Annotated in this window: 57 protein-coding genes (1 of these 57 running past the window's edge); 46 read left to right on the top strand and 11 right to left on the bottom strand. The window is 41.1% G+C overall.

The annotated features are described in order from the left end of the window. The 13 genes from ACFVAD_RS09135 to ACFVAD_RS09075 all read left to right on the top strand — a co-directional run. Positions 1 to 958: the 3' portion of a nucleoside hydrolase gene (locus ACFVAD_RS09135; RefSeq protein ID WP_386638502.1), read on the top strand. The gene continues 17 nt to the left of window position 1, outside the view; only the last 958 of its 975 coding nucleotides appear in the window; the start codon falls outside the window, past its left edge; it ends in the stop codon at positions 956 to 958. A 104-nt stretch (positions 959 to 1,062) separates the two neighbouring features. Beyond that, positions 1,063 to 2,538 (top strand): spore germination protein, encoded by a 1,476-nt coding sequence (locus ACFVAD_RS09130; protein WP_386638499.1) that lies wholly within the window; start codon positions 1,063 to 1,065, stop codon positions 2,536 to 2,538. Between the two features lie 11 nt (positions 2,539 to 2,549). After that, on the top strand, positions 2,550 to 3,659 hold the full coding sequence (locus ACFVAD_RS09125; protein ID WP_386638496.1) for a GerAB/ArcD/ProY family transporter: 1,110 nt from the start codon (positions 2,550 to 2,552) through the stop codon (positions 3,657 to 3,659). Next, positions 3,656 to 4,795 (top strand): Ger(x)C family spore germination protein, encoded by a 1,140-nt coding sequence (locus tag ACFVAD_RS09120; protein ID WP_386638494.1) that lies wholly within the window; start codon positions 3,656 to 3,658, stop codon positions 4,793 to 4,795. Before ACFVAD_RS09125 ends, ACFVAD_RS09120 begins: the two co-directional genes overlap by 4 nt. Positions 4,796 to 4,983: 188 nt before the next feature. Then, positions 4,984 to 7,428 (top strand): hypothetical protein, encoded by a 2,445-nt coding sequence (locus tag ACFVAD_RS09115; protein ID WP_386638491.1) that lies wholly within the window; start codon positions 4,984 to 4,986, stop codon positions 7,426 to 7,428. Next, positions 7,425 to 8,357, top strand: coding sequence for an ABC transporter ATP-binding protein (locus ACFVAD_RS09110; protein ID WP_386638488.1), 933 nt, complete (start codon positions 7,425 to 7,427; stop codon positions 8,355 to 8,357). Before ACFVAD_RS09115 ends, ACFVAD_RS09110 begins: the two co-directional genes overlap by 4 nt. Next, complete coding sequence (locus tag ACFVAD_RS09105; protein ID WP_386638485.1) at positions 8,358 to 9,227, top strand: ABC transporter permease; 870 nt, start codon at positions 8,358 to 8,360, stop codon at positions 9,225 to 9,227. Next, the gene (locus ACFVAD_RS09100) at positions 9,217 to 10,806 is read left to right on the top strand and encodes a hypothetical protein (RefSeq protein WP_386638482.1); all 1,590 of its coding nucleotides are present in this window, start codon (positions 9,217 to 9,219) and stop codon (positions 10,804 to 10,806) included. Before ACFVAD_RS09105 ends, ACFVAD_RS09100 begins: the two co-directional genes overlap by 11 nt. Further along, positions 10,807 to 11,814 carry an AAA family ATPase gene (locus ACFVAD_RS09095; RefSeq protein WP_386638479.1) on the top strand — a complete coding sequence of 336 codons (1,008 nt, stop codon included), beginning with the start codon at positions 10,807 to 10,809 and terminating at the stop codon, positions 11,812 to 11,814. Positions 11,815 to 11,820: 6 nt separating this feature from the next. Then, entirely contained in the window at positions 11,821 to 12,684 is an 864-nt protein-coding gene (locus ACFVAD_RS09090; protein WP_386638476.1) for a DUF58 domain-containing protein, read from the top strand. A 5-nt stretch (positions 12,685 to 12,689) separates the two neighbouring features. Further along, on the top strand, positions 12,690 to 14,492 hold the full coding sequence (locus ACFVAD_RS09085) for a vWA domain-containing protein (protein WP_386638473.1): 1,803 nt from the start codon (positions 12,690 to 12,692) through the stop codon (positions 14,490 to 14,492). After that, positions 14,476 to 17,265: a VWA domain-containing protein gene (locus ACFVAD_RS09080; RefSeq protein ID WP_386638470.1), complete on the top strand. Its 2,790-nt coding sequence runs from the start codon at positions 14,476 to 14,478 to the stop codon at positions 17,263 to 17,265. The genes ACFVAD_RS09085 and ACFVAD_RS09080 overlap by 17 nt, the downstream gene beginning before the upstream one ends. Before the next feature lie 299 nt (positions 17,266 to 17,564). Further along, positions 17,565 to 18,173 (top strand): SCO family protein, encoded by a 609-nt coding sequence (locus ACFVAD_RS09075; protein ID WP_386638467.1) that lies wholly within the window; start codon positions 17,565 to 17,567, stop codon positions 18,171 to 18,173. A gap of 53 nt (positions 18,174 to 18,226) precedes the next feature. Here the strand turns inward: ACFVAD_RS09075 and ACFVAD_RS09070 are convergent, their stop codons facing one another. Further along, positions 18,227 to 18,523 carry a hypothetical protein gene (locus ACFVAD_RS09070; protein WP_386638465.1) on the bottom strand — a complete coding sequence of 99 codons (297 nt, stop codon included), beginning with the start codon at positions 18,521 to 18,523 and terminating at the stop codon, positions 18,227 to 18,229. Positions 18,524 to 18,611: 88 nt separating this feature from the next. Here ACFVAD_RS09070 and ACFVAD_RS09065 point away from each other — a divergent pair, with 88 nt between their 5' ends. The 4 genes from ACFVAD_RS09065 (at position 18,612) to ACFVAD_RS09050 (ending at position 21,146) form a co-directional block, all read left to right on the top strand. Then, entirely contained in the window at positions 18,612 to 19,541 is a 930-nt protein-coding gene (locus tag ACFVAD_RS09065) for an SGNH/GDSL hydrolase family protein (protein WP_386638463.1), read from the top strand. Positions 19,542 to 19,552: 11 nt separating this feature from the next. After that, positions 19,553 to 20,146 (top strand): YpmS family protein, encoded by a 594-nt coding sequence (locus ACFVAD_RS09060; RefSeq protein WP_386638460.1) that lies wholly within the window; start codon positions 19,553 to 19,555, stop codon positions 20,144 to 20,146. Between the two features lie 724 nt (positions 20,147 to 20,870). Continuing rightward, positions 20,871 to 20,963: a YjcZ family sporulation protein gene (locus ACFVAD_RS09055; protein ID WP_224840584.1), complete on the top strand. Its 93-nt coding sequence runs from the start codon at positions 20,871 to 20,873 to the stop codon at positions 20,961 to 20,963. A 45-nt stretch (positions 20,964 to 21,008) separates the two neighbouring features. Then, entirely contained in the window at positions 21,009 to 21,146 is a 138-nt protein-coding gene (locus ACFVAD_RS09050; RefSeq protein ID WP_386638457.1) for a YjcZ family sporulation protein, read from the top strand. Between the two features lie 48 nt (positions 21,147 to 21,194). On the opposite strand, the gene ACFVAD_RS09045 is transcribed toward ACFVAD_RS09050, so the two are convergent. Further along, on the bottom strand, positions 21,195 to 21,938 hold the full coding sequence (locus ACFVAD_RS09045) for a DUF4397 domain-containing protein (protein ID WP_386638454.1): 744 nt from the start codon (positions 21,936 to 21,938) through the stop codon (positions 21,195 to 21,197). Between the two features lie 172 nt (positions 21,939 to 22,110). Here ACFVAD_RS09045 and ACFVAD_RS09040 point away from each other — a divergent pair, with 172 nt between their 5' ends. Further along, entirely contained in the window at positions 22,111 to 22,932 is an 822-nt protein-coding gene (locus ACFVAD_RS09040) for an alpha/beta fold hydrolase (protein WP_386638452.1), read from the top strand. A gap of 27 nt (positions 22,933 to 22,959) precedes the next feature. Here the strand turns inward: ACFVAD_RS09040 and ACFVAD_RS09035 are convergent, their stop codons facing one another. The 4 genes from ACFVAD_RS09035 to ACFVAD_RS09020 form a co-directional block, all read right to left on the bottom strand. Next, positions 22,960 to 23,208 carry a DNA alkylation repair protein gene (locus ACFVAD_RS09035; RefSeq protein WP_386638450.1) on the bottom strand — a complete coding sequence of 83 codons (249 nt, stop codon included), beginning with the start codon at positions 23,206 to 23,208 and terminating at the stop codon, positions 22,960 to 22,962. 117 nt (positions 23,209 to 23,325) lie between these two features. Further along, positions 23,326 to 24,057 (bottom strand): LytR/AlgR family response regulator transcription factor, encoded by a 732-nt coding sequence (locus ACFVAD_RS09030; protein ID WP_386638447.1) that lies wholly within the window; start codon positions 24,055 to 24,057, stop codon positions 23,326 to 23,328. Further along, entirely contained in the window at positions 24,050 to 25,807 is a 1,758-nt protein-coding gene (locus ACFVAD_RS09025; protein ID WP_386638444.1) for a LytS/YhcK type 5TM receptor domain-containing protein, read from the bottom strand. Before ACFVAD_RS09025 ends, ACFVAD_RS09030 begins: the two co-directional genes overlap by 8 nt. Positions 25,808 to 25,999: 192 nt before the next feature. Continuing rightward, positions 26,000 to 26,326: a MerR family transcriptional regulator gene (locus ACFVAD_RS09020; protein ID WP_386638441.1), complete on the bottom strand. Its 327-nt coding sequence runs from the start codon at positions 26,324 to 26,326 to the stop codon at positions 26,000 to 26,002. 189 nt (positions 26,327 to 26,515) lie between these two features. Between ACFVAD_RS09020 and ACFVAD_RS09015 the strand changes: the two genes are divergently transcribed. Continuing rightward, positions 26,516 to 26,686 (top strand): stress protein, encoded by a 171-nt coding sequence (locus ACFVAD_RS09015; RefSeq protein WP_386638438.1) that lies wholly within the window; start codon positions 26,516 to 26,518, stop codon positions 26,684 to 26,686. 16 nt (positions 26,687 to 26,702) lie between these two features. On the opposite strand, the gene ACFVAD_RS09010 is transcribed toward ACFVAD_RS09015, so the two are convergent. Then, entirely contained in the window at positions 26,703 to 27,632 is a 930-nt protein-coding gene (locus ACFVAD_RS09010; RefSeq protein WP_386638435.1) for a CobW family GTP-binding protein, read from the bottom strand. Positions 27,633 to 27,783: 151 nt separating this feature from the next. Here ACFVAD_RS09010 and msrA point away from each other — a divergent pair, with 151 nt between their 5' ends. The 16 genes from msrA (at position 27,784) to ACFVAD_RS08930 (ending at position 44,905) form a co-directional block, all read left to right on the top strand. Beyond that, positions 27,784 to 28,749, top strand: a complete 966-nt coding sequence (msrA, locus tag ACFVAD_RS09005; protein WP_386638432.1) for a peptide-methionine (S)-S-oxide reductase MsrA — start codon at positions 27,784 to 27,786, stop codon at positions 28,747 to 28,749. Between the two features lie 192 nt (positions 28,750 to 28,941). Next, the gene (locus ACFVAD_RS09000; RefSeq protein WP_386638429.1) at positions 28,942 to 30,426 is read left to right on the top strand and encodes a methyl-accepting chemotaxis protein; all 1,485 of its coding nucleotides are present in this window, start codon (positions 28,942 to 28,944) and stop codon (positions 30,424 to 30,426) included. Positions 30,427 to 30,546: 120 nt separating this feature from the next. After that, a complete protein-coding gene (locus ACFVAD_RS08995; protein WP_386638426.1) occupies positions 30,547 to 30,693 on the top strand; it encodes a YjcZ family sporulation protein in 147 nt (48 codons plus the stop codon). Between the two features lie 312 nt (positions 30,694 to 31,005). Continuing rightward, the gene (locus ACFVAD_RS08990) at positions 31,006 to 32,340 is read left to right on the top strand and encodes an aspartate aminotransferase family protein (RefSeq protein ID WP_386638423.1); all 1,335 of its coding nucleotides are present in this window, start codon (positions 31,006 to 31,008) and stop codon (positions 32,338 to 32,340) included. A gap of 14 nt (positions 32,341 to 32,354) precedes the next feature. Then, a complete protein-coding gene (locus ACFVAD_RS08985; RefSeq protein WP_386638419.1) occupies positions 32,355 to 33,071 on the top strand; it encodes a CoA transferase subunit A in 717 nt (238 codons plus the stop codon). Continuing rightward, positions 33,041 to 33,700 (top strand): 3-oxoacid CoA-transferase subunit B, encoded by a 660-nt coding sequence (locus tag ACFVAD_RS08980; RefSeq protein WP_386638416.1) that lies wholly within the window; start codon positions 33,041 to 33,043, stop codon positions 33,698 to 33,700. The genes ACFVAD_RS08985 and ACFVAD_RS08980 overlap by 31 nt, the downstream gene beginning before the upstream one ends. Before the next feature lie 48 nt (positions 33,701 to 33,748). Then, complete coding sequence (locus ACFVAD_RS08975) at positions 33,749 to 35,017, top strand: peptidase (RefSeq protein ID WP_386638413.1); 1,269 nt, start codon at positions 33,749 to 33,751, stop codon at positions 35,015 to 35,017. A gap of 377 nt (positions 35,018 to 35,394) precedes the next feature. Beyond that, a complete protein-coding gene (locus ACFVAD_RS08970; protein WP_386638410.1) occupies positions 35,395 to 36,516 on the top strand; it encodes a GerAB/ArcD/ProY family transporter in 1,122 nt (373 codons plus the stop codon). Next, the gene (locus ACFVAD_RS08965) at positions 36,504 to 38,096 is read left to right on the top strand and encodes a spore germination protein (protein ID WP_386638407.1); all 1,593 of its coding nucleotides are present in this window, start codon (positions 36,504 to 36,506) and stop codon (positions 38,094 to 38,096) included. The genes ACFVAD_RS08970 and ACFVAD_RS08965 overlap by 13 nt, the downstream gene beginning before the upstream one ends. Next, positions 38,093 to 39,304: a Ger(x)C family spore germination protein gene (locus ACFVAD_RS08960; RefSeq protein WP_386638404.1), complete on the top strand. Its 1,212-nt coding sequence runs from the start codon at positions 38,093 to 38,095 to the stop codon at positions 39,302 to 39,304. Before ACFVAD_RS08965 ends, ACFVAD_RS08960 begins: the two co-directional genes overlap by 4 nt. Before the next feature lie 69 nt (positions 39,305 to 39,373). Next, entirely contained in the window at positions 39,374 to 40,261 is an 888-nt protein-coding gene (gene ablB, locus ACFVAD_RS08955; protein ID WP_386638401.1) for a putative beta-lysine N-acetyltransferase, read from the top strand. Between the two features lie 43 nt (positions 40,262 to 40,304). After that, positions 40,305 to 41,675: a sigma-54 interaction domain-containing protein gene (locus ACFVAD_RS08950; protein WP_386639073.1), complete on the top strand. Its 1,371-nt coding sequence runs from the start codon at positions 40,305 to 40,307 to the stop codon at positions 41,673 to 41,675. Between the two features lie 152 nt (positions 41,676 to 41,827). Then, positions 41,828 to 43,243, top strand: a complete 1,416-nt coding sequence (gene kamA, locus ACFVAD_RS08945; protein ID WP_386638398.1) for a lysine 2,3-aminomutase — start codon at positions 41,828 to 41,830, stop codon at positions 43,241 to 43,243. Positions 43,244 to 43,254: 11 nt separating this feature from the next. Beyond that, the gene (locus ACFVAD_RS08940) at positions 43,255 to 43,533 is read left to right on the top strand and encodes a YokU family protein (protein WP_386638395.1); all 279 of its coding nucleotides are present in this window, start codon (positions 43,255 to 43,257) and stop codon (positions 43,531 to 43,533) included. Between the two features lie 69 nt (positions 43,534 to 43,602). Next, positions 43,603 to 43,821 (top strand): YozE family protein, encoded by a 219-nt coding sequence (locus ACFVAD_RS08935; RefSeq protein WP_204414704.1) that lies wholly within the window; start codon positions 43,603 to 43,605, stop codon positions 43,819 to 43,821. A gap of 376 nt (positions 43,822 to 44,197) precedes the next feature. Continuing rightward, on the top strand, positions 44,198 to 44,905 hold the full coding sequence (locus ACFVAD_RS08930; RefSeq protein ID WP_386638392.1) for a hypothetical protein: 708 nt from the start codon (positions 44,198 to 44,200) through the stop codon (positions 44,903 to 44,905). Here ACFVAD_RS08930 and ACFVAD_RS08925 read toward each other — a convergent pair. After that, the gene (locus ACFVAD_RS08925; RefSeq protein ID WP_386638389.1) at positions 44,894 to 45,052 is read right to left on the bottom strand and encodes a hypothetical protein; all 159 of its coding nucleotides are present in this window, start codon (positions 45,050 to 45,052) and stop codon (positions 44,894 to 44,896) included. The two genes, ACFVAD_RS08930 and ACFVAD_RS08925, sit on opposite strands and share 12 nt — an antisense overlap. Positions 45,053 to 45,231: 179 nt before the next feature. On the opposite strand from ACFVAD_RS08925, the gene ACFVAD_RS08920 reads away from it, so the two are divergent. Continuing rightward, a complete protein-coding gene (locus tag ACFVAD_RS08920) occupies positions 45,232 to 45,405 on the top strand; it encodes a YozD family protein (protein ID WP_386638387.1) in 174 nt (57 codons plus the stop codon). A gap of 139 nt (positions 45,406 to 45,544) precedes the next feature. Here ACFVAD_RS08920 and ACFVAD_RS08915 read toward each other — a convergent pair whose 3' ends face one another. Next, entirely contained in the window at positions 45,545 to 46,660 is a 1,116-nt protein-coding gene (locus tag ACFVAD_RS08915) for a DUF2515 family protein (RefSeq protein ID WP_386638384.1), read from the bottom strand. Positions 46,661 to 46,875: 215 nt separating this feature from the next. Here ACFVAD_RS08915 and ACFVAD_RS08910 point away from each other — a divergent pair, with 215 nt between their 5' ends. Next, complete coding sequence (locus ACFVAD_RS08910; RefSeq protein ID WP_386638381.1) at positions 46,876 to 47,190, top strand: YodL domain-containing protein; 315 nt, start codon at positions 46,876 to 46,878, stop codon at positions 47,188 to 47,190. Positions 47,191 to 47,244: 54 nt separating this feature from the next. Here the strand turns inward: ACFVAD_RS08910 and ACFVAD_RS08905 are convergent, their stop codons facing one another. Continuing rightward, entirely contained in the window at positions 47,245 to 47,388 is a 144-nt protein-coding gene (locus tag ACFVAD_RS08905; protein WP_386638378.1) for a hypothetical protein, read from the bottom strand. Between the two features lie 353 nt (positions 47,389 to 47,741). Between ACFVAD_RS08905 and deoD the strand changes: the two genes are divergently transcribed. The 3 genes from deoD (at position 47,742) to ACFVAD_RS08890 (ending at position 49,950) form a co-directional block, all read left to right on the top strand. Then, a complete protein-coding gene (gene deoD / locus ACFVAD_RS08900) occupies positions 47,742 to 48,446 on the top strand; it encodes a purine-nucleoside phosphorylase (RefSeq protein WP_224840559.1) in 705 nt (234 codons plus the stop codon). A gap of 61 nt (positions 48,447 to 48,507) precedes the next feature. Next, positions 48,508 to 48,909: a secondary thiamine-phosphate synthase enzyme YjbQ gene (locus ACFVAD_RS08895; RefSeq protein WP_386638375.1), complete on the top strand. Its 402-nt coding sequence runs from the start codon at positions 48,508 to 48,510 to the stop codon at positions 48,907 to 48,909. Between the two features lie 180 nt (positions 48,910 to 49,089). Then, positions 49,090 to 49,950 (top strand): M15 family metallopeptidase, encoded by an 861-nt coding sequence (locus tag ACFVAD_RS08890; RefSeq protein ID WP_386638372.1) that lies wholly within the window; start codon positions 49,090 to 49,092, stop codon positions 49,948 to 49,950. A gap of 38 nt (positions 49,951 to 49,988) precedes the next feature. Here the strand turns inward: ACFVAD_RS08890 and ACFVAD_RS08885 are convergent, their stop codons facing one another. Beyond that, entirely contained in the window at positions 49,989 to 50,720 is a 732-nt protein-coding gene (locus ACFVAD_RS08885; protein WP_386638369.1) for a ZIP family metal transporter, read from the bottom strand. A gap of 128 nt (positions 50,721 to 50,848) precedes the next feature. Between ACFVAD_RS08885 and ACFVAD_RS08880 the strand changes: the two genes are divergently transcribed. The 6 genes from ACFVAD_RS08880 to ACFVAD_RS08855 all read left to right on the top strand — a co-directional run bounded on the left by ACFVAD_RS08880 (position 50,849) and on the right by ACFVAD_RS08855 (position 57,441). Beyond that, positions 50,849 to 51,961 (top strand): hypothetical protein, encoded by a 1,113-nt coding sequence (locus ACFVAD_RS08880; RefSeq protein ID WP_386638367.1) that lies wholly within the window; start codon positions 50,849 to 50,851, stop codon positions 51,959 to 51,961. A gap of 911 nt (positions 51,962 to 52,872) precedes the next feature. Continuing rightward, a complete protein-coding gene (locus ACFVAD_RS08875) occupies positions 52,873 to 53,286 on the top strand; it encodes a hypothetical protein (protein WP_386638364.1) in 414 nt (137 codons plus the stop codon). Beyond that, positions 53,207 to 53,968, top strand: a complete 762-nt coding sequence (locus ACFVAD_RS08870; protein ID WP_386638361.1) for an HNH endonuclease signature motif containing protein — start codon at positions 53,207 to 53,209, stop codon at positions 53,966 to 53,968. The genes ACFVAD_RS08875 and ACFVAD_RS08870 overlap by 80 nt, the downstream gene beginning before the upstream one ends. 268 nt (positions 53,969 to 54,236) lie before the next feature. Continuing rightward, complete coding sequence (locus ACFVAD_RS08865) at positions 54,237 to 55,442, top strand: DUF4062 domain-containing protein (RefSeq protein ID WP_386638358.1); 1,206 nt, start codon at positions 54,237 to 54,239, stop codon at positions 55,440 to 55,442. Then, the gene (locus tag ACFVAD_RS08860; protein ID WP_386638355.1) at positions 55,439 to 55,729 is read left to right on the top strand and encodes a hypothetical protein; all 291 of its coding nucleotides are present in this window, start codon (positions 55,439 to 55,441) and stop codon (positions 55,727 to 55,729) included. The genes ACFVAD_RS08865 and ACFVAD_RS08860 overlap by 4 nt, the downstream gene beginning before the upstream one ends. Positions 55,730 to 56,043: 314 nt before the next feature. Beyond that, positions 56,044 to 57,441 (top strand): HD domain-containing protein, encoded by a 1,398-nt coding sequence (locus tag ACFVAD_RS08855; RefSeq protein ID WP_386638352.1) that lies wholly within the window; start codon positions 56,044 to 56,046, stop codon positions 57,439 to 57,441. Positions 57,442 to 57,671 lie beyond the last annotated feature (230 nt).

Genomic DNA, 57,671 nt, shown 5'->3' with positions numbered 1-57,671 from the left:
ATTGTTTGCAGATTTTGGCATAGACGATATTATGGCAATTATCTATGCGTACAATGAAGCCAATGTGAATATAGTGGGAATCGTTGCGGAGTACGGAAATGTCCAGAAAAGGACTGCTATTCGAAACGCGAAATATTTGCAGGAAGTGACAGGAAGGGATGATGTCCCTTTGATTGGAGGGGCTGAGCGTTCGTTAATTGGTGTGCCGCCAATCTATTATCCGGAAGTTCATGGACCTGAAGGATTTGGAGGCTTTGTACCGCTTTCGGAATATATTGATGAAGAGGAAGAAAATATTTTCGAAAATTTTCATCAGATCTACGATATCATCGAAAAGTATGATGGTGAGTTGACAATAGTCTGTATAGGGAGGCTAACCTCCTTGGCCACTTCATTTATTCTTTATCCAGAAACGGTAGCAAAAGTTAAAAAGATTTTTATAATGGGTGGGGCATTCAATTTTCCCGGCAACGTGACTCCTGTTGCGGAAGCAAATATTTTTGGTGATCCCTATGCAGCTAACATCGTATTCAATTTCGCAGAGGACTTGACCATCTTTCCCCTGAATGTAACACAGCAGGCGATCCTCACATATGAAATGGTCAATTACATCGATCAGGTAAATAAAGAGGCAAACAACACGCTTGGTCAGATTATCAAACCGATGATGGACTATTACTGGCAGTTTTACAAATCACAAATACCTACTATTCCTGGTGCACCATTGCATGATGTTGTTACATTATGGGGAGTATTCAATGAACAGCATATCAAATATGTCAACAAGCCGGTCAGTGTAGTAACAGCGCCTGGGAATGCCTTCGGACAGACGGTAGGCGATTTCCGTGATTTTGTCCAACTGTCAGATAAACCTGTCCATCGGATTGCCATTGCGATTGATTATTCCCCGTTCATCAGTCGGGTAGTGGAAGTCCTTACAACTGAATTGATCAATTAGACGAAAAGTCACCTCTTTATGAATAGAGGATGACTTTTTTCATATTCTTCACTTTTCTGGCTATCCTATCATTATAGATGCTCGACCGGAAAGGAATGGCCCTTATGGCTTCTGCTACGTCCCTGTCTTGCCTCGGGATAGATGAGGTAAAGAATTATTTCATAAAACAGCTTCATCATAGTCCGGATTTGTATTTTTATGAGTTGCCGGTAAAGGAATCTACATTATTGTTTATCTATATGAAAAATCTAGTCGATGATTCCACACTGAATCAGTTTATCCTCACTCCCATAATGGAAAACTTTCATCTGATCGATATAGAAATGAAGGATCTTCGTCACAAGATGTTGATGACAGATACTTTCCTGACAGAGAATGGGGAAATTGCGACTAAAAATATCTTGGACGGCTATGTGTATATTATCCTGGATAAGGGAAAATCCGGAATTCTCGCCAATGTGGCCAGAAAAGTGGAGCGAGGATTAGAGAAGGCAGAAACGGAATCGCTAGTTTTCGGACCGAAGATCTCTTTCACTGAATCTCTGAGCACCAATATCAGCATCTTACGCCAGAATATTCTTCTTGAAGATCTATGTACAAAAAAGCTGACGGTCGGGAAGCGAAACGAGACCGAGATCCGGCTGGTATATATAAAAGGGATTGCTGATAATGAATCGGTAGAATACATAGAAGATAAAATTACGAAACTTGAAGTGAACGAAATTCTGGACACATCCGTATTGGCCCAATTGATAGAGGACAACAGCTATTCCGTTTTCCCTCAATATCTTCAGACGGAGCTGCCTGACCGTGTTACATACAGTCTGGAAAGAGGGATGATTGCTGTTTTTGTGGATAGAAGCCCGATGGTGCTATTGGGACCGGCTACTCTTTTCAACTTTTTTGAATCGACGGAAGATGTATATATGCGTTGGAATATGGGGAGCTTTATTCGATCTCTCCGCTATCTGACGATGTTCTTGTCCATCCTTCTGACTCCTGCCTATGTTGCCATCATTACGTACCATTATGAAATGATCCCATCTACATTGATTGTTTCTTTGGGTGAGTCCCGTTCCAAGGTTCCGTTCTCACCGATATTTGAAGCTTTTTTGTTGGAGATCATGATAGAGCTATTAAGGGAAGCTGGTGCAAGGCTGCCGACTAAGGTAGGTCAAACAATGGGTATCGTAGGGGGGATAGTACTTGGGCAAGCTGCTGTGGAAGCAGGATTTACTAGTAATATCCTCATTATTGTGGTTGCACTCAGTGCCCTCGGGTCCTTTACTGCGCCCAGTTATTTAATGGGAACTGCCATCAGGATTACGAGATTCCCGATTTTGATACTAGGGGGGCTTTGGGGAGGAGTGGGTATAGCAATCGGACTTTGCTTTCTGCTGATTCACCTGTTAAGGCTTTCGAGTGCAGGAAAACCATATTTGCGGCCGGTGTACCCACTTGATTTGAAAAGAGTGAAAAATACCGTATTAAGAATTCCAGTCGAAATGATGAAAACCAATCCTGATAAAAGAGGATTTTTCACATTTAACGGAAAATACTCCAAAGATATTGATGAATAGGGTGGTCAAGGATGAACACTCCCACAACGGCAAAGCGACAGCTCCTGGTGCAAGCATTTTTAGTTTTCTTTGTGGTGCACACGAACCAGACGGGGGTTGGAATAGCAGGGGTAGAGAGAATTATTTTCTTTGAGGCCAAGCAGGATGCATGGATTTCGCTGATTATCAGTTATATAGGAATGGCTCTTACCATTGCGGCGATGTGCTATATTCTACGGACATTTAAAGATAAGGACCTATTTGACATCCATGTATCCATTTTCGGCAAATTGTTTGGAAACTTGATGAACATACTTTACATCACGTATCTTTTGGCTGGATTATTATCTATCATACTCGGTTATACGGAGATTGTTCAGGCATGGATCTTCCCTGATATGAAGACCTGGGTCATTTCCTCATTTCTTCTCATCCTTACCATATATGGTGTATTTGGTGGAGTACGAACCATTGTAGGTGTTAGCTTTATCACTTTCTTTTTAGCTATCTGGCTAGTGCTGTTGATATATGAACCGATCCGGTTTATGGATTGGACCAACTTCCTGCCAGTATTGGAGGCATCTCCCAAGGAAATCTTGAAAGGTGCTTATAAATCATCATTTACTGTGTTGGGGCTTGAAATTCTCTTTTTCATCTATCCGTTTATCAAGAATAGGGAAAAAGTTCATTTCTATGCCCAGGCAGGCGTTCTCTTTACCTTTTTATTGATTCTTCTATTAATGGTTGTGTCCATTGGATACTACAGTGGTGAGCAGCTTGAAAAGACAATCTGGGCAACCCTCTCCATGTTCAAAATCATTCAATTTCCAAACCTTGAGCGCTTTGAGTTTTTTGCGGTTTCCATGTGGTTGGTAATCATCCTGCCGAACATTCTATTCATGATGTGGGCGGCAAGCAGAGGCCTGAAGAAGATCACAAAAATTAAACAAAGAAAAATTGTGGTGGGGTGTGCGGCCGTATTAATAGGGTTAACTTCCATATTCAATAGGAGAGTAGAAAATAATGAATACATCGATGCAGTTGGTCTATATGGATTTAGTGTTGTTTTTATCTATACCTTGATTTTGTTTTTAATCGTATTTATCAGGAATCGTTTCTTGGCAAGGGGGAAGACTGGATGAGGCTTATTAAACTGATGTGTATTTTGGTCAGTACCATCCTGTTGGGTGGATGCCTGCAGCAAAAACCATTGGAAGAGCTAGGACTGGTTACTGCAATGGGCTATGACAAAGAGGATGAACTGCTCAGAGGAACCGTTGTCTACTATGAATTCGATCCCCTTCATACGAATAATTCCAAGATGGTCTCTACCATTGCAAATACAATTAAGGGGGTACGTCAAAAAGAGAACCTATCATCAAGCAGAAAACTGGTATCTGGCCAATTAAGAATTGCGATCTATGGGGAGGAACTGGCAAAGGAAGGAATTATTTCATATATCGATACACTTTCAAGAGACTCTGAAGTTGGAACTATGGTCTATTTGTCGGTAGCGGAAAACTCCGCGTATGATCTAATGAACAACTCCCAGCAATCAGAAGAAATAACAAATGTAGGGACTTATCTATATGATCTGATAAGCCAGAATGTGGAAGCGGAGTCACTTGTTTCACCGACACTGCATGAGTTCATGCAATGCTATTACAGTGAAGGAAGGGATCCGATACTGCCTTTGCTTGACTTTTCAGATGATACGCTGTTAATAAAGGGTCTTGCACTATTTAAAGATGATAAAATGAAAGGGATCATCGATACAGAGAAGTCATTTTATCTAAAGCTCTTACTAGACCCGTATAGAGCGGGAACGATTGAAGTTTCACTCCCTAAAAATGATATGGGAAAGCACATTAAAAAGAGGGAACAGGTCCAAAATGAATCTGAAAATCTGTTTGTTTCGCTAGATCATCTGGAAAGCTCAGTGGATATAAAGCTCGACGATGCAGAATCAAATCATTATAGAATAAAGGTGGACGTGGTTACTAGAATGCAGGAAATCTCAGAGGATTATAATCTTGGAAATCCAAAAGCCTTAATAGTTTTGGAAAAGGCCATCGGTAAAGTAATGAAGGGGAAAATGGAAAAGATCATAGCTGAGTTTAAAAGTCTCGGGGTAGATCCAATCGGTTTCGGCAACCACTACAGATCTAAGGTTGGATATGAGAGGTTTTCAAGGGAGATATGGGATGGCATCTATCCAGAAGCTACTTTTACCATCGAAGTGAAAACAAAAATATTACGTACCGGAGTAATGGATTAGGAGGGCAGAACTTGCTCTCTCTTTTTATTGTGGAAATGTTAGAAATGAAAAATAAATAATATTGGAAATGTTTGAAACTTTTTACGACCTATTTCGTCAAAGATATAGTTATCCTCGTAAAACTGCTTTAAAATGGAAATATCAAGAATATAAAGAGAAAATTTTTATGATTAATAGGGGGAAGCAACTTGAGAAATATGGAGAGTATCAAAAAAATCATTGTCTTATTATTATTATGTCTTGTTCTACTTCCAGGAATGCCGAGTGCGGAAGCAAAGCTGGAAGTGAAAATTGAATATGGGGTGGACAATAAAGTCCAAATGGGAAGAGGTCATCCTGTAAAAATTGAAATGAAGAATAATGGTGATGCCGTAAAAGGCGACTTGGTCATATTCACTAGTCCTACATATAATATGGCCGGCAGCTATGTCATTCCGGTGGAGCTTGAGGCAGGCGGCACAAAAGTTATCGATCTGTCAGTCAAAGGTAGTACAGACCAGTATTCCTATAGTCATTCAGGGAAACCCACTGATACAGTAAGCTTCTATGATGGCGGTGTGGAAAATGGCAAGGAATTGAGCTTGAGTGGCAATGCAAATGCCAAGCCCCGCTTTATGGCAGATAATCGTCTGATTTTAGGTGTACTAAGCAATAATCACGATGCAGTAAATTATATGAAGCTGGTAAAATACCAGAATGAATCGATGGAACTTTTAAATATCAAACAGGAACATATTCCGAGCGAATCGTTCGGCCTGGAAATGTTCGATGTCATCATGATACATGATTTCCCTGTTTCTATGTTAACTTCAGCACAACAGAATGCATTGATGGAATGGGTCAACAATGGCGGTTCCATCGTGTATGATTCCAAGATCAACATGACACAGGATTTTGGGGAACTGACCGATTTCCTTCTGCTTGATCCAAGTAAAGAGACAAATATATCTTCCATCAACAGCGAGAGCGCTTTTCCAAATCATCCTGTTTTTACTGGTGAAATGAAACAGGATGATGTACAGGTGATTGTAAAGGAAGGTGAAACACCATTGACGATCATGAAAACTTTCGGAGCTGGTACTGTCACTCAGGTAGCAAGCAGTTTATCGAATGCTGAGTGGAGTAACTGGGATGGTGTTGGTACATGGTGGAACAGTGTCGCACAAAAGGCATCTTCCAAAAATGTCGCCACATATAATGCACCTCTTCTTGAAGAGCTATCCTATCAGCTGAGTGCAATAGGTGAGACATTTCCGGGTTCCATTGTTTCCGTCCCATTGCTGATCGGTGCATTTGTTCTTTATCTCATTATATTGATTCCTGTACTTTATCTCATTTTAAAGAAAACAGATAAACGGGAACATGCATGGTGGATCATCCCGGGTATTGCCGTATTTACAAGTGTAGTGGTATTCGGAATCGGTGCAAAGGATAGAATTTCCGGCACTCAAATCAATGAATCCAGCATCCTTGTATTGGAAAAAGATTCTAAGTTCGCTTCCGGATTCGGTGTGGCATCCATCTTGACAAACAGTGGCGGCAAATACCGGGTGGAAACGGAGCATGAGCAGACAGATTTTTTCCCGGTGACATATGGCTATAACGATAATATTGATCTGATGAAAAATTATGCCTATTTGCAGGCAGGCGGAAGTGGTACAGATATCACCTTCAACGATGTGGAATACTGGTCCATCCGAACAAGTGTGGGAAATGTCAATAATGTGGAGCTTGGGACCTTGGAATACGAATTGACCGTAAAGGACGGAAAAGTGATTGGAAATATCCAGAACAGTCTAGCCTATGAATTGAAGAGTGCCCATATACTTTCAGGAACAAACGCTCAGAAACTGGGGGATATCAAGGCAGGCGAAGCAAAGGAAATTGAATTCGATATACCAAAAGGAAATATTGCAAATGTACTGGCTTCACCCAATTATGCAGCAGTATCAAATGCCTTCCCTAATTTCGGCGCGAGCATGTACCAGCACGGGGGACCTGTACAGATTGAAAAGTCGGAACTCCAATCCTATAAGAGTTTTCAAATGCTTGATATGCTACTGAACAGAAAAGATATCTTTTCTGGGACCGATCAGCCTGTCCTTGTAGGATATATCACACAGGACCTCCTCGGGACAAAGGTTAATGGTAAAAAATCTAATAACCATTCCTTGCACTTGGTGGCAATTCCAGTAACGATTCAAAATGAAGGATCAGGAAGCTTCAGTTTTGCAGAAGAGCAGTTCAGTCCGAAATTGAGTGTAACTGAAGGTGAGTCAGGAAACATATTCCATAATGGCTTGGATTATGGCGAGCCATTCATCCATGTGAGTGATGGAAGCTATACCATCTCCTATCAGTTGCCGGAGATGATATCAAAGGAACGGGACTTTTTCAATAAAGTGAAGCTTAAGCTGAAGTCAAGGGACGTTAATCTGGAGTATTTCATTGTAAACCAGGAAACGAAGGAGCTCGTCCCTTTAGAAAACAAGAGCAGCATAACCATCGAGGAAAAGGTAAAGAATTTTATTTCAAATGAAAACGGCATAGATCTAGTCATCAAGGCGCCGGTTAACTTTGAGGACCAATTGGAAATTCCGGGAATCGAGCTAGAGGGAGAGTTAAGTCAATGATAGAAACGGTTAATCTTACAAAAAAGTATGGAAAATTCACAGCTTTGGATTCATTGAACCTGAAGGTGGAGAAGGGAACTGTTTTCGGTTTTGTCGGCCATAATGGGGCGGGAAAATCGACCACTTTTTCGATTCTATCCACTCTTTTGGCACCTACGTCCGGAACTGCGTATGTGAATGGGTATGATGTAACGGAAAATCCAAAAATGGTACGGAAATTCATTGGTTATATGCCGGATTTCTTTGGGGTTTATGACCAATTCCGGGCAGATGAATACCTCGACTTTTATGGAGCAAGTTACGGAATTCCATATGAGGAAAGGCAGAAACTGATACCTCAATTATTGGAGCTAGTAAACTTAACTGACAAAAAAGACGCATATGTCGATGTGCTTTCCCGTGGAATGAAGCAGAGACTTTGCCTTGCAAGGGCACTGATACATGATCCTGAGGTACTGATCCTGGATGAGCCGGCATCAGGACTCGATCCGAGAGCAAGGATCGAGATGAGAGAGATACTAAGGGAACTGAAGAATATGGGGAAAACAATTATGATTTCCTCCCATATTTTGCCTGAACTTGCCGAGATGTGTGATGAAATCGGTGTTATCAATGGAGGAAAGCTGGTGGCAACTGGCAAGGTGGAGCAGATTCATCAGCAGCTGCAGGCAAACAAGGTATTAAAGGTTCTTGTTACAGGCAATATGGAAGGAGCCATCCGATTTTTTGAGGATTGTCCTTCCGTGTCCAACATCCAAATCAATGAACAAAAGGAAAACCTGCTCTCCTTCTCTTTCGAAGGGTCGGACGCCGAACAGGTTGAGCTTCTGAAAAATGCTCTTGGAAGAGGCATCATGATACTAAGCTTCAGTCAGGAAGAATCCAATTTGGAAGACATTTTCTTAGAAATAACAAAGGGTGTGGAATAGATGAGGTCACAACTGATTAACCCCATGTTGAACAAAGAGTTCAAATTACGGTTTCGAAGCTTTAAAAGCTTTCTGGGGATATTCTTTTATTTAGCGGTCCTGGGATTGATTGCCTTGTTTTTCATCTATATGGAAACGCGATATAGCTCAATGGGGATGTTCCGTCCCGAAAATAGTAAAAATATGTTCATGATTTTGGCTTTTGTCCAGCTTGCACTAATCTTCTTCATGACACCTGGCCTTACAGCGGGGATCATCAGCAGTGAAAGGGAGAAGCAGACCCTGAACATACTATTGACGACCCAACAGTCCTCCACAAGCATTATCGTAAGCAAGCTAGCATCGTCCTTGTCTTTTTTATTGTTAATTGTCTTATCGAGCTTGCCTCTGTACAGTATCGTGTTTCTGTTTGGAGGTATTTCTCCAAAACTTTTATTTATGACGTTTGGAATCTACCTGCTTTCCATGATTACATTAGGCAGCATTGGGGTATTCTTCTCCACCTTCATCAGGAAAACGATTGTAGCCATGGTCTGCACATATGGAGTAGCATTCTTTTTTGCAGCAGGAACCGCAGTAATGACCATGTTTTTAATGAGCTTCCTCTCATTCGGTGGCACTGGGGGAGGACCAATGGTCAACCCTGCACCTTATTTTATTGCAATGCTGAATCCATTCGTATTATTGATGCTTGCTTTTGAACCAGGTTTTGAAATGGAATTCCAACGTATAACTGGTATGGAAACATCCTTGGGTTTAGGTTTCATCATTTCGTATATCATATTATCCATCGGGTTGGTCATTTTGAGTATTCGAAAACTGCGTCCAAATATGAAGCCACGCAAAGGGAAGGGAAAAAATGAAGGATAAAGAACAATTAATTGTTTTTCTTCGTTCCATTCGAAAAAAGCTGAGGATCCAGAAGCTTTCAAGGCAAGCACAACTGGCATGGCTCTATGGTTCCTGCGCTTTTCTCCTCATCGTCTTGGTCGGAAGGGTCATTGTAACACCATACATGATTGAAAAAGCATTGATCCTTGGGGGATTTGTCTTTTTTATCTCCATCCTCTTTTATTGGAGAAAAAGGCCATCTACCTACGATGCAGCCAGGTTCTCCGATCAGGTAATGAAAGAGGATAGGCTTGTCACTACACTTGATTTTGCCGAAGATTCCTCCTTTTTAGCAGAGCTTCAAAGAAAGGAAGCTCTACAGCATCTCAGGAAGCATGAAAGGGAGATAAGGGATGTCAAATTGGCACATTTCTATGGAAAAGTCATGGTCACGTCTCTGGTAACCATTTGTATAGCAGTACTGCTGCTTGTGATGCCAAATGCAAAAATGCTGGAAGCGGAAGCAGTCGTGAAAGAGCAGGAAATTATCGAGGAAACGAAAGAAGAGTTGAAAAAAGCTGCTGAAAAAGAGAAAGACAAACAAGGGGTTAAAGAAGAGCTGGAAAAATTAAAAGAGCTGGAAAAAATGGATGATCCCAATGCACTTTTAAAGGAACTGATGAAAAAAGAGAACGAACTTAACGAAAAACTGAAGGAAATAAAAGAAAAAGAACAAAAATTAAAGGAAATCGCAAAGAACAGTCCAGAGAATTCATTGGCAAACCTTGCATTAAACGGTAAAAACGCCGAACTGCAAAAAAGACTAGACGAGCTGAAAGGAAATTCGAAAAATCTTTCCGAAGAGGAAAAGGAAGAGCTGAAGCAGTTGGCAGAAAACCTCCTGGATAAAGAGAATATGGATATGGAGGAATTATCGGCAGAAGAACTGGCAGCATTAATGGAACAGCTGGAGAAGCTTCTACAAGAAACAGCCTCCATGTCAGAGCTTGAAAGTCTGCAAAGTTCCCTGCAGTCTGCAGCAATAAATCAATATGCCAAAATGTCGCAGGCAGGAATGAATCCTACAAAGCTTACGCTATCCAATTCCAAGCAAAACAATCCCTCCACCCAGACTGCGCAAGGCCAGCAGGGTCATGGCCAAGGTCAAGGCCAGGGTCAAGGTCAAGGCCAAGGTCAAGGTCAGGGTCAAGGTCAGGGTCAAGGTCAAGGTCAGGGCCAAGGTCAAGGTCAAGGCCAGGGTCAAGGCCAAGGCCAAGGTCAAGGCCAAGGTCAGGGTCAAGGCCAAGGTCAAGGAAGTGGCGGCGGTGGAACCTCAGCTGGTACAGGCGCTGGAAAACAGACGCTTACTGTCCCATCCTATCTTGCAGGTGAAGGGTTATCGGAAACGGACTCAGGGCCAACAGGAGAAGGCAGATCCAATTTTGAGGATGCACAGGATTCACCTGTGCTAAAAGGCGAAGTCCGCAATTATGATGAAGTGTATTCTTCCTATGAAAAGAGCTATCGGGAATCCTTGGATCGCATGAATCTGCCATCCAAGCTCGAAGATATCGTCAAAAAATATTTTAGTGAAATGGATCCGAAGGGAGTCAATTAAGTGATCAGTCTGGAAGAGAAAGAGAAAGAATTAAAGCATTTTCAGGATTCATTATCAGATATTCAACAGGAAATAAGCAAAGTGATCGTCGGTCAGGAAGAGGTCATCCAGCAATTGCTGTGGGCGATGGTATCGGACGGTCACGCATTGCTTGAAGGTATGCCTGGTGTCGGAAAGACGATGTTGATCCGCACCATTTCTGAGGTGTTGGATTTTCGGTTTTCCAGAATTCAGTTTACGCCAGACCTTATGCCATCAGATATAACAGGGACAAAGATGATTGAGATTCATGAAAATGGAAAACAATCCTTCGTCTTTCACGAGGGGCCAATCTTTTCCAATATAGTACTTGCCGATGAAATCAACCGTGCCACACCAAAAACCCAGAGTTCGCTGCTTGAAGCAATGGCGGAAAAGACCGTGACGATCATGGGGGAAACGAGAAAGGTCGCGTCACCCTTTTTCGTTCTGGCTACACAGAACCCTATAGATATGGAAGGTACTTATCCTTTACCTGAAGCCCAGATGGACCGATTTCTATTGAAAATAAACATGGATTACCCCAAAAAAGAGGAACTCTATGAGATTATCAACAGGACGACAGGAACCTCTTCCTATAAGGTAAGTAAACTGCTCGATACTGAGAAAATGCAGAAAATCCAAGGTGCCGTGAAAGAGATCCTGGTATCCAAAGAACTACTGGACTATACGGTAAACCTTATCATGGCTACGCATCCGGCAGATGAAAATGCCAGTGAAATGGTTAGAAAATTTGTCCGCTACGGCGTAGGGCCCCGCGGTATTCAAAGCTTGATCAAAGTGGCAAAAGCAAGGGCTTTCTGTTCAGGCCGATTCCACATTTCCAAAGGCGATATTAAGCATGCTGTTTTCCCGGTTCTGCGACACCGCCTGTTTTTGAATTTTGAAGGGGAAGCTTCAGGAGTGAAAGAGGACACCATACTGGAAGATGTTATCAGCCACATGGATAAACGTTTGAATGCAAGGTAATAGCGAATGTTAAATGGATCTATTACTAAGCAGCTTCAGTCCTATTCCCTTCAGGCGAGCAAGCTGAAAAGAAGCTGGCATAAAGGTACACGAAAATCAAAGCGGTTTGGCGCTTCCCATGATTTCTCCGACTATAGGATGTATCAACAGGGAGATGACCTGCGACAGGTGGATTGGAATATTTATGCCAGAACCCAAAAGCACTATATTAAGAGATATTTAGATGAACAGGAACTCATTGCCTCCATTTATCTGGATTGCACATATAGCATGTCCATTGCGCCTGAGAAATGGAAGTTGGCCAAAACACTTGCTGCCTCATTTGCCTATCTGGGTTTGTGCCAGGATGATAGGGTTTCAGTAATTGGTGTACATGGAGAGCAGTCTCCTTATCTTTACCGAAAAGGGAAAGCACATCTTTTTCAAATGATGCAGTATGTGGAAGACCTCAGTCCCAAGGAATCAACATCCCTTTTTTCTGAATCTGTAGCGGGCTATGTGCAAAGGAAAAGCAGTATATCCATTGTGATCAGTGACCTGATGGAGCCGCTGGAGTCCATCTTCCACGTCCTTAAGCTGATACAGGCAAATAGACAGCAAATCTACCTCATACAAGTGCTGGACCAGGAAGAGGTGGATCCTAGCCTTGAAGGCGATTTTATGCTGGTGGATAGTGAAACAAACCAGGAGGTAAACGTAACGATATCAGACTATACGAAAAACCAATATAAGCAGAGAATGAAAAACAGGATGGAAGCCCTGGAAAGCTTCTGTTTTGAAAGAGGAATTTCCTATCTAACATGCAGCACACAGGAATCCGTCGAAGATATTCTCTTTAAAAGAATGACCTCATTAGGTTGGATTAGGTGATATAAATGGGATTTACAGCACCGCTTTATTTTTTTCTCACCGCTTTTCTGCTCGTTGTCATCTTTTTGTATTTCTTCAGAAAGCAGTATGAAAAGAGACCCATTCCTTCTGTGCTTCTATGGCAGGAATGGATGAATGAATTCGAGGCACAGGCTTGGTGGAAGAAGCTTCAGCATCATATTCTATTATATTTGCAATTATTGGCGCTTCTATTTCTCATTTTCTCGCTCGTACAGCCATACTTCGAGAAAAAAGGAATGGAGGGAGATCATTTCGTTTTTATTTTTGATACATCCGCAAGCATGACAGCTTTGGCAAGTGAAGAGAGTACAAGGTTAGAACTTGCGAAGAAGGAAGCCCTGGATACCTTGGAAAAGCTAAGTGATCAGGCTGTAACGATTATTGTGGCAAACGATACTCCTTTGGTGATGGAGGAGAGGGCAACCTCCAAAAGGGATATAAGAAGACACTTGGAAGCATTGACTCCTTCCTATTCTGCAGCTAACCTGACGGATTCCATCGAATTGGCAAAGAGTTTGATGGGGGAGGAGCAGGGCCAGATTCATGTGTTTTCCGATAATCTATCAAAGGGGACAGAAATTTCCTTCCATGATAATACCAGATTTGTTGCACATAATTTTGGTGTGGAGCATCCGAACCTCTCCCTAGTAACCTTCGGCGTAAGTATGAATGGAGAAAAGGTTATTGGAGTAGCCACAATAGAAAATGTAAGCAAGGAACAAAGAGAGGTCATCTTGAATGTGTACGGGGAAGACGAAAAGCTTGTGGAAGTGACAGAGCGCGTGGAGCCAAATGAAACGAAAACCATTTATTTGGAGAATTTATCACAAGCAAAGATCTACCGAGCTGAAATCATTGGTGACAAGCATTACGTATTGGATAATGAACAGTATGCCTTTCTTTTGGATCAAAACAAGTCTACCATCTTTGTTCACGAGGCTGTTCATCCATTCGCAAGAAAGGCTTTGGAAATTGCCAGCTCTCAAGTTGTTCACCTTACTTCCAAGTCTCCAGTTCCAAAAGATAAGGAAGGCGTTCATTTTATTAAAGGGCTACCTATGGAAGAGTGGCCAGTTGGTCCAAAATTCATTTTTCTTCCCATGGGAACTTCTTCTGAGGGGAAGGAGGAGCTTGAAGGGGAAGTTAGCTTTGATCAGAATCATCCTTTATTAAAAATGGTGGAATTTGATAAGGTATTTGTCCAGTCTGCCTTTAGCTCCCAAATTGAAGGATTGAATGTATTGGCGCAAAAGGGCAAAATGCCATTACTGCTTGAGGGAATGTATGATGGATATCCGATTATTATTCAGACGTTCGAACTGGATGCAAGCGACTGGCCATTGCACCCAGGTTTTCCTTTGTTTTTATATAATGCAATCGAGCATCTGACAGCGGGACAGGAGCTTATGGGCTATTACCCGCCTGGCGCTTTGCTTGAATATATACCTGCATCCGATACAACTTCTGTGGAAATAGTCAATGATACAGGGGAAACAGTCGTTCAATACGATGATTTTGATCAGAACCTGCAGCTTCCGGTTCAACCTGGGCTGTATACGTTCAAAGAAGTAAAGAGCATTAATACTACAGAAAAATTACTCACGGTCATGCTGGACGATGAAGAGAGATCGATTACTACAGAGGAAAGCTATTCCCTATCTTCATCAAAGGCTGCCGGGGTGGACGAAGGCACTTCAAAACAGGATGTAACCTTTATATTCCTGATATTGGGCTTACTTGTATTGCTAGTGGAATGGGAGGTATATAGACGTGCAGTTACAAATTGAACATCCTCTCATGCTTTTATTCCTGATACCTGTCATCATCAGTCTGGTGCTATTCTGGCGGAAAAAGAAACAGAAAAGAAGCAAGGATTATGTGATTTTCAGCCTTAGGAGCCTTATCTATTTTCTTATTATCCTTGGTCTTGTCATACCGTCCCTACTCTATCCCGTAAAAGGGGTACATACGGTATTTGTCCTGGATCAATCAGAAAGTGTCAAACGGTTGGAAGGGGAAATGCTGGACTTTTTGAACCGTTCCATTGAGGCGAAAGGGGATGAGGATTCATACGCGATCATAACTGTAGCTGACAAGGCAAGGCTGGAGCGCTCATTTACTGGTGAAAAAGCTGAAGTGAGCACCGTTTCCGTCAATGAGGAAACAAATTTCACCAATCTGGAGGACGGTATAAAGCTTGCTTCAAGTTACCTTCCGAAAGATTCCAAGGGTAGAATTGTCCTATTGACCGATGGTGTGGAAACGAATGGAGACAGTCTCAGACAGGCGCAGCTACTCTCATCGAAAAACATCGAATTTGATGTCAGGGCCTTTCAGCCGCCAAATGTCCTTGATGTTTCCATCCAGTCCTTTACTACTCCTCAAAATGGTTTTGAGGGGGAAGCGGTTCCTTTTCAGGTGTCGGTTGATTCCAATTTTGATACGACTGCAACACTGCAGATATCACAGAACAATGAAATGGTCATTCAAGAAGAGATAGTGGTAGCCAAAGGGATGAATTACTATTCCTATCAAACTCCTTTAAAAGAGCCTGGCCTTTATTCCTTTAAAGCGGAAATTATTCCGATCGAGGATAAAATTGTGGAAAACAATCTTTCTCATTCGATCACTACTGTCAACGGGCAACCGAAAGTGCTGCTGGTCGATCAGGGAGGACAAGGAGAGAACGTTTTTCAGGCTCTGACTTCCAGTGGCTGGAGAGTTGATCGCATTCAACCTGAACTTTTACCTACCAATCTAGCAGGATTTCTGGCTTATGAAAGCATCCTTTTTCATAATATATCTGGTCATCATTTAAGTGAAACCCAGATGAACCTGATGGAGACGGCAGTAAGAGATTTTGGTGTGGGTTTCATCATGACAGGTGGAGATGAATCTTACGGATTGGGAGGGTATTTCCAGACACCAATCGAAAAGATACTACCTGTAGACATGGATGTCAAAGGTAAAAAGGAAATCCCTTCGCTCGGCCTGGTTATCGTGCTTGATCGTTCAGGCAGTATGATGGGGGAAAAATTCGAGCTGGCAAAAGAAGCGGCTGCCAGGTCTGTAGAGCTATTAAGGGAAGACGACACTTTTGGATTCATTGCATTTGATACGGAACCTTGGTCTGTGGTTGAAACTGCACCAATAACGGACAAAAATGATGTGATTGAAACCATCCGTTCCACTGCACTTGGCGGCGGTACAGATATTTATCCTTCTTTAAGCCTGGCCTATGAACAACTGAACAATCTAGATCTTAAAAGGAAGCACATTATTCTGCTTACAGATGGACAATCTCCGGATGGTGCGTATGAAGAGCTGATCGGGGAGGGACTGGAGAATAATGTAACGTTATCCACTGTTGCCATCGGTGGAGATGCAGACCTTAGCCTCCTTGAAGAGCTTGCAGGTTATGGCAGCGGGAGATTCTATGAGGTATATGAGGCGAGCTCTGTACCGAGTATCCTGTCGCGTGAAACAGCTTTGACGACAAAAACTTATATTGAAGATAACCCGCATGTTCCGTTTGTAACATCCGGCTATGATTGGTCCAATCGCTTTTCTGGGGGAACCCCGCCGATAAACAGCTACATTGCAACCACCTTGAAGACGAGGGCTGAGCAGATCATAAGTAGTGAAAAAGAAGATCCAATCCTTGCAAGGATGAACTACGGCTTGGGAAGAACGGTGGCATGGACCTCCGATGTAACGGGTGCCTGGAGCGGAGGTTTTCCGATCTGGAGCGAATGGACCGGTTTCTGGAACGACATCGTCACATGGTCCTTGCCTTCCTATGAAAAAGGAAATTACGACATTCAGACTAGTGTTGATGGTGGAAAGGCCACCGTAAAAGTAGAGGCTGCCGAAAATAAGCTCCTCCCACTTACTATCAGTGTTTCGAACAACAAGGGTGAAATAATAGAGAAAGCAAAAAGTAAGTTGATAGGGCCCGGGCAGTATGAACTGGAATTTCCTGCCCTGCCGGAAATCTATTTCTTGAATATCAGCCAGGAGGAACAAGGAGAGACGGTGAACACCTACTCCACTGGCATGGTTGTTCCCTATTCAACAGAGTTTGAACAAAAGCCTGTCAATCAGGAGCTGATCGGAAATCTGACTTCCATTAATAAAGGAAAGATATTGGAGAAACCAACCGAGGCTTTCAGACCTTGGCACAAGAACCTTTATCAAAGTCAGTCTGTATGGAGCCCATTCATCATCCTTGCTTTTTTTCTTCTCCTGTTGGAGATCTTTATCAGACGGTTCGGACTGTCACCTTTCTTTTATCTGAAAAGCAAAGTTATTCCTAAGAAGAAACCTGCTGAAAGGAAAGAAAAGAAATTGCCTTCCATAAAAGTGAAAGAACAAAAAAAGGCAAAACCAAAGACAATCCTGAACAAACAGGAAGTCAGGAAAGAGAAACCCGTTTCCAGTGAACCAACAAAGAAACCTAATACGGAGAATCGTCCAGCAACTGAAAAAAGCAGTCCCACCGACAAAGAAGATCGCATGTCACAACTATTAAAAGCCAAAAATCGAAAAAGAAAAGGTTAACCCCAGCGGTTAATCTTTTTTTACATGAATGTTCTGTTGAAGAAAAAAAATTATTTACATTAACTAGCTGTTGATTGGAGCAATTGGCGAAGACTCCTGCGGGAGGAAGGGTTTAGTGGAGACCCCGCAGGCGAAGCCGAGGAGGCTCCACAAACGCCCCGCGGAAAGCGCAGCCTAGTGCGGAAATCAACAGCGGTGTTTAACGGCACAAATAAAATATGTTGATTTTATGAACATGAGTGCAAGCTTCTTTTAACACTTGCCATTTAGTGATAATATTTGACATAGAAAAAGTATTCATGAAAAAGGTGAGTTGTTTGAGGAAGAGAATAAAATTATTTAGTATATTTCTTGTTATGACTTTACTATTGGCATCATGCGGCACGCCTGGAAAGGAAGGCATTCCGGATGCAACAGACTGGGAATTGGGGGATTTCTCATACACAAACCAAGAGGGCAATACTTTTGGCCTGAAGGATATGAAGGGGGATATAACTGTTGCCTCCTTAATTTTCACAAGCTGTACGACAGTATGTTCACCGATAACAGCTAATCTTGCCAAATTACAGCGAATGTCTGAGGAAAAAGGACTGAACGTTCATTTCCTATCTTTTTCCGTAGATCCTGAAGTGGACACGCCTGAAAAGTTGACTGAATTTGGAAATAAATTTGAAGCGGATTATACTAAGTGGAATTTTTTGACCGGCTATTCCCAGGAGCAAATTGAAACATTCGGCCCGGAAAATTTTAAAACGATAGTTGCAAAGCCTAAAAATGGTGGAGAGGTTGTTCATGGTACCAGCATCTACCTGATAGATCAGGAAGGAACGATTGTAAAGAGCTATGATGGGCTCGATGTTCCGTTTGAAGAAATATTGGAGCATGTTAAAATTCTACAAGAGCAGTAACATTAAATGTCCGGCAAAAACTTTTCGTTTTTCCGGACATTTTTTAGTAACTTCTAAGAGTTCTCTCCCCCCTGTTCCAAACTTGCCTTTACACCATCTGTCACAATAACATGTAATTCCTTTGAAAATAATTCCCTCGAAACCTCCTCATTACATGCAAGGATTTCCTTTTCTTTCAAACTTTTATTCGTTTTATTATCCATCCTTTTCATCCTTTCATTTAATATAGTATTAACGTGTGTAAGAGCAGCTATTTTTGAAAAAAGAGTGGTAATATGGTATAAAAAATATACTGCATCCACTATTAGGGTATATAATTGTGATAATATACCTATCTGCTTTAAACCCATAAGTGCATGAATCCAGGATAGGGTTTACTTACTTTCAATAAAGTGGGAGACCTCAGCAAGAAGGTTCACTTAATGAGGAGAATGTGTAATGAATAAAAGTTTATCCATTTTTGGCCTATTGGGCCTTTTCATAATCGTTATTGTTAGTATGTCTAGTTGCAGTGCACAAAATTCTTCGAGCATTGTGCTTGAAAAAGCTAAAGAAAGACGGGAAAGCCAAGAAGAAAAAGAATTTTTCGAGGGAGGTTTATTCTTCAATAGAGAAGAACAAGCCGAAAACAAGCAAAAACAAACAACTCTAGAGGAAAAAGAAGAAGTATCCGATGACTTCTTTGATCGCTCCTTTCATTTGGTCTTCTTTGGGGATTCATTGACACAAGGCGTTGGAGACAGTACAGGAAAAGGCGGATTTACTCCTTTTGTGAAAGAGCATTATTTGGGTAAATCCTATATAGATGAAGTTTCCATAACGAACCTTGGTGTAAGAGGAAACAGGACCAATCATCTGTTAAAAAGACTAAAGCAGCCCGAGGTCCAGGAATCCCTTCAGAGTGCAGATGTTATTTTTATGACTGTTGGTGGGAATGACCTGATGAAGGTGATCAGGGAAAATTTCCTTGATTTGAATTTCGAGTTGTTCGATAAGGAACAAGCGGAATATGCGGAAAGACTGGAAACTGTCATAACGGAAGTAAGAAAAAACAATCCGGATAGCACCATTTACGTAGTTGGACTTTTTAACCCTTTTTACGAATTCTTCAAGGAAATTCCGGAAATGAATGAAGTGGTGTCCAATTGGAATGAGACCACCGTTTCCATATTGGAGAAGCATCCAAAAACCTCTTTCGTCCCAATCCAGGAGCTTTTTCTTGACACGGATGAAAACTTGTTGGACGATGACCAGTTTCATCCCAATGAAAAAGGGTATCAGTTAATAGGTGCGGAGATAGTCAAACATGTGATTGAATATAATGAAGAGGTTCTTTCAGAAGAAAACTTGCTGCAAGAAAGGGAGTAGAAGAGAAAAACATGGTGAAGAGAGTGATGAACTGGAAGGTTGCATTTTTTTCCTTACTAATAATCAATATTCTGGTTGCAGGCTTGGCAATTGTGCTTGTGCTGCTTCCCAAACATTCCAATCTGCTCCGTTTATCCCAGGAAGAAGCGGATGACAGGCAACGCGTATCCTTTAATATCCGATCTGATAAAGAAGATTTGAATAAGCTTGTAGAATACTACTTGGAAAAAGAAACAAAAAGACCATTGAATTATGAAGTCAGACTGACGGATAGGGTGGAACTGAGAGGTGAAATGACAGTATTTGAAAGAGATATTCCTCTGACAATGACATTTATTCCTCAAGTACAGGAGAATGGGGACGTGAATCTAAAACAGGATTCGATGTCCATTGGAAGATTGCAAGTACCCGTTTCCATGGTTCTTAAGTATGTGGGTGACAACTATCCGCTGCCTTCATGGGTAAGTATTCTACCTGATGAACAGAGCATCTATGTATCGCTGCAGGAATTGGAGCTTCGCAGTGACGCAAAAGTCGAATTCACCAAATTCGACCTGGAAAAGGACGATATAGAATTTAAACTGCTAGTACCGGTTGAAGATTAAAATTGTCCATAAAATAATTTGAGTAGAAGACAGGAACAGTTGCCATGTTCCTGTCTTCTTTTTTGTTGGCTCCTTTCGGTAAGATTGTTGCTTTAAAAAAATGGGCTGGGCTAAAAATATGATGTCAACATTAAACACCCTGTTGGTCTCCGTTCCAAGCGGCAGCGATCGCGGGCGGCCTCGGAAGCCTCCTCGGCGCTAAAGCGCCTGCGGGGTCTCCCTTGACACGCTGCTCCCGCAGGGGTATCACGCCTTGCACTCCAACCAACAGGGGTGACTCAAAGTGAAAACTTTACCTTACTAAAGGTACAATAATTGTATTTTAACTCAATTTTTCATATCAATAGCGATTTTAATTTTTTTTAGGCTCTTCCATAAACCAAACAATGTTTAACCCGTCAGTTGATTGGAGCGGAGGACACTTGACTCCTGCGGGAAAGTAGAGGGCATGGGAGACCCCACAGGCAAAGCCGAGGCTCCCATCCATCCCCGGGGAATCTTGTGTCCGTAGCGGAAATCAACGGGCTATATTTGATGTGTACATTTTATCTACATGGCAACAATGAATGCGAAAACAACTTTTTATTTGGAATTTAAAGGTAATTCTGTATTAGCATCTATAATTGGGGAAAATACCTAATTTTTTTGGAACTGGGCATCAGCCTTTCCATTTGGACTATAGATGAATACATTAAGTATTAGGAAAGAGGGGGAGGTGTACAGCATGGGTGGTCCTGGATATGGAACAGGATTTGCATTGATTGTTGTTCTTTTTATCTTATTGGTGATTGTAGGTGCAGGTGCATTAAGATTCTAATGCCTCGCTGACGATTAAATAATGTACGTAGAGGAGGTGACAGCTATGAGTTGGTGTGGTTGCGGCAATTACGGTTACGGTCAAGTTGCTGGTGCAGGTTACCCTGGTGGATACGGCAGTTCTTTCGTGTTAATCGTAGTATTATTCATTCTTTTGATTATCGTTGGTGCTGCTTGGTGCTAATACCTTGAATGATGAAATGCCCAGTCCTAGGACTGGGCATTTCTTTGTTTACGGAACCAGAAAGATGGCCTCCAAGTTTGGTGATTCACCAGGCAGACCGACAACTGCAATGGTGTAAGCCAAATCAGGCTTTACATTTACCCTGTTAATGGGCAATACTACATCCTTTGTACCAGCAAGGCGTATCTCAAGATCGACGGTCATTGGTGTTAATGGTAAATAGTCTGTCACGCTCCGAAATTCCAGATCCGAAAAGATGACATCTCCCTTTTTGACGGCTATGTCCACTTTAGGAGAAGTGGGGGATAGATGCAGAAAACGGACTTTTGTTTCACCTGGAGGAACCTCTTCATCATCATTTATTGGTAGAATGATCGTTTTTCCATCGGAATTCAAGGCAGCAAGTGTATACGAGCTTCCTTGTGCTACGTCGATCATAGACGAGCTCAAGAGTTGTGAGGGTTTATCGGTAATTGTAAGCTCGACCTGATAGGAGCCGGCCGGAAGCTCGAGATATTCGCTGCTATTTTTATAGCGTAACCCTTTTAATATCAGCTCCTTATTTATATATACATCCACAATGGTGGTTCTTGGAGCACCGTGTAAAACCCGTACCTTTGAAGTATTGTTCCTTGGAGTATTCCTTACTGACTGTTGATGAATCCAATTGTATAGATGATGATAATGTTTTTGGTAATAATAAATATGTTTCGTGGGATCTGAATATTTATAATAATCGGCAAGGAGCTGATATCTTGTTGCTTCAGTAAAGGAATCGGAACCAAAATGCATATTTCCACCTCCGGATAAGTCCTGACGGTAAAAGGATATGCTGGATAACTTGTGCACTTGTCTTTTATTTATTCTTATCACACAAAATGTGTAGATAGTTTACTGGGAAGAAAAATGTGGTAAATTAATGATAGGAACCTTTTCTCTATTTCAAAAAAAGGAGCAAAAAACCATGGCTGAATATGAAAGCACCATCCACAAGGATATCTCTTTATATTATGAAGATAAAGGTGTAGGAAAGCCTGTTGTTCTATTACACGGCTTTTGCGGCACCCATGCATATTGGAAATATATCATAGAAGAGCTTTCCTCCTATTACAGGGTCATTGCGATCGACTTGCGGGGCCATGGGAAATCTGCAGTTTCAGAGGAACCATTCTCAATCGATGATATGGCCCAGGATATCGATCATCTTCTGAAGCAGCTGGAAATAGAAAAAGCCACGATACTTGGTCATTCATTAGGTGGTTATGTCACCTTGGCTTTGGCTGAGAACTCTCCACACATGGTAGAAGCCTTTGGACTTATTCATTCTACCGGTGCAGAGGACAGTGAAGATGCAAAAAAGGGTAGAGAGAAAGCAATTGAACGTATAAACGAAGAGGGCATGAAAGGGTTTATTGAGGAACTTTCCGGCAAGCTTTTCGCTGATGAAAATATGGAAGAGATGGCCAATGAAGTGGAGTTTGTCAAAAAGCTTGGTTTCAATACGAGGGTCAACGGCGCACAGGGTGCCCTGGAAGCCATGAAAAACAGAATGAACAGAGAACATGTTTTAAAGGAATCGGACTGTCCCATACTTCTGGTTGCCGGAAAAGGGGACAAAATCATCCCTGCTGAAAAGACTTTTACAGCGGAAGGCCCTCATCTTCATCAAACATTGATGGAGAAATCCGGACATATGAGCATGATTGAAGAGCCTAATGAATTATTGGATGCAATCATCCGATTTATGGGATATGTGGATGAACACAGACGAAACAATCATAAATAAAAAAAAAGGGTAGAAGGCATCCGCCTTTTACCCTTTTTGATATTCAGCCCTTTTAATAAACGATCTTTCCTCTTCAATCAGACCGCAAGTCGCACATTGCACTTTGTAAGAAGGCCCTTTGTATGGAATGTGGAATGCATCCAGCGTTTCCGCCGAGAATTCGTTCAGCACTTCACCGGAATGAGGATCAAGCTTCACCGATTTTGGCACTTGTTCAATTATGTTAAAGCGGGATCTGTTCGTTTTGCAGTTAGGACATAAATAAGGTGATGTCATAAATCAGGCTCAACCTCCTTTTCATTATTTTTTTCTAATTGCAGAAAATTATACAAAAAAATTAGGAAGCGAATCACCATGTGGGCAATTCGCTTCACTTATATCTTTATTAAATTGTTAGAGTTCCAGCCTATTCCTAAGTGCTTTTACATAATTCCTGCTTACAGATAGTTTTTCTTCGCTATTCAGTAGCTCGAGCAAATAAGCACCATTAAACCAGGGGATCAGCTTTTGAACATAGGATAGATTTACGAGATAGCTTTTATGAATGCGGAAAAACGGATATGATTTCAGTCTTTCTTCCAGATCTTTCAGTGCAAGCTTGGACTCAAACTGCTGATCCTTTGTATATATTCGGCTCACCCTATCATCCCTGCTGATATAGAGAATGGCATGTGGATCGATATAATGGATTTCACTTTCGAGCTCCAGAGCCAGCCTAGAGGAACGTGCAACTAGTAATCCTTCTCCAGGTTCGAACAGCAGTTTCTGTAGTCGCTTCATAGTTTCAACCAGCTGCTCCTCATCAAAGGGTTTAAGGAGGTAGTCCACTGCCTCATAGCGGAATGCTTCCACGGCAAAATTGGGATAAGCCGTCGTGAATACGATAAAAGGCATATGTTTCAATTCTTTTAAATTCTTCGCGACCTCCAACCCATTCATTTTCGGCATTTCTATGTCAAGGAACACAACATCCGGCTGCTGCTGCATGCAGGTTATCAACGCACTTTCCCCTGATTCTGCTTCCCCGATCACTTCAACAAAAGGGAATTCGCTCAGAAGATGCTTCAATTCCTCTCGACTATATCGTTCATCGTCAACTATGATGGCTTTTATCTTCCTACTCATTCCAATCATCCTTCTTTAAGCGTTTATCGATAAAAAATAGCACTGTTGTTCCTTTATTGGGCTCACTTCTAAATTGGAGCTGAGACTCCTTCCCAAACATCATGATCAAGCGTTTATTAATATTATATAATCCAAAACCTGTTCCGCTGGCAGATGACACGAGTTCTTCTCCTAGCAGTTCAATTCTCTCAGGAGGGATTCCTTTGCCGTTGTCTATAATTTGGATTTCAATCCTATGGATATGTTCTTTAATCCTGATGACTACCTTGCTATTCCTTTCCATATCCCTAATCCCATGCTTCACTGCGTTTTCCACAATCGGCTGAAGCGAGAGAGGGGGAATCAGATAATGCAGAACACCTTCATCAATCTCATATTCAACATCCAATTTATCAATAAATCTCGCTTCCTCCACTGATAGATAAGCCTGTACATGCTTGAGCTCTTCCTGAAGGGTCGTCCACTTCACAGTCGTTGCCGAGAGGTTCTGACGGAAAAAATGAGAAAGTGATACTAGAAGCTTTCTCGCTTTGATTGGATTGGTACGAATCAAGGATACTATAATATTCAGTGAATTAAATAGAAAATGAGGGCTGATTTGCGCCTGCAACGCCTTAATTTCAGCTTCATTGGCTAATTTGGATGCTTTTTCGGCATCGGATATCTCCAACTGGTGACTCATAAGGGAACTCAGGCCCTTAATCAATTGAATCACGATATTATTGATATCTCTTTCTGCTGGAAAATAAAATTTCAAGGTACCGACCGTTCTGTCCCTTTTCTTTAACGGTGCTATCACTACCGCTCCAAGGGGACAACCGGGATGCGTGCAATAGATCGAGTCTTTACCCGCTACCAAAAGCTCTCCGCCTTGCAGTACTTGTTTTGTAACATGTGTTTGAATTGGGGAAAGTGGTCGATGATGATCGTCACCAATCCCGATATGTGCGAGAATCTGTTTTTGGTCGGTTATGGAAACAGCACTTGCATCCACTTCCCGGTAGATGATTTTGCATGTCTCTTCAGCTGATTGGAGAGTGAGCCCTTTGCGCAAATGGCTCAGTGTGTTCTCTGCAAGGGACAATGCCTTTTGTGCCTGGACAGCACCGACTTTCTCCTCTTCTTTTATAAGAGACAATATGATAAGAAAGAATAGGGCCGAGCCAATGCCATTTGCAAGGATCATGGGGATGCCGATACGTTCCACCAAGACTAGTGCCCGATCGAATGGCGCAGATGTCAGCAGGATGATCCCCATCTGGATGGACTCCGCTAGCGCACCCGTCAAAAGGGCTACGATGACACTAATCCGCTTGCTTTCATATTTGCTTCTGATATATGCAGCTAAAATACCGGCGATTATGGAGGAAAACCCACAGGAAAATGCAGTAAACCCCCCAAGGCTCATCCGGTGTATCCCTGCAATCAAACCTGCCCCGATTCCAACTTTGTAGCCACCTAAAAGACCTGCCATGACAATGCCGATCACTCTTGAGTTGGCAATGGCTTCTGACTCGGTCAACTCTGTGATCCACCGATTGAATAGATTTGTATCAGTGCTGAATGTAAGTCCGGTATAGGTGCCAATGATGCCAAAAAAACCGAAAAAGAGGATGGCGATAATCTGCTGTCTCCGGTCAACCTGCTGTCGATTGATTAATTGCCTGAAAAAAGGCAGCCGAGTCATGAGGAAAGCGACTGTTACGATTATCCCCAGCCTTTCAAGCATCGTCAATAAAAGTTCAAACATATGTTCACGTCCCGAGAAAGTTGATGTGATATGTGATAATGGTAGCATAACCTAAATGCTGTTGGTTAAAAAATTTGTAATTAGTGAGTACCGTTCAATTTCCGGAATTTCAATTCAGGTGCAAATTGTATTTTCGGGCGAAAGCGTAAAAAATAAAAAAGAGACTTCCACCAGTAATGATGAAAGCCTCATTTATTGCTTGTTATTTTTGAAATGAGCCTGAATTTGCCCTTTCAGCATCTGTTTCTTCCAATCTTCATTTGCTTTTTCTTTCTTTTTCCATTCCCTTCGAATTTCATGGGTCTGGACACCTTCCTCCATCTGATTGGCGATTTCCATCAACCGTTCAACATCGGAAAAGGAATACTTCCTGATTCCAGATCCAGATCTGGCAGGGAAAATCAGTTTCCGCTCTTCATAGTATCGGATCTGCCTTTCGGATAATCCTGTTAGTTCACTGACAGTACCAATGGAAATGACTTTTTTCTCCTTGATTGATGCAGAATCTTCCGGCTTCATGGGTTCACACATCCTATTCTCCACTCGTTACCTCTATTATAGTATAAAAAATCAATACTTTCATTTATCTTTGTTAGATTTCCTAACATGCTTTTCCTTGTAAATGAAGATTCTGTGTTATCAATCCTTACATGAATGAAGAAGTCAGGATTTTTATGATATACACTAAGTGAAAGGAGAGGTGGTAGAATGGCAAAGTTATTAAAGCAAGCAATATTTGATGTGCGAAGCTTTTACATTCAAAAACTGAAGGATAGTGGTTACTCATTCGACACACAAGTGCTGGCCTCCTATACAATTAGTGAACTCAAAAAAGAATATGCAATCATCGTAAATAATGGAAGGAAGCAAGAAAGCTAACCCAAGAATTTTCGGGTTAGCTTTCTTCTGTCTGTTCCAACTGCATTAATTGTGCTTTTAATGAATCTACATCAAGATTTTCACCGATCATGACAAAATTAAGCGGTACTTTGACTGGCTCCTTCAAATATAGCGGAGTGCCATAGGAGTATTGAAAAAGGTAAATGCTTGCAGCGTGATGAAAAGATAGATAGCCTTTGATTCTGTACACAGTATCAGGCAGGCTTCGAAGCCAGTCCTCAAATCGAACCAGGTCGATCGAAGAAGTAAAGCGGTGCACAAAGGTTTTTATGTGAAGCATATCATTGACATGTACAGAATGATGACTTTCTTTTTCTATCTGCTTTACCTGCCTCCAGCTGTTCTCCGGAATTTTGGCGAAACTGGTCAGGATGGTCTTCGCATATGGACTCAGGGACTGGATTTCAAATAGAATGGTAGATACCTCCGCCTCACTGAGCAGGTCCGTCTTATTCAGAATTAGCATATCGGCATGACGCACTTGTTCACGAATAAGCTGTTTGAGCTGGATGGATAATGCATCTCGTTCTTTCCATCGAAGAACATCAAGCAGGGTAATGATTCTAGCGGCTGAAAATTTGTCAGCAAAAATGGGGGAGAGGACCGTATCCAGTACTTCAATCGGATGTGCCGCCCCGGTCGTTTCGATATAGACCGCATCGAGCTCTTTATCCATCAACAATCCTTGCATGGTAGATTCGAGCTTTTCCTGGATTGTGCAACAGATACAGCCATCAAAAAGTTCGGCCAGCGGCAAATTAGCAGGCACTGCATCGGAGTCGATGGATACTTTTCCTAGTTCATTCATTACAACGGCTACTTTTCTGCCATTTTTTTGCTCCTGTTCTAGCATTTGTGTCAGTAAGGTTGTTTTTCCGCTTCCTAAAAAGCCGGAAAGTATGTAAACTTCAATTTGTTTGCTCATGGCAACCTCCTAAATAGAATGGAAGGGATCAATTCATCCTCCCATTTTACCATATTCCACTAACCTATAGGAACTGGTGCTTTTAATTAGGAATTGCAAGACTAAGTTGCTATAATTCGAATTAAGTATAATTAAAAGAGGTGGGACAGGTATGGAAAATACGAATAGATTAGAAAAAGCGACATTTGCTGGAGGCTGCTTCTGGTGCATGGTCAAGCCTTTTGACGAGCAGGACGGAATTGAAGAGATAATCAGCGGCTATACAGGTGGTCATAAAGAAAACCCGAGCTATAAAGAGGTTTGTTCGGAAACAACAGGACACTATGAGGCCGTTCAAATAACCTTCAATCCATCCGTATACCCCTATGAAAAATTATTGGAGGTATTCTGGACACAGATAGACCCTACAGATCCTTCAGGCCAATTCAATGATAGAGGGGACTCTTACCGGACGGCCATTTTCTATCATACGGAAGAACAAAAGGCAATTGCCGAAAAGTCAAAGGAGGATCTGCAGAACAGCGGTAGATTTTCAGCGCCAATAGTGACGGAGATACTTCCGGCAGCGACTTTCTATCCTGCCGAAGAATATCATCAGGACTACTATAAGAAAAATCCTTTTCGATACAAAATGTATCACACCGGTTCAGGCAGAGCGAAATTCATCAAGGAAAACTGGAAGAAGCTTGACGATGATATCAGAAGCAAGCTAACTCCCATGCAATATGAGGTAACCCAGAACAATGGGACAGAGCCTCCATTCAGAAATGAATTCTGGAATCACACGGAGGAAGGTATTTATGTGGATATCATATCCGGAGAAGCACTTTTCAGCTCATTGGATAAGTATGATGCCGGATGCGGATGGCCAAGCTTCACAAGGCCGATTGAATCCCATATCATCAATGAGGAGATGGATGTGACACATAATATGGTCCGTACAGAAGTAAGAAGTAAAAATTCCGATTCCCATTTGGGGCATGTATTCGAAGATGGACCAATAGATTTGGGGGGACTGCGCTACTGCATCAACTCTGCAGCATTGCGTTTTGTTCCGGTAAGTGAGCTTGAAGAACAAGGCTACGGAAAATACCTGCCTCTTTTCAGAAATCAGTAATAGCATCATCATGGGATGGGACTTATAGAGTTCCATTCTTTTTTTGTTCAGGAGCAGAGATGGATAGTTAACGCTAATATGTCATAATTCAACAATTTTCCCCTTATCTTGCAGGATTTTTAAGCGTGCGTGCAGAATTATTCTAGTTAGCTTACAGAAAAATATATTGGCTGATTGAGTGGGGGAAATGAAATGTCTGTTTTAAGTATTAAAGAGTTGAAGTTTCAGGATCTAGTTAACAAAAACAAGCTGATGTTTTTTATTGTGATGTTTTCGTACACGGCAGGTTTTATCGTAAATGTCATCTACCCGGCTTCATCGGTGATCACATTTTCAATTTTAGCTGCGCTTATATTGGGAGTAACCCTTTTCTTCATAACAAAAAGGAAAAGCAGCTTTCATAAAATAGTGCCATATTTTGCAGTTATCGTTACCTTTCTCGTGTTTTTTCTTATCCTTATAAATCGTGGAGCCTCCTTATCAGGTTTTGTACTGCCATTTTTTGTACTGATCATTGCAACCGTGTACTTTGATCGGATTGTCTTTATCATTGGCGGGATTTGCAGCATGATATTGTTCGGTTATTCTTTATGGTCGTTCTTGAATGGTCATCTATTGACGGAGGGGCAGATCGGCAATATCATTTTGCTATTCTTTTTGTTATTTGTCGTTACCTACGTTCAGATCACCATTGGAAGAAAGCTTTTCTCACAGTTTGAAAATATTGTAGATACGATGAGAACAGAAAGCAGTATCAAGGAACAAAAGCAGGAAGCATTCCGAAATGATGCCATGAAATTGATGGAAAATGTCGATCGAATTCATGAAAGGCTTAGTGTAAATATCCAATCACAAAAGGAAATTTCCTTGACGATTCATGAACTCTCCGTAGGTAGCCAAAGACAGACGGATCAGATTGCAGGTATAGCGGAGCTGACAAACAATGTGACGTCTTTGATGGATCATATAGTTGAACAATCAAACAGTCTACGCGAGGATACTGGCTCTTCGCAGAAAACAGCTATTCAAGGGAAAGATATGGCGCTTGACTTGCAAGGAAATATGAGTAGTTTTTCCGAAGATGTCAAGCAGGTGGATTCAATCTTCCAAGTCTTGACTGAAAAAATCGATGAGACGAATCAGCTGACTCAGCATATCAAGAAAATCACCGAACAAACAAATCTGCTTGCACTGAATGCATCCATCGAAGCCGCAAGGGCAGGAGAAGCGGGAAGAGGGTTTGCTGTTGTAGCCGAAGAAATCAGAAAGCTTGCGAGCTTGACCGGAGATACCACAAAGGAGATCACCGAGAACCTTTCCTCTCTCCACAGCACAAAAGAAGAAGTCCTTCAGCAATTGCAGAACAACAGTGCAAAAATGAAGGTGAACCTCCAATCAACCGATCGGGTGAACACCATGTTCGTACATATTGGGGATACTTTGGAGAATTTATTGGATAAAGTCAAGGAGTTTCATGATTTTGCCCTTCAAGTAAAGGATAAGACCAATAATACTGACAACTATACGAACGAAGTTGCTGCCTTGATGGAGGAGGCAACGGCAGGTATCGAGGAGATAAGTGCGAATATCGAACAATTGACAGATGAAAATGCGCATATTGAATCCATACTGAAAAACATGCTCGCAATTATCGATGAAATGGAAAAGAAGAAATGATCGACAGTTTCAAAATTCATGTATGATTAGTTATTTTTCCTGAAAATGGGCATATGCACATGCAGGACAGCCACCTATTTCATAGTGTAGAAGTGTAAATATCAAACAGGAGTGATGATTATGAACGACTACTGTTACTACACATGTGGACCTTGTGGTTACCCAACTAACGTAGCACCAGCACATGGCTGCGGAAATACATTTGTTTTGATTGTTGTTTTATTCATTCTATTAATCATTGTTGGCGCTTGCATCTGTAAACATTAAGAATTGAAAAAACAGAGAACGTAGGAAAACATCCCTTCATGAAAGCTATCAAGGGATGTTTTTTTATACTTTTTCAATCCTAAAGCGTTAGAGCCGGTGGGTATCTAATGAATAGGAGGCTGTAAACAGGTCATTTTAAATGTACCTTTTTACAGCCTCTTTTTTCTATGAAAGAATTCGTTCCACTGAACATAGGATAGAATAAGGTTTTTTATACCTGACATATATTTTGGGGTTATATGGAGGTTAAACCTAATTACGCAAGCCTTTTGGTAAACGGTTACAGCAGACGAGGGAAAGGAGTAATCGTTTATGGATTATCAATCCTATTTGATCAAACCTTTATTGGATAAAAAATATCCGATAATCAGTCATGGAATGGGTGTCTATCTGTTTGATGTGAACGGAAAGAAGTATTTGGACGGATCTTCAGGTGCTGTGACGGCAAGTATCGGTCACCATGTACAAGCAGTTATTGATGCCATGACAGAGCAGGCTGGCAAGGTATCCTTTGTCTACCGCTCCCAGTTCAGCAGCGCGCCAGCAGAAAAACTGGCGCGAAAATTAATGAAGCTCACTCCAGGAGACGTCAATTGGTCATTTTTTGTAAATAGCGGGACAGAATCAATCGAAACGGCGATGAAGGTGGCAATCCAATACTGGCAGGAGCAAGGAAAGCCAGAGAAAAACCAAATTATCTCAAGATGGAAAAGCTACCACGGGATTACCATTGGGGCACTTTCCTTATCGGGACATGCAGACAGAAGAAGCCGATTTGAAACACTGTTGGAAAAATCACCTATTGTGGAACCTCCATATTGCTATCGTTGTCCATTCAACCTCCAATACCCAGATTGTGGATTGAGCTGTGCAAAGGATCTGGAAAGAGCAATCTTGGAAATCGGGGCGGAGAACATTGCCGCATTTGTAGCAGAACCGATAGTCGGTGCAGCTGCAGGGGCAGTGACCCCGCCTGATGGCTATTATCAAAAAATTGAAGAGCTTTGTAAAAAATACGATATCCTTTTTATCGCGGATGAGGTAATGACAGGAATAGGAAGGACCGGAACAATGTTTGCAGTCGAACACTGGGGCGTCACTCCTGATATCATCTGTATCGGGAAAGGGATGAGTGCAGGTTATTCTCCTATTGCGGCGACACTTGTCAGCCATTCCATTATCGAGACAATCCTGAAGGGATCCAAAATAATCATGAGCGGACATACCTACAGCGCCAACCCGCAATCCGCTGCAGTAGCTCTGGCGGTTTTGGAATATATAGAAAAGGAAGAGCTTGTAGAAAATGCAAGAATAATGGGCATATATTTGAAGCAACAGCTGGAAGATCTGCAGAAAAAGTATCCGATCATTGGCGATGTAAGAGGAAAAGGATTATTGTTGGGTCTGGAAATTGTGGCCGACCACACCTCCAAGTATCCTTTTTCCCAGGAAAAGGCCGTAACGTTCAAGTTGATCGATAAGGCACTAAAAAACGGGCTTCTCATTTATCCTGCTTCAGCGGGTACAGAAGGGCTCGGAGGAGATGCGGTCATCATAGCACCTCCACTTTCGGTGACAAAAAATGAAATAGAAGAACTGATTTCCATCCTAGAAATGACACTGAAACAAATAAACGAAGAAATATAAGGAGTGGCGGCAGGGTGGAAAAGATAGAAAATACATTTGGGAAATTGAAGGACTATGCGGAAATCCTCCAATTATTTAAAAGTGGCAGCACCATCATGTTTGGCGGATTTGGGGGAGTTGGTACTCCACCGACTTTAGTGGATCTGCTGATTGAATCAGGTGCGAGAGACCTTAATCTAATAGGAAATGATGCAGGCTTCCCGACGATTGGCATAGGAAAGGTTGTATGCAAAGGGATGGTGAACAAACTGATTGCCTCCCATATTGGCTCCAATCCGATTGCAGGTCAGCAAATGACAGATGGTAGGCTTGAGGTTGAATTCAATCCTCAAGGTACTCTGGTCGAAAGAATCCGGGCTGGGGGAGTGGGGCTTGGAGGCATTCTGGTGGATGTGGGAATCAACAGTGATGTTGTCACCAAACACAAACAGTTTGCCAAGGTTGCGGAGCAAAACTATATCATCGAGTCTTCACTGACAGCGGATATTTCTATTGTATATGCAAAAAAGGCGGACCCATACGGCAATTTGATTTTTGATAAAAGTGCCAGGAATACAAATCCCCTTGTGGCAATGGCTGGTGACATTACCCTAGTGGAGGTGGAGGAGTTCGTTCCTGTCGGCACACTCGATCCAGAAGAAATCATCACACCAGGAGTTTATGTAGATTACATGATTCAAAGTAAAGGAGTGAATTGGACATGGGTGTGGAATCCAGCATACGGAACCTGATTGCTAAAAGGGCTGCTCAGGAAATAAAAAATGGCATGGTTGTAAATTTGGGAATCGGTATCCCCTCTCTTGTGCCCAATCACCTTCCACCTGATATTCATGTCATGTTCCATGCCGAAAATGGGGTGCTCGGAATGGGTCCTACTCCTGAAGCGGGTATGGAAGATGAAAATTTATGCAACGCTGCAGGATACCCTATAACCATCCAAAGTGGCGCCTCCTACTCGGATAGTACAATTGCTTTCGGGATGATCAGAAGAGGGAAATTGGATGTTACTATTCTTGGTTCCCTTCAAGTCAGTGAATCTGGCGATCTGGCAAACTGGATTGTACCTGGTAAGCGAGTACCGGGTATGGGCGGTGCCATGGAATTGTCGCAAAAAGCGAAAAAAGTGATTGTCCTGATGAATCATTGCGATCGAAACGGAACACCTAAAATACTGCCAACCTGCACACTTCCCATTACCACGCCTGCATGTGTCCATATGATTATAACGGAGCTTGCAGTGTTGGAAGTGTCACCAACTGGACTTATTTTACAGGAATTGATGCCCGGCGCAACGCTTGAAATGGTGAAGAGGAAAACTGCCGCAACATTCACTTTGTCTTCTGGCTTTAAATATGATTGATGTTGGATTTCCAGATTAATGCTGGTGGTGTTGGAAGGGGATGAGAGAGTGGAAAAGAAAGCGAGTGAGATTCGTCAATGGGTCAGAAAAAATAGGGGGAAAGCAGTTACATTGCTACAACGGCTGGTACAGGAAAAGAGTGTCTCGGGGAAGGAAAGCTCTGCACAGGCAATTGTCATCGAAGTTTGCAGAGAGCTCGGCCTTGAGATTGATATATGGGAACCCGACAGCAAAGTACTGAAGGGAAATGAGAATTTTGTATCGACTAGAGAAAATTTTTTCGATTCCCCTAATGTTGTTGCACGTTGGAAGGGAGTGGGGGGAGGTCGATCCCTCATATTAAATGGGCATATTGATGTGGTACCTGAAGGAGAAAGATTGCAGTGGGACTGTGACCCTTATGAAGGGAAAATAGAGGACGGGAAGGTCTATGGCCGGGGCACAACGGATATGAAGGGCGGAAACGTGGCAATGCTGTTTGCCTTGGAGGCCTTGCAGGCTACCGGGGTACACCTCAAGGGTGATGTCATTTTCCAGAGTGTAATTGAGGAAGAGAGCGGTGGAGCGGGGACCCTCGCTGCTATACTACGTGGGTATAAAGCGGATGCTGTCTTGATACCAGAGCCCACCAATATGAAAATATTCCCCAAGCAGCAAGGGTCCATGTGGTTCCGTCTGAAAGTCAAGGGGAAATCGGCACACGGGGGTACAAGGTATGAAGGTGTAAGTGCCATTGAAAAATTGATTTCTGTGATAGCTAGATTAAGAATATTAGAGGAAGACAGAAACAAACGTGTAAAAGATCCACTCTATGCCAAAATTCCGATTCCTCTTCCCATTAATATAGGGAAGATCGAAGGCGGTAACTGGCCATCTTCTGTACCTGATCTGGTGACGCTTGAAGGAAGAATAGGAGTGGGACCTGAAGAGACCATCCATGAGGTGCAAGAAGAAATGAAACAAGTGTTATCAAGATTAAAGGAAGCCGACAGTTGGTTTGCAGAGCATCCGGTGGATCTGGAATGGTATGGGGCACGGTGGATTCCCGGAGGTATCGAAGAGGAGCATCCTTTTGTTCAATCTATCAAGAAGAACTATAAAGAAGTGACACAAAAAGAGGCGATTTTGGAGGCCTCCCCCTGGGGAACGGATGGAGGGCTTTTCACAAGCATCGGAAAGATTCCTACCGTAGTCTTCGGGCCGGGCACCACAGAGGTCGCCCATCACCCCAATGAATATATCTCCATAGAAAACATGCTGGATTGTGCAGAAATTATCGCCTTGACGATGATGGACTGGTGTGAAAAGGCCAAATAGTATTGCAATGAGAACCGTGTCTGCTTGCAGCAGTACGGTTTCTTTTATTGGGAGAATGAAGGCGGATGTAACTTCTTTAATTTTCCATTGGTTACATATCCCCTTGAAAAATGAAAATACTATCCTACAAAAGGCGGTGAGGAATGCTTTGGTCACTTTCATGACTATCGTAATTTATGTATGTACATTTTTTTTAATCAGCTACCTCGATTGCCACTATTATGACATGGCATTTATGTCCTGTATTTCTCAGCTTTTTACCTTTGATACGGGAATAAGAGAGTGGTATGTCTACCTATTTGGTTTGTATGGCATTTTCTACGCATTCATTCATGATCTACGCAAAAAAAAACATAAATCCGGGAGTACACAGAAAAATGGTTAGCAAAGAAACAATTTCATTAACACAATTGTTTATTATCATTCTGATCTTTGAAATGGGTAGTGCAACGGTGGTCGGGATCGGGAGTGAGGCAAAACAGAATGTCTGGATGGCCATCTTGATTGCTGGTGGAATAGGGGTCCTCTACATGCTGATGCTCCATTACCTCCTTTCAAAAAAGCAAGGAAAAAACTTTTTTGAAATAGTGGAAATCGCACTCGGGAATTGGATTGGAAGAGCCATCATATTCTTATACATCATCTATTTTGTCTATATCTCTGCCAGGGTATTAAGGGATTTCGGTGAACTGATTGTCAGCACTATTTTTATCTATACGCCGATTGAGATTATTTCTATCACCATCATGCTTACCATCATCTATATGTTGAAATCGGGAATAGAAGTGGTCTCAAGGACTTCAGAAATCTTCTTCCCATATGTGTTTTCTTTTACTTTTCTTGTTGGAATATTCATCATGCTATCTGGTGAGTTGCATATCAGTTATATGCTCCCAATCTTGGCGGAGGGGATTAAGCCAGTTTTCAAGTCGATCTTTCCTGACCTGTTGACGTTTCCATTTGGGGAATTGATAGCTTTTGCCATCATTCTCCCTTATGTCACAAAGTTTAAAAAGGCAAAAGGCTTTGCAGTTGCAAGTGTTATTACCAGTACAATCATCCTGGTCTATTCAGCCGTCATTCAAGTGATGACGCTCGGATATGAGATGAAAGGCAGGGCCAACTTCCCCTTGCTCTCTGCTGCCAGGGAAGTTTCCCTGTTGGACTTCATCGAGCGGGTGGATATCGTAGTAGTATTTGTGGTCATGTATGGCATTATAGTGAAAATATGTATTTTCTTCTTTGGTGCATTAAAAGGGCTGGAGCAGATATCCAAAAGACCTTACAGAGAGTACCTTATACCGATAGGTGCATTGATTGCCCTTGTGTCCATATTGATTACAGGGAATTTCGCGGAACATATTGAAGAGGGGTTGAATATAGTCCCACTGTATATTCATCTCCCTTTTCAATTCATCTTACCTCTTTTTATTTTGGTGATCATGATCTTTAAAACGAGAGGAAAGAAGGAGAGGAGCGGGGTGGAATGGAATGGTTGAATAAAATGTTCTCCAACAAAGATGTGAAAATGACAGACACAGATAAGGAACTGTATAACGAAGGAGGGAATGAAAAGCCCCTCAATCCTTCATTGAAAGAGATAGATAGCATCATCAAAGAGGAATTTTCACATTCGATCGACTTCCATTATTCTGCGGTTTTGGTCGGGAACAGGGACGGCAAAGTATATTATTTCGATACACTAATAAATAAGGAAAGACTCACAGAAGAGATATATGATCCACTTACCAGTACGGAAGGAAAAGACGCCATTGAAGGAACAAAAGATCTCGAGGAATTCAGAAAAGAGTATTTCTCTTCGGTTCCCTACACTTTTGCAGAAAACTATCATCAAGTTTTCTGGAAGCTGCTTAATGGCTATGCGGTTCTTGTCATTGATGGGATTGAGAAGGCGATCTGCATCAATCTTGGGGATATTGAAAAGAGAACGGTAAGTGAACCAAGCACGCAAACCATCATCCGGGGACCTAAAGACAGCTTCACAGAATCAATCAAAACCAATCTCAGCCTTATAAGAAGAAGAATTCGTAATCCGAACCTCTGCTTTGAGCAGTACCGGGTTGGGCAGGATACACGAACTGCAGTAGTAATTGCCTATATGAAAAGCATTACAAATGAAGATCTTGTCAAAGAGGTCAAAAGCAGAATAGAAAAAATTAATGTAGTGGGATTATTTGATAGTGGTAATATCGAAGAATTTTTGACCGATAAAACTTTAACACCATTTCCTTTGACCTTCAATACAGAACGGCCAGATAATGCTGCTGCCAATCTGATTGAAGGGAAAATTATCATTATTGTGGATGGAAGCCCATTTGCTTTGAGTGTTCCTACAGTGTTCACTGATTTTTTCATTTCAACGGAAGACTATTATCAGCCTTTTTTTATGGCCTCCTTCATTAGGATCATCAGGTATGTGGCGTTTATGCTTTCCCTTCTATTGCCTTCTTTGTATGTGGCCATATCCACGTACCATCATGAGCTGATACCCACCTCCCTTCTAATTAGTGTACAAGCTCAACGGGAAGGAGTGCCATTTCCTGCGGTAATTGAGATATTACTGATGGAACTTACCTTTGAGGTATTGAGAGAAGCTGGGGTACGTATGCCCCGTGCTGTCGGTCAAACGGTTTCCATTGTTGGAGCTCTTGTCATTGGTCAAGCTGCAGTGGAGGCTGGCCTGGTATCAAGTGTTCTGATTATAATCGTCGCTTTAACTGCAATAGCAAGCTTTGTATCGCCCATCTACAACTTCTCCGTGGCCACGCGCATCCTGCGTTTCGTCTTTATCATCGTGGCAGCGATGATAGGATTGTATGGGGTGCTGCTTATGGTTGTCATCATGGTGGTGCACCTGACAAGCCTAAGGTCCTTTGGCGTACCATATTTGGCTCCGATAGCTCCGCTGTTAATGGAAGATCAAAAGGATGTTTTCTTGCGGATGCCTGTATGGGATAACATCACAAGACCTTCCTACCTAAAACCGAAGCACGGGAAAAAGGTCGGGGATCAAGCATCACGTGGGTCCAAGTCCCATAGTAAGGGGAATGTAACATGAGAAAATTACTGATTTTATTCTCCTTATTAACCCTTCAGACTGGATGCTGGGACAAAGTGGAATTGAATGAAATTTCCATCGTCACTGGAATAGCGATTGAAAAAGGGGAAAGCTCCAAGTTCAAATTGACGGTGGAAACGATTAATGCTCCACAGCTATCGAACGAACAGCATGGTAGTGCAACACCAGTCATCACTTTTGAAGAAGAGGGTAACTCGTTGGCTGAGCTGACAGAGAGAATGAATGTAGGGCTTTCAAGAAAGCTTATCTACTCACACACCAGAGTTATTGTCATCGACGAGGAAGTAGCCAGACAAGGTGTTGGTGATATTGTGGATTTCCTGGAGCGGACCGGAGAGTTTCGGAATGATTTTAATATTCTTATCGCAAAGGAAGCCAGAGCATCGGATATTGTAAAGACCATTTATCCACTCGAGCTGGTCCCATCGATAAAGATTCATAAGCAGATTCAAATGTATCTGGAGGATTGGGGTGGAGATCCTTATGTACGGTTGACAGACTTTTTCTTTTCGTTGACCTCCAAAGGCAGGCAGCCGGTAACCAGTGCAGTAACCATCCAAGGAAAATCAGAAGCTGGAAAGTCAATTGATCAGAACAAAATGACAGAACTTGATTCTATTGTTGTAATTGATGGTCTCTCCATTTTTAAAAATGATAAACTTGTAGGGTATCTTTCCAAAGAAGAAGCGAGGAACTATCTATGGACTCAAGGACTGAAGCATACTAGTTTGACGGTGCCGTGCAACCTTGGAAGCTCTGAAGGGGAAGATAAATATTTGGACTTCCGAATATTAAACTCTCATTCAAACAGGAAAGTAACCAAACTGAACGGAAAGCTTAAGTTATTCGTCAAAGTGAGCGGTGAAGCCAGAATTCAGGGAACCCAGTGCCATGAAAATCTGGAGAAGATCTCCACTTATAAAATGCATGAACAGGCTTTAAACTCATATATCGAAGAGAAAATTACAGCTACAATCGTAAAGATGCAGAAGGAATTTCAAGCAGACATTTTTGGATTTGGCGAAAGTTATTACCGTTCCAACCCAAAACAGTATTCAAAGCTTGAGGGAGATTGGGATACTGTTTTTTCAGGTGCGGAGGTGGAAGTCGAATCCAGATTCTTTATCAGACGCTCAGGAATCCGCAACAAAAGCTTTCTTACGGATGAAGAGACAACAGATCCATAAAAATAAAAGTGTATAAAAAAAGGGGATTTTCTTTTTCTATATCGAACACTTAATGTAGGGGGTGTTGGAATGGGAAAATTAAAAGGGGAATATATCATCCTGCAAAATGAACAGTTCTATCTGAAGGGATATAAAGACTTTGCGAACGAGAGGTTGAAGATTGAGGATTACCGCGGGAATATCGAACATATTTTCTCTACCATAAGAAAACTGCAGAAGGAAGACTATGTCCATAAAACAATTGTTAAATGCAGAACGAAAAGCGTACCATCTTTCCTAGGACAGGGATACATGCTTGAAGGTTGTATTCCTGGATATTTTCTGGGAGGAGACGCTTATTTTCTATGCAAATATCATGATCAGAAAAGATTTACCAGTTCTATGTGGGTAGAGGAAGATAAACAATTAGAGGAAGTATGGAAAAAAGATGGGGATATAGAGAACAAAGGGGTTATCACTCCTTCAATCAGAAAAGCGACAACGCTAGATGCAAAAAAACTTGCGACCTTTTATGCGAGTGTTTTTCCAATCTACCCGGTCCCAATTGATAATCCGGATTATGTAAAAGACCAAATGGAAGAAAACACTATCTTTTATTGTATAGAGACGGATGGCCAAATAATTGCTGCAGCTTCAGCTGAGATTAATATGGCATATCGAAATGCCGAAATTACAGACTGTGCCACCCTTTCTTCGCACCGAAAAGGGGGGTATATGTACGATATCATTCAATCGCTGGAAAATGAACTTGTTTCCAAAGGGATTTTCTGCAGCTATTCCATCGCAAGAGCCTTGTCGTTTGGAATGAATGCAGTTTTGCATAAGTCGGGTTATTCCTATCAGGGGAGATTGAAAAATAATTGTTACATTTACGACAAAATAGAAGATATGAATGTTTGGAGTAAAGATTTGTCTGCCCTTTCTGCCGGAAAATCGGCATTAAGTGCTGGAAATTAGGCAGGTGAACAACTTGAGAGAATCCAGCCTGTTATCCAAGGAGATGCTTGAGCGGATATTAAACGGAATAGATGAAGCAATTCATGCAGTAGATCACAATGGAATCACCATCTACTATAACCGGGTTGCTTCGGAACATGATGGATTGACTTGGGAAGAAGTGATGGGAAAACATATTCTACAAGTATTCCCGTCATTGACAGTCCAAACCAGTACTCTTATAAAAGTCCTGGAAACGAAAAAAGCCATCTATCACCAAAATCAGCGATATGAAAACAAAAAAGGAGTCATGATCGAAACAATCAACACCACCGTCCCACTTGTAGTAGAAGGGGAAGTGTTGGGGGCTGTTGAAATCGCTAAAAATTATGGAAAGATAAAAATGCTTTCCAATCAGCTTATGGAGCTCCAAACAAAAATGTACAAAAAAGATCAGTCACCTCCGAAGCAATCACCAGAGGTCCATTTCACTTTGAAAGATTTCATTACAGTGGATCCATTTTGCAGTCGGATTATTGCGGAAGCCTCTCTCTTTGCAGCATCTGACCTTCCGGTTATCATATATGGCAAAACAGGGACCGGCAAGGAGATACTGGCTCAGGGGATACATGCGGCATCCTTGCGAAGTAACGCTCCTTTTATTGTTCAGAACTGTGGTGCTATTCCGGAAACCCTTCTTGAAAGCCTGCTTTTCGGAACAGCTAAGGGCAGCTATACAGGAGCTGTGGAAAAGGCGGGTCTATTGGAGCTTGCCCATGGGGGGACGCTATTTTTAGATGAATTGAACTCCATGCCATTAGAGCTTCAAACAAAGCTATTGCGTGTCTTAGAGGATGGAACCATTCGTAGAGTGGGAGGTGTTACGGCACATAAAGTGGACGTACGTATCATAACGGCCCTCAATGAAAATCCCGAAAAATGTGTAATGGATAGTAGACTGAGAGAAGACCTTTACTATCGATTGAGCACCTGCTCCATCACGCTTCCACCTTTGAAGGAGAGAGAGGGCGATATTCCTATTCTTGCAAACTATTTTCTTGAGAATTCTGCTTCGAAATATACCAAAGGGAAGAAACAACTTGCCGAATCTGTCTTTAGAATCTTTCAATCATACCCTTGGCCAGGGAATGTAAGAGAATTGAAGAATACAATAGAATATGTACTTGTAAAGTCACAGGAAGACCTTATTACAGAAAAGGATCTTCCAAGCAAGTTTCAAACAGTGGATCCAGAGTCGGCTCCTCATGAAAGTAAGTCACTGCGACAGGTTCTTCTGGAAACGGAAAAATCATATATTCAGCATGCACTTAGCCAAACAGATGGAAATGTCAAAAGAGCGGCAAAGCTTCTGCAGATCCCAAGGCAAACACTACAATATAAAATGACCAGATTGATAGAAAGCCAGTCTCATTAACGCGTCATGCCGAAAAATCAGCACCGGCAAATCAAATTACTCAACAAGGATAATAACAGATTCTCCGCCCCTGACATATATAAGTAATAACTAGGCAACTTCCTTAGTTGGCACGGTTATTGCAAAGGTTTAGGAAAGGGAGGAGATAGTGAATGAGAATGGACTTATATAAACCCGACCGCTACTGGAAAGATATTGAGCTATGGAAAGATGTGACCGAGGAGCAGTGGAACGATTGGATTTGGCAGTTGACCAATACCATTCGGACATTGGAGGATTTGAAAAAAGTCATCAGTTTAACTCCAGAGGAAGAAGAGGGTGTGAAAATATCCACCAAAACTATTCCCTTAAATATAACTCCGTATTATGCATCATTAATGAATCCAGATGATCCAAGATGCCCAATCAGGATGCAGTCTGTCCCAATAGGCAAAGAAATCTATAAAACAAAATATGACCTGGAGGACCCTTTGCATGAAGACGAGGACTCTCCTGTACCCGGCTTGACGCACCGCTACCCGGACAGGGTTTTGTTTCTCGTAACCAACCAATGCTCCATGTACTGCCGCTACTGCACAAGACGCAGGTTTTCCGGACAAATTGGCATGGGAGTACCAAAGAAGCAATTGGATGCCGCCATTGCCTATATCGCATCAAATGATCAAATCCGCGATTGTCTCATTTCCGGTGGAGACGGACTTCTGATCAATGACCAGATTCTTGAATACATCCTTAAAAATCTACGGGAAATTCCACACCTGGAAATAATCAGGATCGGTACAAGGGCACCTGTTGTTTTTCCTCAGAGAATAACTGAAAACCTGTGCAATATCCTGAAAAAATACCATCCAGTCTGGTTGAATACTCACTTTAACACCTCCATTGAAATAACTGAAGAATCCAAGCTTGCCTGTGAAATGCTCGTGAACGCAGGCGTGCCTGTGGGTAACCAGGCAGTTATTCTAGCGGGTATCAATGACAGTGTCCCGATCATGAAAAAGCTGATGCATGACCTAGTGAAAATTAGAGTCAGACCATATTACATCTATCAGTGCGACCTTTCCGAAGGCATCGGTCACTTCCGTGCGCCAGTATCAAAGGGTCTCGAAATCATTGAGGGACTCAGAGGGCACACCTCGGGATATGCCGTACCTACTTTTGTTGTGGATGCTCCAGGCGGTGGTGGCAAAATTGCGGTGCAGCCGAACTACATCATCTCCCAAAGTGCCGATAAAGTGGTATTACGTAATTTCGAAGGTGTGATTACCACATATCCGGAACCGGAAAATTATATTCCTGGTAGAGCTGAGGACTATTTTGCAGGAATATACCCGAATATGGAAGAAAAACGATCCAATATCGGTATTGCGGGCTTGATGAACGACTCCCAGTTCAACCTTGTACCTGAGGGCTTGAATAGGCTGAATCGTCGTAAGAACTATGAAACGGACCCGGCCCATACGACATTAAAGGATAAACGGGGCAAACGGGACGAATTGAAGGAAAAGAAATTCCAGGCGCTGCAGCAGAAGTACACGGAAGTGGATAAAACTGGTGCGGGCAATTAGGAGGGGTCTGCATGAAATGTAAATGGTGTGACGCTGATGAAGCCGTAGAAAACAAAAACACCGTGTATTGGGAATTGCCTGATGGTTCAAGAGCCATTACAATAACCGAAACTCCTTCACGAAGCTGTCTGGCGTGCGGAATGGAATATCAGGAAGATGATATTACAAAGGAAATAGAGGATCAGCTTTTCCTGATCAGCACTAAAAACCTGGAGAACGAACTTTCCTATGCAGCATTGATGAATAAACCGAGGCTTCTCAAAAGAAACTACTTCGATTTCAGCAGTTAAATGCAATTGTCTTAACAACAGCCGTTTTTTCCTGTAGAATGGGAGAAAAAACTGGGTGAGTGGATTTGTATGAGAAAGTCTTTTTATCATTATCTGTTGAAATACCGCCATGCATTGAAGAAAGATGCCATCAGCATCTTTGCCAACCATGCCTACGATGACCACAGCTTCCCAAAGAATTCTACTGATTACCACGAAATCAGCAGCTATCTCGAAATGAACGGGCAGTACCTGAGTAGTATGTCCACCTTCGATGAAGCTTGGGAGCTATATAAGGAAGATGTATAGATAAGTGAAAAAAACACATTCGCAGAAGCTGCGGATGTGTTTTTTGTTTTATGCTCTTTTCGTAAAGATTGTAGCTTTATGAATGGGACTGGGCTAAAGAGATGATGTCAACATTAACACCCTGTTGGTCTCCGTTCCAGGCGGCAGCGATCGCGGGCTCCCATCCGTCCCCGGGGAATCTTGTCTCCATCGCTGCAATCATCGGGCTACATTTGATGTGTACATTTTACTTAAATAGCAACACTGAATGCGAAAACAACCATGTAATACCATCAAACACATCTTCCTTTTTCTCATCACCTTTAGCGCTTTTCCTTCTTCCTGCATATAATACATTACCATCAAAGCCACAGGGATAAGTTAGGAGATAGTTTATATGGGGAAGAAAAAGAAACCGAATAAACCGAAATATAAAATGGGTGACATTGTTGTAATCACTATATATGGAACTGTTGGAAAAGTAACAGATATCAAGCAGATCGATGGTGTTTATGTGTATGAGGTGAATTCGAGCGAAGGTCTTTACCAGGAGGAGACTTTGGCATTTGTGTCCGAGTATGAAGGGAAGGTCCTGGTGACTGAGCACTTGGACATCAAGTATCTGTATTTTATTGGGGATATCGTCCAAGTTACAGGCTATGGGAAAGAATTATTCAAAATAGTGGGATTCCGCACAGAAATCTGGCGTTATAAAGAGGATTCCTGGGAGGATATCATTTATGAACTTACAAGGATGTCAGATGGGGAATGGTTGGAAGCTGGCGAAGAGGAATTGACTATGGTTGTCCATCACGATCATGCAGAAATTCTTATTCATAAACTTGGATTATCCTATATGTTCAACAAAGAAAATACGAGCTTGGAGTTGTATAATCCCATGACAGGTTCAAACAAACATTATAAAAAAGAAGAGTTTAACCAGGAATACCAGCGTATCATTGACGGTTTATTGGATGTGTACAATGATTATAAGGTTCTTTATGATATCTTTGGGGACCAGGAATACAGAGAAGTTATGAACCTTGTAGTAAAGAACCTAAAAAAATATATGGAAGGTAAAAAACACAGCCAATTAGAAAAGTAAAAAGGAGAATTGTAGAAGTAATATGATGAAAAATGGTAATCCTACTACAATAGCTGCTTTAACAAGGCTTTCGCTTATTCTATCCAGGAATGGCAAAAGTACTTCTTCTTCTCCTAGTTTTTCCAAACGTGTCATATACTCTCTCATAAAATTTCCCCCTTTTGTTTTTACTGCTCGTCCAACATACTTAAACCTATGACTACCAGAAAATAAATATGCTTATTTTTCAAACAATTCTGGTAAAACCATTGTGAGATGGATTATTATAGTGAGTAAGACATATATCTAAAAAGAAGTACATAAACCTTTAAAAAAGGGGTGATATTGTGAAAGAAATCGAAGTGGTCATTGATACTGAGGAGATAGCCGAATTCTTTTACAATGAGCTGGTAAGACGAGGTTTCGTCCCGGCGGAGAGTGAGATCGAGGAACTGGCGGATATCATGTTTGAATATCTGTTGGAAAAATGCATTATCGATGAAGAAATGGACGTCGACTAGTCATGGGAAACTCCTCATTCAAAGCCCCTTAATGTAAAAGTACCGGATAGAAGAGGTTGGTTGTAGTCGACCTCTTCCAGGACCTCTAGTTGAGTAGGAAATAAAGGCAACGGCAGTCCAAACTGCCGTTTTTTTCATATCAAGTGATCATTTTATGGACCTCCCCGAGGCTTGAAAGCTGCAAGATATTCACTAAATGCTTCTTTTTCATATCCGGAGTGTCTTCTGTTCCTGACAATGTGTACAAGCTTGGTAGCTGAGTGGCTTTTTCAAAAGAAAACCAGTCATCGACTTTAAGCGATGATTTGTGTTGGTAGTCTGGCCATGCCTTTTCCAAATGAGGACTGAACACTTTTAAACTGCCTGTTTCCGTTGAAAATACCTCAGGCATGTAATCGCTGCGTGAACCCGTATGGATAGTAGCCTTTCCAAAGTTAACTGCACCAACCTGGACGTTCTTTCCTGAAAATAAAATCCTATAGAGTTCTTTTCCAAACTCTATCCTTGAAGGAAGGCTGGAAAAATTATCTACTGTGCTTCCAGTAATCTCAATATCGTATCTGAAATGGTATGGAAAAAGAATCTGGGTGAAGCCCATCCTTTCCTGCAGCTGGAACGTAAGTGAATCCAGCACCTTCTGCTGGTAAAAAGGGTTATTCATGACATGCCTCTCTAATAGACTCTGTTCATTGATGATCAGTGAAACCGTCAGCATTCCGGAGTTTTTTTGCTGCTGTTCAAGGAAAAGTCTCCAAACAGGCAACATGAATGACGAGACGCCGAAATGTCCGAGCAGGTGAGTGAAGTCCTTGTTCTGCTTTTTTCCTTCCGCATAAAGAGATAGCTGAGGGAAGGCATCCTTGAAAATAAGATGATTGCCTTTTTCCAAAAAGCTGAAAAAGACGGAAATACGGTCAAAGCTCATCAAACCGGACAAGCTGTGTCTTTTAAGGTCGGTCATATTCCATCCAGCATTCCTTGAGACCATATGTGCCAAAAATGCCCAATGCAGTTCAGGGTGATTCAAATAAATCTCCAAGTATGCTTGCGTTCGTGTGATGTTGTTTTTATTCAAAAGGAAAGTCCGATTCTTAATTTCATCGAGAAGTTTCTTGTCAGTTTCCGTTAGGGGAGATAGGGAAGGAGGAACTTGCCACGCTTGCAGCAGTTTAGTTTTCTCATGTGAAGTAAGTATTCCGTGGCTATTCTCATTTACTTTCTTTTGCATTTTGTTTATGACCCAATTAAAAAACATCCCACCACCTCCATTTATTGTATTAATGGAAAAGAAAATGATGCCCACAAATTTACATCATCCCATGGTGGTCTTTTTGACTAGATTACATAATTTTATGCAAAATCCCCTACTACTCAGCTACTTTCGACAAAACTTTCTTTTTTTTGATGAAGGAATCGACAAGACAAGTTTCTAATTTATATAGTATAAAAATGGTTGAGGGGTGAAGTAGGATGTTGGCTATAAAAAGAATGATGAAAATTGGTTCCGGAGAATACGATGTCACCATTATGCAAACACCGAAATATGGAGAAACGAAAGGATATGCTCCTGTATTCCGATTGACCATGGAGGCGAACAATCATCAGGAATTAATCAGCAAGGTATACCGGAAGTTCAATGTCACAGACTCCATTCCTGCTGATTATGAAGGTCGATTCATTGCAACCGGAGATATCATCATGATAGATGAAGGTACCTTTGGAATTAGCTATTATCGACTAGAATTTGGTGGTTGGAAAAAAATAAACAGGGTTCAGGTAAGATGAGATAGATGTACAGTATAAGGCAGTCAGTGATGACTGCCTTATACTGCGTAAAGATTATTTATGGTTTCCGGGTCCATTTTTTCGGCCCTTAGGCGAATACTCCTTTTTATGTGCAGTATGCTCCGCCTCGATCGCATCAGGAGAAATATGATTGTTCTTCTTCTGTCCATTAATGCGGTTTCGGTGTTTTTTTCCCATCTGTAATCCTCCTATTGAATATGTTTATCAGTAAATGCTGTTCTAGCTCTGCAATTTATCGCGTTTGGAAGTGTGAGGTTCCGCTGTTTTCTTTTTTGTTGTGTTGGTCGCATTGGCATGCTCTACAGCCTGACGAAGTTTCTTCTTCATAAGGATCTCCTTTCAGCACTGGTTTTACTTCCTTTTTAGGTTCTGCCTAAAACAGAAAATGAATTCATATCAGGTGGAGAGATTCTTTTGAAACAGGGGAAAGATATGGTATAGTATTGTTTGTCACTCTTGGGATGATAACGCATCCATTGTGGCTTAAATTAATGATTGAAGTCTGATTTATGTAATTAGGAGGTAACACGATGAGTGTACATATTGGAGCTAAACAAGGTGAAATTGCAGAAACGATCCTATTGCCAGGAGATCCGTTACGAGCAAAATATATTGCGGAAACATTTTTGGAAGATGCAGTTTGTTATAATGAAGTAAGGGGAATGCTTGGCTTTACCGGAACTTATAAAGGCGAACGCATCTCTGTACAAGGTACCGGGATGGGGGTACCTTCCATTTCCATCTACATCAACGAATTGATGAATGAATATAATGTTCAAAACCTGATTCGTGTAGGTACTTGCGGCGCGATTCAAAAAGACGTAAAGGTTCGTGACGTCATTCTTGCGATGAGTGCCTCTACAGATTCCCAAATGAACCGCTTAACATTTGGTGGAGTGGACTATGCTCCAACAGCCAACTTCGATTTGCTGAAAAAAGCATATGATGTGGGAGTGGAAAAGGGTCTGAACCTGAAAGTCGGAAATGTCTTTACTGCAGACATGTTCTACAATGACAATGGCGAGTTGGAGAAATGGGCGAAGTATGGCATCCTTGCAATTGAAATGGAATCTGCAGCTCTCTATACGCTTGCAGCAAAGTATGGAAGAAACGCACTTTCCGTTCTGACTGTAAGCGATCATATCCTTACAGGAGAAGAGACTACTTCCGAAGAGCGTCAATCTACATTCAGTGACATGATGGAAGTGGCACTTGAAGCGGTAATCAAAAAATAATGGATGGTTTAGCCCTTGAATTGATCAAGGGCTGTATTTTTTAAGGGAGGAACTTTTATATATGCTGATTACCTTAGAGCTTACAACTAGTGCCAGAGATGAATGGCAGGATATAACCGGACTGGTACAAAAAGAGCTTAAAAAGTTGACCATAGTGGAAGGAACTGTATTGGTTTATTGTCCTCACACTACCGCAGGAATTACGATAAACGAAAATGCAGATCCCGATGTCGTGACCGATGTGCAGATGAGATTAGATGAAGTATACCCTTGGAATCATCCAAAGTATCTACATATGGAAGGGAATACTGCAGCACATCTAAAAGGCATCACGGTTGGCAGTTCCCAGCAGATTATCATTGATAAGGGAGAACTCTTACTCGGTACATGGCAAGGAATTTTCTTTTGTGAGTTTGATGGACCAAGAAATAGGACAGTCCATTTGAAGTTTACCCTGGAATAGGCCGTAAGTCGTATCTTGCCGAAAAGTAATATATTTCTATAGTAAATCTTTTTACGATAATAAAATTTAATGGTAGAATGTTTAGGTATGCTTCGCTGAGATGAGTGAGGCATATTATTTTTTATTTAACTTAAATCGATTCGATATAGAAATAAACAACTTATAAAAGGTGAGATCATCATGAAATATAAAATTGCTGCAGCTTTGGTGAGTGTTTCTTTACTAAGTGGATGCTCCCAAGAAATCAAGGATATCGACTGGAAATTCTGGGAGAAATTCAGTAAAGAAGAAAACAATGCGAATGTTTCTGAAGAGGTACCTGCTGAAGACAAGATTCCAGAGGAAACGGAAGGTGATCAAGGAGATGCAGAGAATGAACCTGAAACCCCTCCGACGAACGAAAATGGTTATGTATTGGATGAACAGTACTTCACAGTATTGAATCAGGAAAAAGTCATAGAAAACACAGATAATATCCTACTTGTCGTGAACAAAAACCAGGCTCTGCCCGCCAACTACGTGCCTGCAGATTTAACCATTCCCAATGTTGCATTTTCATTTGAAGGAGACTATGAGAAGAAATATTTGAGGGAAGAGGCTGCACGTGCTTTAGAAGAGTTGTTTGCAGCTGCAACAAGTGAAAACGTTGAACTCTTTGCTGTTTCCGGCTATCGCTCCTATGAAACGCAATATGGCGTATACAACAGCTATATAAAAAAATGGGGAGAGGAAAAAACGAATACCTTCTCCGCCATCCCAGGGCATAGTGAGCACCAGACTGGTCTTACCATGGACATCTCCAGCAGATCGAATGCACTTGATCTGACGGAGGAGTTCGGCGAAACGCCTGAAGGTCAGTGGGTAAAGCAAAACGCCTACAAACACGGCTTCATCATCCGATATCCTAAAGGAAAAGAAGTGGTAACTGGCTACCAGTACGAACCTTGGCACCTGCGTTATGTTGGGAAAGAGGTAGCGGAGTATATCCATACACATGATCTTACCCTTGAAGAGTTTTTTGATAGAGCCATTAAACAATAGGATGACAGAACCCCGCGATTATTTTGATTGCGGGGTTTTTATATGATACCGCTGGATAATATATACGAACAGAGAAGGCCGAGTGCCGAGAGAAGCCCGACAACGGGACCGCCTTCTTCAAAGGCTTCCGGCATCATCGTGGAGGCAACCATTGCAATAATGCCGCCTGCAGCCAAGCCACTGACAAGATACATATACTCTCCGCTCAATTCCTTGAAGGTAACATAGCCTATAAATGAGCTTAGTGATGTTAGGCCGAACACAATTATCCACATAAACAGAATTTTTCTGGTTGTATATCCATCCTTCTTTAAGCCAACAGAGCTTGAAAGAGCCTCTGGAAAATTACTGATGAAAATGGCAAGGACAATGACCAAGCTCACTGTATGAGACTTCAAGATACTGACCCCGATTATGATGGACTCCGGAATTGCATCAATGATGGAACCGATAAAAATAGCCAAACCTGAATGATTGCTCTTTTTCTCTTTGGAACGTTTGCGTTCTTTTCCGCCTTTTTTACTGATCAGCAATTCTGCTGCTGTAAACAGGATCGATCCAATAAGAAATCCAAATATAGCATAGCTATAGCTAGAAGCCACTTCTATCTCACCCAACAGTTCAAATGCCGCGGCTCCGATAAGTACTCCTGTCCCGAACGCCATGATAAATCCGGTCAATTTACGCGGTAAAGGTACAAACAGACCTACAATTGCTCCCAGTATGAGGGAAAGGCCTGCAATTGCTCCCCAAAACAATGCCTGAACCATCAGAGTCTCACCTTTTTTCTACAAAAGTTTTTCTATTACTAATGTGTACGAAAAAAAATAGAACATACTTTTTTCTATCTTTGACAAAATAACAAAGGTATTCATTTTATTACAGGGGGTTTCCGGAAGTGAAGAGGGTGCTTTATTCATTTTTTACAATTGCTGCAATTCTGATAGGTCTTAATTTCCTTGGTTCCTCCGTTTCAGCTCTCGGGCAAGAGGATAAATGGGAATATGTAATCCAGACTTCCATTGAATCAGGGTATTCCACTGCAATGCCTTTCCCGAAACAAATTAGGAAGAATGTTCAGAATGGGAAATGGGAGGCGATTTCCTATCCAATCCCTCCAACAGACACGTTTATACGGGAAAATGGGAAAGTGGCGTACGCCATTGATCATCAACTTAACATCTATGATAGATCTGCCAATAAAATACTTTTACCCTTAATGGAAAAAAATAAAAAGCAACTTTCGAACGATATGAAGAAGCTGCATAGGAACCATTATGGGGAACTGATTACCTGGAATGATGCAAATAGGCTACTTCCTAGATACAGTATCTTTAAAGTGCTTGATTTGGATACGGGATTGTCTTTTGAAGTCCAGCGGAGAGCAGGGTCATATCATGCAGATGTACAGCCTTTGACTCATGACGATACGAAGATCATGAAAAAGATCTATCGTGGTACTTGGAGCTGGGATAGGAGAGCCATTCTTGTCCTGTCCGAGAACGGTCAATTTGCTGGATCCATGCATGGAATGCCTCACGGGCAAGGAGCGTTGAAAAATGGATTTCCAGGCCATTTCTGCATCCATTTCCAGGACAGCATCACCCACAAGTCAAGGAAAATGGATCATGCCCATTCCATCATGATAAAAAAAGCTTCAGGGGAATGGCTGGACCATACACAAAAGCTTTCACCTCAGGAAATAGTAGATGCAACGGTCCTTGCCATCCATCAGCATGACTGGTTTATCCTATCGCCGATCCTGGATGATAGAAACCGTATTCTGTTGGAGAAGCATCTTGAGGAACTGGAAGAAATCGAACTGATCAAGAGATTGTCCGATCTTCCAAGAGAGGATGGGAGTACAAAGCTGACATTTCCTATTACGGTAAAACTTCAAGTGCACCGCAGTAGTGGTACAACAAACAGGATGGTAACCTTTGACCTTTATCGTCCGACTATCGAAGAGCCCTGGACAGTCGATTTGGAAAAACTGTTAAAACAGTTGTAGTTAGTAGGAGAAATAGAGGTGGCAACTGATTGTATAAATCAAAGTTCGATTATTTAAAATAAAGTTTGATCGTTTTCAATAAAGAGTGATAAAAATCCTGTTGTATTATCAGCAACAGGATTTTTTTATTCAATTAAAGGGCCAGATTGTGGGTGCGAAACGTTCCTGATTCAAATGAAATGTGGTCACACAATTTCGGTAAAGGTCAGGCAGTTTTAGAGTTCTAAAACTGAAGGGTTATGTCGAGGAGTCGAATGAGGAGGTAACGCTCCAAAAGGTTCCCCCTGCGTCGAATAGCACGCTATTTAGTAAGAAAGAAGTGTGTTATAAGCTCGGCTAATAGGCATGAGAATTTACCGTAACAGTCCGGCTGACGAAAGCCTACCCGATGGGGTGGTGTAAATCATGATGCTTGGGTTGAACAAATATGGTGAGAATGCAATGAAATATAATAAGTAAGTATATTGCTGACGAACTTCTGAATGTACGGGTCTAGACTGGCATTATACAGAAATGTATTTACTACTAAATGTAGTGTTAGCTGTGGGTGAGTAAGAATCCATAATATAAAAATCATCTTGTGTTACAGGCACATGCAATGCTAACAGGCTCATAGGAAGCACCTAAGTTTGTTCCATAATAGACATAATTCAACGTTGTAAGCTGATAACGTGGAGAGCTTACTCTCTATGAAGCGTTGAAAAGGAAACTAGTCGTGAGATTAGCGACTATATAACTTTTCTTTATATCAGTGAAAGTAGTGGCACAGTACCATTGAAGCGTGTAATGAATGTGGAGGGATAGCCACCAGACTAATAAAAGATTCATCCAGCCATGCAAGGCAGTTCTTCAACGATTAATAAGGTTCTTGTAAGACTAATAGAGGTTCAGCTCCTAAAGGAGTCACCAACTTGTTAAAACGAAAGAAACTGAGACACAATGAGTATTATGATATGCAGTATTATTTCGATTCTTTATATGCTCAAAGTGCTAATGGTCAGAATTTTTATGGATTACTAGACTTAATGCAATCCGATGAAAATATACGGTTAGCTTATCGGAATATTAAACGAAACACTGGCAGTAAAACTGCTGGAGATGACGGATTAACGATTGAAGATATAAACCGATTATCTGTATCAGAAGTTGTATCGAAGATACAACGAATGTTTGAACACTACACACCCCAAGCCGTCCGGAGAGTATTCATTCCTAAGGCAAATGGAAAAACTCGACCTTTCACACATGACAAAGGATGCGCTCAAAAATGCACAGATAAAAGTAAAACAAACAATCAAAGAGATTCAGAAACATCAATCGGTTGAGAATGTTTGGCGCTTTAATACAGTTATAATGGGAATCCAAAATTATTATTCAGCAGCTTCACACATCACTGATGATTTAACTGAGCTGAACTATCGTCTTCATAAAACATTGTTTAATCGTTTAAAAGAATTGAGAAAAGAAGCTACGTTTCAGGACTTTCCAAAATCCTTACAGAAACGGTATAAGGGATATGAGTGTAAGCTCTTCAAAATAAAAGAAATGGTACTTATCCCAATTCATGCCCAACGTTGTAAGATAAATCTGAACTTCTCTCAAACTATTTGTAACTACACTACAGTAGGTAGGGACAATATTCATCAAAACTTGCGTGCAATAAACAGACAAACGCTTACTCGTGTGATGAAACAGTTCATACCGAGCCGTTCCATCGAATACAACGATAACCGGATTAGTAGATTTATTGCACAATATGGGAAATGTGCTGTTACAGGGGTTGAATTAGGACTGGATGAATGGCATTGTCACCATAAGACACCGTACCATCTCACCAAAGATGATTCATACGGAAACTTAATGATATTGCATAAATCTGTCCATCTCCTTATACATTTGAGAGATTTAGAGAAAATAAAAGTGCTTTTAAACTCACTCAAGTTAAATGAAAAGCAACTTACAGAAGTCAATAAATTGCGTAAGCAATGTCTGAACGAAGCTATCTGATTCTCCTTTGCATAATCATAAAAATCTTGAATGAATTGGATTAGTTGGAACGCCGTATGCTGGGAAACTCGCCTGTACGGTGTGAAGTGGGGGAAAAGCCGGAGATAACTTCAAAAGCTTACCTATCACTATAACATCTGTGAAGCTTTTTCTTTTACAGCTTATTGATATTAATTTATATAATAAATAATGTGATAATTTAAAAAATAATAAATAATGGTATAATTAATATATTAGTGTCTGCTCTGTTTAAAAGGGAGGGAGTATATTGATAAATAGGACAAGAGTATTTATTAGTTCTGCATACGAAAATGATTTGAAAACACCAAGAAAGATAATAAAAGAACATCTGGAGAATAGTGGTCATGAGGTTCCAATCTTTGAAGATGGGGACTTTGGAACATGGGAAAAGGATACACTTAAACAATGTTTGGATGTTGTAGGTAGTAGCGACGTATTTATACTTTTAATTAATAGGAAATCAGGTGCTAGCTCTCGTTTAATGAATGGAAATGTTACTCCTACATATCTAGAATATATTGCTGCAATGCAGAAAAATAAGCATATATTAGTATTTGTTTCACCAATAGTAAAACAACATTTTACTATCCTAAAAACTGAGTTTGACAGGCTCAATGAAGCATTTGAAAATGAATTTTATCGAAAGCCTAATTCACCATTTGATCCCTTAGAGAAATGGATTGAAACTCAATTGGCATCTGAAGGAGCATTTAAACAGTTATTAGAGGTAGCGGATCCTTTTGTTTGGGCGTTTCTTTCTGAAATTTATAGGAATAGAAACTGGGTTTACGATTTCGATATATCTAGGTCTCATGAACATGCTAAAAACATTTCGGCAATGTTAAGTACCTCATTAAGGTCTGTGGTAGGACTGATTTCAGAGAGAGAACAAATTGATCAATTAAAAAATCAAGCTTCGTATTTATATGCATTTGCTGAGTATACTCTACAATTGATGAATGAAAAAAATATAATTGTGGATAATGGTATACATACATGGTCCAAATTCTTAGAACAAGGATTACAATTTCTAAAGACACCTATTCAAATAATTCAAATGCCAGATATTAATCCGAGTATAGTTAATACTACCCCTGGTTGCAACGCTGCTTCTCTATATACAATTGACAAAGAAAGTCACAAAATTCTAATCTTAGTTGGTTCAATTGGAGAAATTAGTCCCGATGAATTTTATAAGTTAGACGAAGAAGAAGTGTATGTAGTTGATTCTTATAATCAACAAGTAAGATTAATTACATACAATACTGATAAACAAACTTTATATGTAACAGAGCCAATTGGCGATTTTGTTCTGTGTCTGCATTTTGAATTAACGAATCCGTGGACAGAAGGACAAGTCAAGGCTTACGATTCTGAGATTAAACATGCTATAATAGAGCAACATGAATATTTCTATGAATTTTTTATACGAATACTAGGAGGGAGAACATGAGTAATAAAGAGTCTGTTAACTACAAAAATAAGAATACGGTAGTAGTTAGTCGTTCCCCTGTTTTTAAAGCGAATAAAGTAACTAACAAGGTTGTAGCCAGTTCTCTATTAATTGGTAATAAAACAGTCACCAATACAATTGGAAAAACATTAAGAAACTCGATTGTTCATAATATTAATTCAGTTAACAATGTATTAAATGAATCAAATAAAATCTTACCATATAAAAATAATTTAGATATATCAACGAATCGATCTAAATTTCAATTAAAGGGAAAAACTTATTAGACAACTAGTTCATTCACTAAGCGGTTCCGTTTTATCATAAGAAATAGCAGGCTAATTCGTATATGAATTAGACCTGCTTCTTTTTTTGTTAAATCAATGTTTATAACCAATGTTCAACTATCGGGCGCATTTCTGAAACATGGAATACGTATTTTTTGCGAAAAAAGATTGAGTTGCAGGAAGAGTTTTGAAATAATTGGTATAAAGTAATAGAAGCAGGTTGTTGAAGAAAGAGTCTTTGTTAGAGATATTGAATGGTATAGATTAGAGTTTTGTTTATCTAAACGTGATATTAATGCAATAGGAGAAGATGTATGGAGAAACAGCTAATACAAAGAGCTTCTTATTTAAATATTCAAGATAAGGATCTATTACTTAAGGCTATTGTCACTGCTAAGAAAGCTCACGATGGACAGTTTCGCAAGTCGGGGGAGCCTTATATCATACACCCTTTTGCTGTTACAGATATATTATTGGACTATAAGGTGGATGTCGCTACATTGATAGGCGCTCTGCTACATGATGTAGTAGAGGACACTGAGTATACCCTTGAAGATATCCAACAGTTATTCGGAGAACAAATAAAAACTATTGTTCATGGCCTGACCAAAATCGATAAGAATGAAGTACCGGAAAAAGATATATATCAGGCAGTAAATTTTAAGAATATGTTAGAGGCTGCGCAAAAAGATATTAGAGTTGTGGTTATTAAAGTGGCAGATCGTTTACATAATATGAGGACGCTACAAGTTAAAAAGATTGAGAAGCAAGTTCCATATGCCAGCGAAACATTAAAGATATTTACCCCTTTTTGTCAAAAATTAAATTTGTTCCGCATACAAGAAGAGTTGGAGGATCTTTCTTATGCTTATCTTCACAATGGCCAATATACACAAATAAAGTCTTTTCATAAGAATTATAAAGAGTTGTTTAAATCATATGCAAACAGGGTTCGGGAAGAATTTCGAAAAGCTTCAAAGGGATGTTTAGATATAGATTCTTACACAATCCATGATGAAGTGGAGCCCCTATATACAGCTATGACTTATCCTGACATCATCGACCATATAGGCCGGGTTGTAATTTCGGTTCCAGACAAAATGTCCTGCTACTCTGCAATGGGTATTGTACACCAATTATATAAACCTATTTCAGGTAAGTTTATTGATTATATATCTATTCAATCTAATCCATTTCATCGATATCTTAGGACAACGATAGACATAGATGGTAACGAAGTAGTCATATGTATACAAGATAAGGAATCAAAAGACATAAGAGAAAAAGGAATTTGTTTTTTCCTAACAGAACATAGGGAACAAGAGTTACGAACCACTCTACCAAAAATTTTAGGTGAGGTTATTACCACTAATAAGTCAGCCACAGAAGATCCTTTAGAATTCTTAAACTTTGTATCTAATGAGTTACTGGGGAACCAAATAGCTGTGTTTACCCCTAAGTTGGATGTTATACAATTACCAATTGGAGCGACTGCAATTGACTTCGCTTTTGCCTTAAATGTTGAGAAAGCGAAGCAGATGGCAGCAGTTAGAATTAATGGGGAAATCCGCCCTGTTTCAACTCCTGTATCCCAATGGGATATGGTAGAGATTTTAATAAGCCGTTATCCCGGCGATAAGTCCTCTTGGCTTAACTTTGCATTTACCACTAAAGCACAATTGGCAATCCGAGAAGAGTTAGAAAAAGAATGATTCAATAAAAAGAGGATATATAACAATCGGGCGCTATCCAGGAACAAGGATTAGTGCTCGTTTTTATTTGGGTTAGAATGAAAAATACTTATTGTAGGGATTTTTAGATTATGAAATAATTGGAATTAAGCAATCGGGCAGGATTGTGGTGCGAGGCGTTTCTAACTCAAATTGAGAATGGCATACATTACTCAGATAAACGTTAGACAATTCCTTCTGGAATTGAAGGA

This window comes from Sutcliffiella sp. NPDC057660 (assembly GCF_042800035.1).
Lineage (GTDB): Bacteria > Bacillota > Bacilli > Bacillales > Bacillaceae_I > Sutcliffiella_A.
The sequence above is the reverse complement of the archived record's forward strand: the minus strand, read 5'-3'. Positions and strand labels throughout refer to the sequence as shown.

What these genes read in the sequence shown, in the direction of transcription:
- ACFVAD_RS09090 (WP_386638476.1), top strand. Translation starts at nt 11,821, where the DNA reads ATGTTAAATGGATCTATTACTAAGCAGCTTCAGTCCTATTCCCTTCAG.
- ACFVAD_RS08860 (WP_386638355.1), top strand. Translation starts at nt 55,439, where the DNA reads ATGAGTAATAAAGAGTCTGTTAACTACAAAAATAAGAATACGGTAGTA.
- ablB (WP_386638401.1), top strand. Translation starts at nt 39,374, where the DNA reads ATGGGAAAATTAAAAGGGGAATATATCATCCTGCAAAATGAACAGTTC.
- ACFVAD_RS08995 (WP_386638426.1), top strand. Translation starts at nt 30,547, where the DNA reads ATGAACGACTACTGTTACTACACATGTGGACCTTGTGGTTACCCAACT.
- ACFVAD_RS09120 (WP_386638494.1), top strand. Translation starts at nt 3,656, where the DNA reads ATGAGGCTTATTAAACTGATGTGTATTTTGGTCAGTACCATCCTGTTG.
- ACFVAD_RS09070 (WP_386638465.1), bottom strand. Translation starts at nt 18,523, where the DNA reads ATGGGTTTAAAGCAGATAGGTATATTATCACAATTATATACCCTAATA.
- ACFVAD_RS09020 (WP_386638441.1), bottom strand. Translation starts at nt 26,326, where the DNA reads ATGAAGCCGGAAGATTCTGCATCAATCAAGGAGAAAAAAGTCATTTCC.
- ACFVAD_RS08925 (WP_386638389.1), bottom strand. Translation starts at nt 45,052, where the DNA reads ATGAGAGAGTATATGACACGTTTGGAAAAACTAGGAGAAGAAGAAGTA.
- ACFVAD_RS08855 (WP_386638352.1), top strand. Translation starts at nt 56,044, where the DNA reads ATGGAGAAACAGCTAATACAAAGAGCTTCTTATTTAAATATTCAAGAT.
- deoD (WP_224840559.1), top strand. Translation starts at nt 47,742, where the DNA reads ATGAGTGTACATATTGGAGCTAAACAAGGTGAAATTGCAGAAACGATC.
- ACFVAD_RS08950 (WP_386639073.1), top strand. Translation starts at nt 40,305, where the DNA reads ATGCTTGAGCGGATATTAAACGGAATAGATGAAGCAATTCATGCAGTA.
- ACFVAD_RS08870 (WP_386638361.1), top strand. Translation starts at nt 53,207, where the DNA reads ATGACAAAGGATGCGCTCAAAAATGCACAGATAAAAGTAAAACAAACA.
- ACFVAD_RS09130 (WP_386638499.1), top strand. Translation starts at nt 1,063, where the DNA reads ATGGCTTCTGCTACGTCCCTGTCTTGCCTCGGGATAGATGAGGTAAAG.
- ACFVAD_RS08915 (WP_386638384.1), bottom strand. Translation starts at nt 46,660, where the DNA reads ATGTTTTTTAATTGGGTCATAAACAAAATGCAAAAGAAAGTAAATGAG.
- ACFVAD_RS09075 (WP_386638467.1), top strand. Translation starts at nt 17,565, where the DNA reads ATGAAAAAGGTGAGTTGTTTGAGGAAGAGAATAAAATTATTTAGTATA.
- ACFVAD_RS09030 (WP_386638447.1), bottom strand. Translation starts at nt 24,057, where the DNA reads ATGAGTAGGAAGATAAAAGCCATCATAGTTGACGATGAACGATATAGT.
- ACFVAD_RS09110 (WP_386638488.1), top strand. Translation starts at nt 7,425, where the DNA reads ATGATAGAAACGGTTAATCTTACAAAAAAGTATGGAAAATTCACAGCT.
- ACFVAD_RS09010 (WP_386638435.1), bottom strand. Translation starts at nt 27,632, where the DNA reads ATGAGCAAACAAATTGAAGTTTACATACTTTCCGGCTTTTTAGGAAGC.
- ACFVAD_RS09100 (WP_386638482.1), top strand. Translation starts at nt 9,217, where the DNA reads ATGAAGGATAAAGAACAATTAATTGTTTTTCTTCGTTCCATTCGAAAA.
- ACFVAD_RS09015 (WP_386638438.1), top strand. Translation starts at nt 26,516, where the DNA reads ATGGCAAAGTTATTAAAGCAAGCAATATTTGATGTGCGAAGCTTTTAC.
- ACFVAD_RS08930 (WP_386638392.1), top strand. Translation starts at nt 44,198, where the DNA reads ATGGGGAAGAAAAAGAAACCGAATAAACCGAAATATAAAATGGGTGAC.
- ACFVAD_RS08980 (WP_386638416.1), top strand. Translation starts at nt 33,041, where the DNA reads ATGGGTGTGGAATCCAGCATACGGAACCTGATTGCTAAAAGGGCTGCT.
- ACFVAD_RS09085 (WP_386638473.1), top strand. Translation starts at nt 12,690, where the DNA reads ATGGGATTTACAGCACCGCTTTATTTTTTTCTCACCGCTTTTCTGCTC.
- kamA (WP_386638398.1), top strand. Translation starts at nt 41,828, where the DNA reads ATGAGAATGGACTTATATAAACCCGACCGCTACTGGAAAGATATTGAG.
- ACFVAD_RS08885 (WP_386638369.1), bottom strand. Translation starts at nt 50,720, where the DNA reads ATGGTTCAGGCATTGTTTTGGGGAGCAATTGCAGGCCTTTCCCTCATA.
- ACFVAD_RS09055 (WP_224840584.1), top strand. Translation starts at nt 20,871, where the DNA reads ATGGGTGGTCCTGGATATGGAACAGGATTTGCATTGATTGTTGTTCTT.
- ACFVAD_RS09105 (WP_386638485.1), top strand. Translation starts at nt 8,358, where the DNA reads ATGAGGTCACAACTGATTAACCCCATGTTGAACAAAGAGTTCAAATTA.
- ACFVAD_RS08890 (WP_386638372.1), top strand. Translation starts at nt 49,090, where the DNA reads ATGAAATATAAAATTGCTGCAGCTTTGGTGAGTGTTTCTTTACTAAGT.
- ACFVAD_RS09050 (WP_386638457.1), top strand. Translation starts at nt 21,009, where the DNA reads ATGAGTTGGTGTGGTTGCGGCAATTACGGTTACGGTCAAGTTGCTGGT.
- ACFVAD_RS09060 (WP_386638460.1), top strand. Translation starts at nt 19,553, where the DNA reads ATGGTGAAGAGAGTGATGAACTGGAAGGTTGCATTTTTTTCCTTACTA.
- ACFVAD_RS08965 (WP_386638407.1), top strand. Translation starts at nt 36,504, where the DNA reads ATGGAATGGTTGAATAAAATGTTCTCCAACAAAGATGTGAAAATGACA.
- ACFVAD_RS08960 (WP_386638404.1), top strand. Translation starts at nt 38,093, where the DNA reads ATGAGAAAATTACTGATTTTATTCTCCTTATTAACCCTTCAGACTGGA.
- ACFVAD_RS09125 (WP_386638496.1), top strand. Translation starts at nt 2,550, where the DNA reads ATGAACACTCCCACAACGGCAAAGCGACAGCTCCTGGTGCAAGCATTT.
- ACFVAD_RS08970 (WP_386638410.1), top strand. Translation starts at nt 35,395, where the DNA reads ATGGTTAGCAAAGAAACAATTTCATTAACACAATTGTTTATTATCATT.
- ACFVAD_RS09065 (WP_386638463.1), top strand. Translation starts at nt 18,612, where the DNA reads ATGAATAAAAGTTTATCCATTTTTGGCCTATTGGGCCTTTTCATAATC.
- ACFVAD_RS08905 (WP_386638378.1), bottom strand. Translation starts at nt 47,388, where the DNA reads ATGGGAAAAAAACACCGAAACCGCATTAATGGACAGAAGAAGAACAAT.
- ACFVAD_RS09000 (WP_386638429.1), top strand. Translation starts at nt 28,942, where the DNA reads ATGTCTGTTTTAAGTATTAAAGAGTTGAAGTTTCAGGATCTAGTTAAC.
- msrA (WP_386638432.1), top strand. Translation starts at nt 27,784, where the DNA reads ATGGAAAATACGAATAGATTAGAAAAAGCGACATTTGCTGGAGGCTGC.
- ACFVAD_RS08895 (WP_386638375.1), top strand. Translation starts at nt 48,508, where the DNA reads ATGCTGATTACCTTAGAGCTTACAACTAGTGCCAGAGATGAATGGCAG.
- ACFVAD_RS09025 (WP_386638444.1), bottom strand. Translation starts at nt 25,807, where the DNA reads ATGTTTGAACTTTTATTGACGATGCTTGAAAGGCTGGGGATAATCGTA.
- ACFVAD_RS09040 (WP_386638452.1), top strand. Translation starts at nt 22,111, where the DNA reads ATGGCTGAATATGAAAGCACCATCCACAAGGATATCTCTTTATATTAT.
- ACFVAD_RS09045 (WP_386638454.1), bottom strand. Translation starts at nt 21,938, where the DNA reads ATGCATTTTGGTTCCGATTCCTTTACTGAAGCAACAAGATATCAGCTC.
- ACFVAD_RS09035 (WP_386638450.1), bottom strand. Translation starts at nt 23,208, where the DNA reads ATGACATCACCTTATTTATGTCCTAACTGCAAAACGAACAGATCCCGC.
- ACFVAD_RS08940 (WP_386638395.1), top strand. Translation starts at nt 43,255, where the DNA reads ATGAAATGTAAATGGTGTGACGCTGATGAAGCCGTAGAAAACAAAAAC.
- ACFVAD_RS08910 (WP_386638381.1), top strand. Translation starts at nt 46,876, where the DNA reads ATGTTGGCTATAAAAAGAATGATGAAAATTGGTTCCGGAGAATACGAT.
- ACFVAD_RS08935 (WP_204414704.1), top strand. Translation starts at nt 43,603, where the DNA reads ATGAGAAAGTCTTTTTATCATTATCTGTTGAAATACCGCCATGCATTG.
- ACFVAD_RS08990 (WP_386638423.1), top strand. Translation starts at nt 31,006, where the DNA reads ATGGATTATCAATCCTATTTGATCAAACCTTTATTGGATAAAAAATAT.